At 71.2% G+C, this 55,532-nt stretch carries 59 protein-coding genes (1 of these 59 running past the window's edge); 28 read left to right on the top strand and 31 right to left on the bottom strand.

The window, feature by feature from the left end:
* Together VET29_RS11845 and VET29_RS11840 are read left to right on the top strand one after the other, a co-directional pair.
* A protein-coding gene (locus VET29_RS11845) for a glycosyl hydrolase family 95 catalytic domain-containing protein (RefSeq protein ID WP_324919117.1) crosses the window boundary here: on the top strand, window positions 1–1,467 show its 3' portion. The gene continues 903 nt to the left of window position 1, outside the view; 1,467 of the gene's 2,370 nt are visible here — the last part of the coding sequence; its start codon lies off the left edge, out of view; the stop codon is at window positions 1,465–1,467.
* An 81-nt stretch (window positions 1,468–1,548) separates the two neighbouring features.
* On the top strand, window positions 1,549–2,292 hold the full coding sequence (locus VET29_RS11840; protein ID WP_324919115.1) for a hypothetical protein: 744 nt from the start codon (window positions 1,549–1,551) through the stop codon (window positions 2,290–2,292).
* 77 nt (window positions 2,293–2,369) lie between these two features.
* Here VET29_RS11840 and VET29_RS11835 read toward each other — a convergent pair whose 3' ends face one another.
* Window positions 2,370–3,749 carry a gluconolaconase gene (locus VET29_RS11835; protein ID WP_324919113.1) on the bottom strand — a complete coding sequence of 460 codons (1,380 nt, stop codon included), beginning with the start codon at window positions 3,747–3,749 and terminating at the stop codon, window positions 2,370–2,372.
* 178 nt (window positions 3,750–3,927) lie between these two features.
* On the opposite strand from VET29_RS11835, the gene VET29_RS11830 reads away from it, so the two are divergent.
* Window positions 3,928–4,725: a class I SAM-dependent methyltransferase gene (locus VET29_RS11830; RefSeq protein WP_324919111.1), complete on the top strand. Its 798-nt coding sequence runs from the start codon at window positions 3,928–3,930 to the stop codon at window positions 4,723–4,725.
* A gap of 6 nt (window positions 4,726–4,731) precedes the next feature.
* On the opposite strand, the gene VET29_RS11825 is transcribed toward VET29_RS11830, so the two are convergent.
* Window positions 4,732–5,835 carry an FAD-dependent monooxygenase gene (locus tag VET29_RS11825; protein WP_324919109.1) on the bottom strand — a complete coding sequence of 368 codons (1,104 nt, stop codon included), beginning with the start codon at window positions 5,833–5,835 and terminating at the stop codon, window positions 4,732–4,734.
* A 44-nt stretch (window positions 5,836–5,879) separates the two neighbouring features.
* On the opposite strand from VET29_RS11825, the gene VET29_RS11820 reads away from it, so the two are divergent.
* Window positions 5,880–6,452: a TetR/AcrR family transcriptional regulator gene (locus VET29_RS11820; RefSeq protein WP_324919107.1), complete on the top strand. Its 573-nt coding sequence runs from the start codon at window positions 5,880–5,882 to the stop codon at window positions 6,450–6,452.
* Between the two features lie 17 nt (window positions 6,453–6,469).
* Here VET29_RS11820 and VET29_RS11815 read toward each other — a convergent pair whose 3' ends face one another.
* From VET29_RS11815 to VET29_RS11805, 3 genes are all read right to left on the bottom strand, one after another.
* Window positions 6,470–6,877: a hypothetical protein gene (locus VET29_RS11815; protein ID WP_324919105.1), complete on the bottom strand. Its 408-nt coding sequence runs from the start codon at window positions 6,875–6,877 to the stop codon at window positions 6,470–6,472.
* Window positions 6,874–7,677: an alpha/beta hydrolase gene (locus tag VET29_RS11810; protein WP_324919103.1), complete on the bottom strand. Its 804-nt coding sequence runs from the start codon at window positions 7,675–7,677 to the stop codon at window positions 6,874–6,876. Before VET29_RS11810 ends, VET29_RS11815 begins: the two co-directional genes overlap by 4 nt.
* Window positions 7,678–7,750: 73 nt before the next feature.
* Complete coding sequence (locus tag VET29_RS11805) at window positions 7,751–8,857, bottom strand: ricin-type beta-trefoil lectin domain protein (protein WP_324919101.1); 1,107 nt, start codon at window positions 8,855–8,857, stop codon at window positions 7,751–7,753.
* A gap of 305 nt (window positions 8,858–9,162) precedes the next feature.
* On the opposite strand from VET29_RS11805, the gene VET29_RS11800 reads away from it, so the two are divergent.
* The 3 genes from VET29_RS11800 to VET29_RS11790 all read left to right on the top strand — a co-directional run bounded on the left by VET29_RS11800 (window position 9,163) and on the right by VET29_RS11790 (window position 12,384).
* The gene (locus VET29_RS11800) at window positions 9,163–10,356 is read left to right on the top strand and encodes an SPFH domain-containing protein (protein ID WP_324919099.1); all 1,194 of its coding nucleotides are present in this window, start codon (window positions 9,163–9,165) and stop codon (window positions 10,354–10,356) included.
* Between the two features lie 473 nt (window positions 10,357–10,829).
* The gene (locus VET29_RS11795; RefSeq protein ID WP_324919096.1) at window positions 10,830–11,930 is read left to right on the top strand and encodes a hypothetical protein; all 1,101 of its coding nucleotides are present in this window, start codon (window positions 10,830–10,832) and stop codon (window positions 11,928–11,930) included.
* 1 nt (window position 11,931) lies between these two features.
* The gene (locus tag VET29_RS11790) at window positions 11,932–12,384 is read left to right on the top strand and encodes a hypothetical protein (RefSeq protein WP_324919094.1); all 453 of its coding nucleotides are present in this window, start codon (window positions 11,932–11,934) and stop codon (window positions 12,382–12,384) included.
* Window positions 12,385–12,458: 74 nt separating this feature from the next.
* Here VET29_RS11790 and VET29_RS11785 read toward each other — a convergent pair whose 3' ends face one another.
* The 18 genes from VET29_RS11785 to VET29_RS11700 form a co-directional block, all read right to left on the bottom strand.
* Window positions 12,459–13,673: an ACP S-malonyltransferase gene (locus VET29_RS11785; protein WP_324919092.1), complete on the bottom strand. Its 1,215-nt coding sequence runs from the start codon at window positions 13,671–13,673 to the stop codon at window positions 12,459–12,461.
* On the bottom strand, window positions 13,673–14,575 hold the full coding sequence (locus VET29_RS11780; protein ID WP_324919090.1) for a DNA-3-methyladenine glycosylase 2 family protein: 903 nt from the start codon (window positions 14,573–14,575) through the stop codon (window positions 13,673–13,675). The genes VET29_RS11785 and VET29_RS11780 overlap by 1 nt, the downstream gene beginning before the upstream one ends.
* On the bottom strand, window positions 14,572–15,690 hold the full coding sequence (locus VET29_RS11775) for a beta-ketoacyl synthase N-terminal-like domain-containing protein (protein WP_324919088.1): 1,119 nt from the start codon (window positions 15,688–15,690) through the stop codon (window positions 14,572–14,574). The genes VET29_RS11780 and VET29_RS11775 overlap by 4 nt, the downstream gene beginning before the upstream one ends.
* Window positions 15,687–16,979 (bottom strand): beta-ketoacyl-[acyl-carrier-protein] synthase family protein, encoded by a 1,293-nt coding sequence (locus VET29_RS11770; RefSeq protein WP_324919085.1) that lies wholly within the window; start codon window positions 16,977–16,979, stop codon window positions 15,687–15,689. Before VET29_RS11770 ends, VET29_RS11775 begins: the two co-directional genes overlap by 4 nt.
* Window positions 16,976–17,380, bottom strand: coding sequence for a hypothetical protein (locus VET29_RS11765; RefSeq protein ID WP_324919082.1), 405 nt, complete (start codon window positions 17,378–17,380; stop codon window positions 16,976–16,978). Before VET29_RS11765 ends, VET29_RS11770 begins: the two co-directional genes overlap by 4 nt.
* The gene (locus VET29_RS11760; RefSeq protein ID WP_324919080.1) at window positions 17,377–18,141 is read right to left on the bottom strand and encodes a cyclase family protein; all 765 of its coding nucleotides are present in this window, start codon (window positions 18,139–18,141) and stop codon (window positions 17,377–17,379) included. Before VET29_RS11760 ends, VET29_RS11765 begins: the two co-directional genes overlap by 4 nt.
* Window positions 18,142–18,153: 12 nt before the next feature.
* Complete coding sequence (locus VET29_RS11755) at window positions 18,154–19,359, bottom strand: NAD(P)/FAD-dependent oxidoreductase (RefSeq protein ID WP_324919078.1); 1,206 nt, start codon at window positions 19,357–19,359, stop codon at window positions 18,154–18,156.
* Window positions 19,356–19,829 carry an SRPBCC family protein gene (locus VET29_RS11750; RefSeq protein WP_324919076.1) on the bottom strand — a complete coding sequence of 158 codons (474 nt, stop codon included), beginning with the start codon at window positions 19,827–19,829 and terminating at the stop codon, window positions 19,356–19,358. Before VET29_RS11750 ends, VET29_RS11755 begins: the two co-directional genes overlap by 4 nt.
* Window positions 19,816–20,262: an SRPBCC family protein gene (locus VET29_RS11745; protein WP_324919074.1), complete on the bottom strand. Its 447-nt coding sequence runs from the start codon at window positions 20,260–20,262 to the stop codon at window positions 19,816–19,818. Before VET29_RS11745 ends, VET29_RS11750 begins: the two co-directional genes overlap by 14 nt.
* Window positions 20,259–20,768, bottom strand: a complete 510-nt coding sequence (locus tag VET29_RS11740; protein WP_324919072.1) for an SRPBCC family protein — start codon at window positions 20,766–20,768, stop codon at window positions 20,259–20,261. The genes VET29_RS11745 and VET29_RS11740 overlap by 4 nt, the downstream gene beginning before the upstream one ends.
* Entirely contained in the window at window positions 20,765–21,013 is a 249-nt protein-coding gene (locus VET29_RS11735; protein WP_324919070.1) for a phosphopantetheine-binding protein, read from the bottom strand. Before VET29_RS11735 ends, VET29_RS11740 begins: the two co-directional genes overlap by 4 nt.
* Before the next feature lie 24 nt (window positions 21,014–21,037).
* Window positions 21,038–22,450: a coproporphyrinogen-III oxidase family protein gene (locus VET29_RS11730; RefSeq protein WP_324919068.1), complete on the bottom strand. Its 1,413-nt coding sequence runs from the start codon at window positions 22,448–22,450 to the stop codon at window positions 21,038–21,040.
* A 27-nt stretch (window positions 22,451–22,477) separates the two neighbouring features.
* Entirely contained in the window at window positions 22,478–23,848 is a 1,371-nt protein-coding gene (locus VET29_RS11725; protein ID WP_324919066.1) for a cytochrome P450, read from the bottom strand.
* On the bottom strand, window positions 23,845–24,660 hold the full coding sequence (locus tag VET29_RS11720; RefSeq protein WP_324919064.1) for a hypothetical protein: 816 nt from the start codon (window positions 24,658–24,660) through the stop codon (window positions 23,845–23,847). Before VET29_RS11720 ends, VET29_RS11725 begins: the two co-directional genes overlap by 4 nt.
* Window positions 24,661–24,872: 212 nt before the next feature.
* On the bottom strand, window positions 24,873–26,261 hold the full coding sequence (locus VET29_RS11715; RefSeq protein ID WP_324919062.1) for an MFS transporter: 1,389 nt from the start codon (window positions 26,259–26,261) through the stop codon (window positions 24,873–24,875).
* Between the two features lie 41 nt (window positions 26,262–26,302).
* Window positions 26,303–27,352, bottom strand: a complete 1,050-nt coding sequence (locus VET29_RS11710; protein WP_324919060.1) for an alpha/beta fold hydrolase — start codon at window positions 27,350–27,352, stop codon at window positions 26,303–26,305.
* Window positions 27,353–27,547: 195 nt separating this feature from the next.
* Window positions 27,548–28,012 carry a MarR family winged helix-turn-helix transcriptional regulator gene (locus tag VET29_RS11705; protein WP_324919058.1) on the bottom strand — a complete coding sequence of 155 codons (465 nt, stop codon included), beginning with the start codon at window positions 28,010–28,012 and terminating at the stop codon, window positions 27,548–27,550.
* Window positions 28,009–28,422 (bottom strand): SRPBCC family protein, encoded by a 414-nt coding sequence (locus VET29_RS11700; protein ID WP_324919056.1) that lies wholly within the window; start codon window positions 28,420–28,422, stop codon window positions 28,009–28,011. The genes VET29_RS11705 and VET29_RS11700 overlap by 4 nt, the downstream gene beginning before the upstream one ends.
* Before the next feature lie 602 nt (window positions 28,423–29,024).
* Here VET29_RS11700 and VET29_RS11695 point away from each other — a divergent pair.
* Window positions 29,025–29,180 carry a DUF6307 family protein gene (locus tag VET29_RS11695; RefSeq protein WP_324919054.1) on the top strand — a complete coding sequence of 52 codons (156 nt, stop codon included), beginning with the start codon at window positions 29,025–29,027 and terminating at the stop codon, window positions 29,178–29,180.
* A 134-nt stretch (window positions 29,181–29,314) separates the two neighbouring features.
* Here VET29_RS11695 and VET29_RS11690 read toward each other — a convergent pair whose 3' ends face one another.
* Window positions 29,315–29,935 carry a hypothetical protein gene (locus tag VET29_RS11690; RefSeq protein ID WP_324919052.1) on the bottom strand — a complete coding sequence of 207 codons (621 nt, stop codon included), beginning with the start codon at window positions 29,933–29,935 and terminating at the stop codon, window positions 29,315–29,317.
* A 153-nt stretch (window positions 29,936–30,088) separates the two neighbouring features.
* On the opposite strand from VET29_RS11690, the gene VET29_RS11685 reads away from it, so the two are divergent.
* Window positions 30,089–30,874, top strand: a complete 786-nt coding sequence (locus VET29_RS11685) for a LuxR C-terminal-related transcriptional regulator (RefSeq protein WP_324919051.1) — start codon at window positions 30,089–30,091, stop codon at window positions 30,872–30,874.
* A gap of 81 nt (window positions 30,875–30,955) precedes the next feature.
* Window positions 30,956–33,094 (top strand): DUF6351 family protein, encoded by a 2,139-nt coding sequence (locus VET29_RS11680; protein WP_324919049.1) that lies wholly within the window; start codon window positions 30,956–30,958, stop codon window positions 33,092–33,094.
* Between the two features lie 61 nt (window positions 33,095–33,155).
* Here VET29_RS11680 and VET29_RS11675 read toward each other — a convergent pair whose 3' ends face one another.
* Window positions 33,156–34,082, bottom strand: coding sequence for a hypothetical protein (locus VET29_RS11675; protein WP_324919047.1), 927 nt, complete (start codon window positions 34,080–34,082; stop codon window positions 33,156–33,158).
* 163 nt (window positions 34,083–34,245) lie between these two features.
* Here VET29_RS11675 and VET29_RS11670 point away from each other — a divergent pair, with 163 nt between their 5' ends.
* The 9 genes from VET29_RS11670 (at window position 34,246) to VET29_RS11630 (ending at window position 41,132) form a co-directional block, all read left to right on the top strand.
* The gene (locus VET29_RS11670; RefSeq protein ID WP_324919045.1) at window positions 34,246–34,797 is read left to right on the top strand and encodes a carboxymuconolactone decarboxylase family protein; all 552 of its coding nucleotides are present in this window, start codon (window positions 34,246–34,248) and stop codon (window positions 34,795–34,797) included.
* 4 nt (window positions 34,798–34,801) lie between these two features.
* Complete coding sequence (locus VET29_RS11665) at window positions 34,802–35,599, top strand: helix-turn-helix transcriptional regulator (protein WP_324919043.1); 798 nt, start codon at window positions 34,802–34,804, stop codon at window positions 35,597–35,599.
* A gap of 222 nt (window positions 35,600–35,821) precedes the next feature.
* Window positions 35,822–36,739 carry an ABC transporter ATP-binding protein gene (locus VET29_RS11660; protein ID WP_324919041.1) on the top strand — a complete coding sequence of 306 codons (918 nt, stop codon included), beginning with the start codon at window positions 35,822–35,824 and terminating at the stop codon, window positions 36,737–36,739.
* Entirely contained in the window at window positions 36,739–37,557 is an 819-nt protein-coding gene (locus VET29_RS11655; RefSeq protein ID WP_324919039.1) for an ABC transporter permease subunit, read from the top strand. The genes VET29_RS11660 and VET29_RS11655 overlap by 1 nt, the downstream gene beginning before the upstream one ends.
* A 37-nt stretch (window positions 37,558–37,594) precedes the next feature.
* A complete protein-coding gene (locus tag VET29_RS11650; RefSeq protein ID WP_324919037.1) occupies window positions 37,595–38,743 on the top strand; it encodes a sensor histidine kinase in 1,149 nt (382 codons plus the stop codon).
* The gene (locus VET29_RS11645; protein ID WP_324919035.1) at window positions 38,740–39,399 is read left to right on the top strand and encodes a response regulator transcription factor; all 660 of its coding nucleotides are present in this window, start codon (window positions 38,740–38,742) and stop codon (window positions 39,397–39,399) included. Before VET29_RS11650 ends, VET29_RS11645 begins: the two co-directional genes overlap by 4 nt.
* Window positions 39,400–39,451: 52 nt before the next feature.
* Window positions 39,452–39,832 carry a VOC family protein gene (locus VET29_RS11640; RefSeq protein ID WP_324919033.1) on the top strand — a complete coding sequence of 127 codons (381 nt, stop codon included), beginning with the start codon at window positions 39,452–39,454 and terminating at the stop codon, window positions 39,830–39,832.
* Window positions 39,833–40,100: 268 nt separating this feature from the next.
* Window positions 40,101–40,394, top strand: coding sequence for a hypothetical protein (locus VET29_RS11635; protein WP_324919031.1), 294 nt, complete (start codon window positions 40,101–40,103; stop codon window positions 40,392–40,394).
* Window positions 40,395–40,460: 66 nt separating this feature from the next.
* Window positions 40,461–41,132: an HAD family hydrolase gene (locus VET29_RS11630; RefSeq protein ID WP_324919029.1), complete on the top strand. Its 672-nt coding sequence runs from the start codon at window positions 40,461–40,463 to the stop codon at window positions 41,130–41,132.
* Window positions 41,133–41,147: 15 nt separating this feature from the next.
* Here the strand turns inward: VET29_RS11630 and VET29_RS11625 are convergent, their stop codons facing one another.
* Window positions 41,148–42,080: a GNAT family N-acetyltransferase gene (locus VET29_RS11625; RefSeq protein WP_324919197.1), complete on the bottom strand. Its 933-nt coding sequence runs from the start codon at window positions 42,078–42,080 to the stop codon at window positions 41,148–41,150.
* Between the two features lie 324 nt (window positions 42,081–42,404).
* Between VET29_RS11625 and VET29_RS11620 the strand changes: the two genes are divergently transcribed.
* On the top strand, window positions 42,405–42,860 hold the full coding sequence (locus VET29_RS11620; RefSeq protein WP_324919027.1) for an ATP-binding protein: 456 nt from the start codon (window positions 42,405–42,407) through the stop codon (window positions 42,858–42,860).
* Between the two features lie 181 nt (window positions 42,861–43,041).
* Window positions 43,042–44,085 carry an acyl-CoA desaturase gene (locus VET29_RS11615; RefSeq protein WP_324919025.1) on the top strand — a complete coding sequence of 348 codons (1,044 nt, stop codon included), beginning with the start codon at window positions 43,042–43,044 and terminating at the stop codon, window positions 44,083–44,085.
* A gap of 16 nt (window positions 44,086–44,101) precedes the next feature.
* Here VET29_RS11615 and VET29_RS11610 read toward each other — a convergent pair whose 3' ends face one another.
* Entirely contained in the window at window positions 44,102–44,269 is a 168-nt protein-coding gene (locus VET29_RS11610) for a hypothetical protein (protein WP_324919023.1), read from the bottom strand.
* A 121-nt stretch (window positions 44,270–44,390) separates the two neighbouring features.
* Window positions 44,391–45,578, bottom strand: coding sequence for an NAD(P)/FAD-dependent oxidoreductase (locus VET29_RS11605; protein ID WP_324919021.1), 1,188 nt, complete (start codon window positions 45,576–45,578; stop codon window positions 44,391–44,393).
* A gap of 100 nt (window positions 45,579–45,678) precedes the next feature.
* Here VET29_RS11605 and VET29_RS11600 point away from each other — a divergent pair, with 100 nt between their 5' ends.
* On the top strand, window positions 45,679–46,362 hold the full coding sequence (locus tag VET29_RS11600) for a TetR/AcrR family transcriptional regulator (RefSeq protein ID WP_324919019.1): 684 nt from the start codon (window positions 45,679–45,681) through the stop codon (window positions 46,360–46,362).
* On the opposite strand, the gene VET29_RS11595 is transcribed toward VET29_RS11600, so the two are convergent.
* From VET29_RS11595 to VET29_RS11585, 3 genes are read right to left on the bottom strand one after another with little or no spacing between them, the layout of a single operon-like run.
* Window positions 46,345–47,841: a tripartite tricarboxylate transporter permease gene (locus VET29_RS11595; protein WP_324919017.1), complete on the bottom strand. Its 1,497-nt coding sequence runs from the start codon at window positions 47,839–47,841 to the stop codon at window positions 46,345–46,347. The two genes, VET29_RS11600 and VET29_RS11595, sit on opposite strands and share 18 nt — an antisense overlap.
* 14 nt (window positions 47,842–47,855) lie before the next feature.
* Window positions 47,856–48,335, bottom strand: coding sequence for a tripartite tricarboxylate transporter TctB family protein (locus VET29_RS11590; protein ID WP_324919014.1), 480 nt, complete (start codon window positions 48,333–48,335; stop codon window positions 47,856–47,858).
* Window positions 48,332–49,300, bottom strand: a complete 969-nt coding sequence (locus tag VET29_RS11585) for a tripartite tricarboxylate transporter substrate binding protein (RefSeq protein WP_324919012.1) — start codon at window positions 49,298–49,300, stop codon at window positions 48,332–48,334. Before VET29_RS11585 ends, VET29_RS11590 begins: the two co-directional genes overlap by 4 nt.
* A 255-nt stretch (window positions 49,301–49,555) precedes the next feature.
* Here VET29_RS11585 and VET29_RS11580 point away from each other — a divergent pair, with 255 nt between their 5' ends.
* The 6 genes from VET29_RS11580 to VET29_RS11555 all read left to right on the top strand — a co-directional run bounded on the left by VET29_RS11580 (window position 49,556) and on the right by VET29_RS11555 (window position 55,144).
* Window positions 49,556–50,374, top strand: coding sequence for an enoyl-CoA hydratase/isomerase family protein (locus VET29_RS11580; protein WP_324919010.1), 819 nt, complete (start codon window positions 49,556–49,558; stop codon window positions 50,372–50,374).
* A gap of 24 nt (window positions 50,375–50,398) precedes the next feature.
* Window positions 50,399–51,517 (top strand): CoA transferase, encoded by a 1,119-nt coding sequence (locus VET29_RS11575; protein WP_324919008.1) that lies wholly within the window; start codon window positions 50,399–50,401, stop codon window positions 51,515–51,517.
* Between the two features lie 26 nt (window positions 51,518–51,543).
* Window positions 51,544–52,554: a LysR family transcriptional regulator gene (locus tag VET29_RS11570; RefSeq protein WP_324919006.1), complete on the top strand. Its 1,011-nt coding sequence runs from the start codon at window positions 51,544–51,546 to the stop codon at window positions 52,552–52,554.
* A gap of 132 nt (window positions 52,555–52,686) precedes the next feature.
* Entirely contained in the window at window positions 52,687–53,493 is an 807-nt protein-coding gene (locus VET29_RS11565; RefSeq protein ID WP_324919004.1) for an alpha/beta hydrolase, read from the top strand.
* On the top strand, window positions 53,490–54,656 hold the full coding sequence (locus tag VET29_RS11560; protein ID WP_324919002.1) for a PP2C family protein-serine/threonine phosphatase: 1,167 nt from the start codon (window positions 53,490–53,492) through the stop codon (window positions 54,654–54,656). The genes VET29_RS11565 and VET29_RS11560 overlap by 4 nt, the downstream gene beginning before the upstream one ends.
* A 68-nt stretch (window positions 54,657–54,724) precedes the next feature.
* Complete coding sequence (locus VET29_RS11555; RefSeq protein ID WP_324918999.1) at window positions 54,725–55,144, top strand: ATP-binding protein; 420 nt, start codon at window positions 54,725–54,727, stop codon at window positions 55,142–55,144.
* The last annotated feature ends 388 nt before the right edge of the window (window positions 55,145–55,532 follow it).

The raw sequence follows: 55,532 nt of genomic DNA, 5'->3' as shown, positions 1-55,532 counted from the left end.
CTGTACGACCGGATGACCATCGACCTCGGCCCGTCCGCACCGGTGCAGCGCGCACTGGACACGTGGTCGCGGATCGCTGTCCGGTACACGGATCCGACCACGGCCGACCCCGAACTGGAGGCCACCTATGTGCGGTACGGCCGGTACCTGACCATCACCGGGTCACGGGACCGGCTGCCGATGAACCTGCAGGGGCTGTGGATCCACGACAACACCCCGGACTGGTTCGCGGACTACCACACGGACATCAACGTCCAGATGAACTACTGGCTGGCCGGCCCGGCGGGTCTCGGCGAGTGCGCCGTCGCGCTGGCGGACTACTGCGTGTCCCAGCTCCCGGTGTGGACGGACGTGACCCGCAGGCTGTTCAACGATCCGCGCAACCGCTTCCGCAACAGCAGCGGGAAGCTCGCGGGCTGGGCGATCGCGTTCTCCACCAACATCCACGGCGGCAGCGGCTGGGTCTGGCACCCGTCCGGCAACGCCTGGCTGTGCGCCACCCTGTGGCGGCACTACGAGTACAGCCAGGACCGCGCGTACCTGGCGAAGATCTACCCCGTGGTCAAGGGCGCGGCCGAGTTCTGGCGGTCCCGGCTGGTCACCACGACCGTCACCGACCCGGGCGGCGGTTCCCGCGAGGTGCTCGTCGACGACACGGCGTGGTCTCCGGAGCACGGACCGGACGCCAGGGGCAACACCTACGCCCAGGAGCTCGCGTGGGACCTGTTCGCCCAGTTCCGGATCGCCAGCGAGCGGCTCGGGCGGGACGCCGGCCTCGCGGCGGAGCTCCAGCGGATGCAGGCGAAGCTGTACCTGCCCCGCGTCAGTCCGAAGACCGGCTGGCTCGAGGAATGGATGACCCCGGACAACCTGGGCGAGACCACGCACCGGCACCTGTCCCCGCTGGTCGGGTTCTTCCCCGGCGACCGGATCGCCGCCGACACCAGCCCGGCGGAGCTGCTCGACGGCGTGCGCGAGCTGCTGGTCGCCCGCGGCATGGACAGCTTCGGCTGGGCATGCGCGTGGCGCTCGCTGTGCTGGTCGCGGCTCAAGGACGCCGACCGCGCCTACCAGCTGTTCCTGACCGTGCTGCGGCCCTCGATGAACAACGGCAACGGCACGTCGGCGAACCTCTTCGACATGTACAGCCAGGGCAGCTACACGATCTTCCAGATCGACGCGAACCTGGGCGGCGCGGCCGCGGCCCTGGAGATGCTGCTCTACTCCCGTCCCGGCGTGATCGAACTGCTGCCTGCGCTCCCCCACGCCTGGGCTGCGAAGGGGTCGGTCACCGGAGTCGGCGCGCGCGGCGGTTTCGAGGTCGACCTCACGTGGCGGGACGGCAGGGCGACCCGGGCGACGGTACGCAGTGTCGGCGGCACCGCCACCGAAGTGCGTTCGAGCAGCTGGCGGCGGACCATCACACTGCGTCCGGGGCAGTCGGTCACCCTGACCCCCGGCCGATGACCACTGCCGGGCAGCTCACACTTGGGCATCGGCACGCGCGAAATCCCGCGTGTCGCGCGGCCCTGATCGCACACTTGCCGCATGGCATACGTGATCGCGGTCCTGCTGTTGGTGGGAGCGGTGGCCGTACTGACGTCGCCGTGGTCGCGGCGTGATCCGGCGGACTTCACCACCATCGAGCTGGCCTACGCGTGGCGGGGGCCGCGGGGCGCGCTCGGCGGGGCCATGCGCGTGCTCCTGGACGAAGGCCTCGCGCGCCGCGTGCGTGGCCGCGGCCTCAAGCTGACCGACAAGCCGCCGCCCGCGGACCTCGACCCGATCGTGCGGGCCGTGTACGGCGGGCTCGGCCTGCCCCGCGCGGCAGCCGCGCTGCTGGATCTCGAAGAGCTGGGCGACACGTTGCCACCCGTCGCGGCCCGGGTGATCGGCGCGCGGTTGCGGGTCGGCGCGACACGCCGCGTCGTCGGGTCGGCCGCCGCGCTGGCCGCACCCGTCGTCGCGATCATGGCGCTCGCCAGCGGCGCGGGCTACGCGCTGGTCGGGATCGCCGTCAGCTTCGTCACCCTCCTGGGCGCCTGGTGGGTGATGACGTTGCGGGGCACCACCATCCGGGGCGGCCGGACCCTCGCCGCCGCCTCCCGGCCACGGCGGAACCGGCCACGGCGAGGCGCGCTGTCGGGCCTCGTCGGCACCCTCCCGACCGGCTGGATCACGGCCGACTTCGGGGAGACGGCCAGCGGCCTCGCCGTGGACACCGCTGACGTGGACACCGCTGGCATGGACACCGCGGACGTGGGCGGCGGGGGCGACGACGCCGGCCCGTGACACGGCCGCCGATCAGTGCCCGTCGGGCACGAACCTGGTTCCCACGAACGATTGTGCGGGAAGGTCGCGCGCCCGGCTCACCGTCCGGGTGGGACCAGCCGGTAGACCGCGCCGGCCTGGTCGTCGGTGACGTAGACGGCCCCGTCCGGTCCGGCGACCGCGGCCACCGGGCGGCCCCACCGGGAGCCGTCGGCGGCCTGGAAACCGCCGACCAGGGTCTGCTGGTCGCCCAGCGAGCCGTCCTGCCACGGGAAGAACGACACCTCCGGCGCGCGGGGCGGGGACGCGTTCCACGAGCCGTGCACACCCAGTAGCGCGCCGCGGGCGTACTCGCCGGGAAGCCCACCGTCCACGAACGACAGGCCCAGCGGCGCGGAGTGCCCGCCGAGCGACTGTTCGATCCGGGGCAGCGCCGCGCAGTCGAGCTTGCCGCCGTCCGGGTTGGTCTGCACGTCCGCGGTGAACGGCACGTCCGAGAAGTCCTTGCCACTACCGGCAGTGCCGGGATCGGTGTCGGCGTCGGGGTTGCAGTACGGCCAGCCAAGGTCGCGCCCCGGCGTGAGCCTGGCGAGGGGCTCGACGGGGTGGTCACGCACGTACTCCTCGATCACCTTTCCCTTCGACGAGCCCGAGTCGTCGCCGTACGGGCGGTCGAACGGGTACTGGACGTTGTCCCGGTTGTTCACCGCCGTCCACACCGCCCCGTCCGGGGCGACCGCCAGCCCGGTCCCGTTGCGCACCCCCACCGCGAACCGCTCGGGCCTCCCGCCCCCTGGTGGCACCCGCAGGATCGACGCCCGGGGCGGCGTCGCGGCGCGGTCCTCGGCGGAGATGTTGCCGGTGGACCCGACGGAGACGTAGACCGATCCGTCCCGGCCGACGGCGACACTCTTCAACGCGTGGGCGTACCGCCCGCCCAGCTCCGGGCTCCTGGCGTCGGGCAGGCCCGTGACGACCGGGCGCGGATCCCGCGCCGCACCCGCCGCGTACGCGTAGGCGTCCACGCGGTCGCTCTGCGCCACGTACAGCGTCGAACCCGAGAAGGCCAGCCCGTGCGGCTGGTTCAGCCCGTCCAGCAACACCGACTGACGCCCGTCCCGGGTCACCCGGACCACCCTGCCGTCCCGCGGCACCGAGACCAGCAGCGCGTCGTCCGGCGTCCACACCTCGAGCCGTGCCGCCGGGATCCTGGCGAACACCGACATCGTCCATCCCCGCGGCACGAGCGCCTGCCGCGCCACGTCCAGTGGCGCCGCGGCCATCCCGGCCGGGACGGTGACGGTCACCGCGGTCAGGGGCACAGGCGCGGTGGTCTCGGGCGCGGTTGTCTCGGGTGCGCCGGTCTCGGGCGCGCCGGTCTCGGGCGCGGCGGCCGAGCCGGTCGCGCGGCCGGCCTCGCAGGCGGACACGAGCAGGGCCACGGCCGTCACCAGCACGCCGACACGTCGGACAGGCATGAAGCTCCTCGATCGGGAGGGGACACGGGCCACCGACGGTAATACGTCCCGAAGCACGACCGTGTTCACAACGGACCGAGATGCGTCCTGCGCTCAACCACGGACAGCTGATCCGTGGCTGTCGCCGTCACACGGCGGTTCGATGGGTCTGGCCGGCACGCTATCGGAGGAGACGCGCTTGACACCGCCTGAGCGATATGGCGAGCGACTGCTCTCGCCCGGTTCGTCCGACGAGCGACGGCGTCTCGTCGCACTGGAGCGGATCTCGGACGACGACACCATCCGGTGCCTGGAGAAGATCCCGCTCGGCCCTAGCGCGCGGTGCCTGGAGGTCGGGGCCGGCGCCGGTTCGGTGGCGTCGTGGCTGGCCGGCGTGGTCGGCCCCGCCAACGTCACGGCGACCGACGTGGACACCCGGTTCCTGGCACCGCTCGCGCAGGCAGGTGTCGAGGTGGTGCGGCACGACGTCGTCACCGACCCGCCGCCGGACGGCGAGTTCGATCTGATCCACATTCGTCATGTGCTGGAACACCTGCCCGGCCGGGACGGACTGATCCGGAAACTGGCTTCCTGGCTGGGCGACGGCGGATGGCTGGTGGTCGAGGCGGGCTTCCACGTTCCCGGGATCGGTGGTCACCCCGCGCACGCCCGGCAGAAGGCCGCCCGCTCGCGGTTGCTCGCGGAGAAGATCGGGACGGACCTGACGTGGGCGACCACTCTGCCCGCCCCGCTGGTCGCCGCCGGGCTGGCCGACATCCGGCTGCAGGGATCGCTGCGGCCGTGCCGCGGTGCCACCGAGTCGGCGGAATTCGACCGGCTGACCCTCCTGAGCATGGGCGAGGACCTCGTCGGGTCGGGCCTGCTCTCCCGGCAGGAGGTCGACGAAGCGCTGGCGCTCTACGAGGACCCGGCGTTCGTGGACTACTCCGCCGGCGCGGTGGCCGCATGGGGAAGGCGTCCGCCCCGGCACGGGTGAGCCGGCTCAGCCCGCGGCGGCCCGGATTCGCTCGTTGCGTGCCTCGATCGCCGCCCAGGTCGCCGGGAGGACCAGGTCGGCGCCGGAGCCGACGGTCGCCTGGCCCTTCCGCACGTACGGCCGCAACCGGGCCTCGTAGCGTTCGAAACCGGCCGTGAGGTCGCCCTCGTCGAGCTCCTCGGCGAGGAAGTACGTGCCGAGCAGTGCGAGCGAGGTGCCGCGGCCGGAGAGGCCCGAGGCGGCATGGGCGGCGTCGCCGACGAGTACCACGCGACCGCGGTGCCATGCCGGCATGTGGATCTGGCTCGCGGAGTCGAAGTACAGCTCCGGGTCGGCGGTCGCGGCCGCGACCAGCTCGGGGATCCGCCATTCGTCGTGTCCGGCGAACGCGTCGGCGAGGATCTTCTTCTGCGCGTCCAGATCGTGGTGGTCGTAGTCGATCGGGTCCGAGCGGAACAGGAAGACGGCGAGTGCCCGGTCGCGGTAGCGCATGATGCTCGCCAGGTGGCCGGGGAAGTTGTAGGCGGGGTTGGGCTGGCCGTCGTCCCCGGCCGCGCCCGGCAGGTCGGCGATCGCCGCGTAGCAGCCCAGGTGCCGGGTGAACCGCGCCTCGGGGCCGAAGACCAGGCGCCGGACCGCCGAGTGCAGGCCGTCGGCGCCGACGACCAGGTCGAACCGCTCGGCCCCGCCCGAGAGGAACCGCACGTCGACACCCTCGCCGTCGTCGGTGAGCTCCACCACGGAGTCACGGAAGCGGACGGTCGCCGTCGCCGGCAGCGCCTCGACGAGCAGGTTCGCGAGGTCCTCGCGGGCGATCTCGATGTCCTCGTCGGAGTCGCTGGTCTCCCGCAGCGGCAGCGGTGCCAGCACCGATCCGTCGGCGTCGACGAAGACCCCCAGCTCGCTCATCCGGAGCCGCTGGTCGCGGATCCCGCCGAGCAGGCCCATCTTGTCCGCGATGCCGATGGCGTCACCACGCACGTCGATGGGAGAACCGTTGACACGGAAGTGTGATGATCGCTCGATGACGGTCACGTCGTGCCCGCGGACACCGAGGTTGACCGCGGCCGAGAGGCCCGCGACACCCGCACCCGAGACGAGAACCTTCATGTCTTCTCCTCAAAGCTACTATTCGACGCGAGGGAGGGAAACCGATGAGTGGCAGCCGGCCGGGTGGACGCACGGCCCGCGTGCGTGCGCAGATCCTGGCGGCGACGCTCGAGCTGCTGGCGCGCGACGGGCTCGCCGGCTTCCGGTACGAGGAGGTCGCGGAGCGGGCCGGCGTGCACAAGACGAGCGTCTACCGCAACTGGCCGGACCGGGACGAGCTGATCGTCGACGCGCTGGCCGAACACGCCGAGCTCGAGGTGCCGCTGCACGACAGCGGTGACCTCCGGGAGGATCTGGTCACCTTCCTCCTCACGCTCGTGGCAAGGCTGGACTCCCCGGACGGCCGCGCACTGGTGAGCGCGATGCACGAGCGGGACCGCCAACAGGTCGGGCGGGCCGTGCGTGGCGTCCTCGACCGGCGTGTCGCACTCGTGCGGAAGCGGCTCGAAACGGCGGCGGAGCGCGGCGAGCTGAAACCGGTGGATCCGGTGTTCTTCGCGCAGCTGGTGTCCGGGCCGGTGCACATGCACCTGATGGGCGCCGGCCAGGAGTTCGGCCGGGCCGAAGCCGAACGTGTCGTCGACGTCGTGCTCGCCGGGCTCCGGGCCACCGACTGACGACCGGGACTCCCCGGTCAGGAGGTCCGCCGCAGGGCGCCGTGTCCGTTGTGGACCCACGGCTCCTCTTCTCGGCTCGGGGACGGTTCGAGCAGCTCGACGATCACGTGCCCGGTCGCCCGGTCGCCGTCGTTGCGAATCCGATGTGGACGCATGGGGGCAGCCGTGCCGACCGTCTTGTACAGCACGAAACCCGGCCCGGCATCCTGGACGAGCCCCCAGTCCTGGTCGCCGAGCTCCTGTCCCTGGGACACGCCACCGTCGAGCCAGATCACGACATGGTCGTGGCGGTGCTGGTGGAAGTCGAACATCCCGCCGGGTTCGAGGGTCATCCGCCACACCCGCACCCGCTCGTTCTCGAACAGCAGCGTGTCTCCCGGCGCCGACGGCCATTCGTGGCCGTCCGCATCGCCCGACGTGGTCATGCCGACTCCCTTCCTGGTTCGTCTGGTGCGTGTGCGAGCACGAACCGGCGCACCAGCCCGGCGGTCGTCTCGCGCTGTTCGAGGGTGAGCCCGTGACGACCGCCGTCGATGAGCTCGAGGGTCGCCCCGGGGATCTGCCCGGCGACGAACTCCGCCGTCGTGGCCGGCACCAGCGGGTCGTCCGTCCCGTTGATCACCAGGGTCGGGGCGGTGATCTCGGGCAACCGGTCCGCGCAGTCAAGCGTCCGGATCGCGTCCTGCCGCCGCTCGCTCAGCATCGCCGAGCCCCGCAGCAGGGACTGCACCTGGTGCACCAGAGCCGGCTCACGGCGTTGTCCCTCGGGTGAGATCACCGCGTCGAGCATGAACTTCGCCCGCTCGTCGGGGCTCATCGCGATGATCTTCTCGGCGACGTCGCCCGGCGCGCTCGGCGGCGCGGAGACCAGCGTCAGGCTGGCGACCCTTTCCGGATGCTCGATCGCGACGTACATCGCGATGGCGCCACCCAGTGAGGCACCCATCAGGTGCGCGCGTTCGTAGCCGAGCGCCTCGATCAGGCCGGCGCAGTCCCGCGCCAGGGTCGAGATGGTGTACGGCTCCGGATCGGCCACGGTGTCGCCGACATCGCGCTGGTCGTAGGCGATGGCCCGGATGCCGGGACCCAGCAGTGGCCGGAACGGGTCGTACTGGCGCCGGCTGCTCTCGCCACCATGGACAAGCACCACAGGTTGGCCGGCACCCGACGCCACGTAGGCGACGGAGAGCCGGCCGACCTCGATCTGGCCTTCGGTCTCGCTCATGCCAGCACCGTAGCACGTATTGCAACTATCCGTTGCTTTAAGGGGTGCCGGTGACGTCGTGCCGAGGAGTCGCCTACCGCGCCGACCAGCGCTGCGCGCCGGTGCTGTTGCACTCGTAGAGCTGGACGAGCGTGCCGTTCACCGTGCCGCTGGAGGTCACGTCCACGCACTTGCCGGAGCCCGCCCCGACGACGGAACCGTTGGCGTTGAACGTGAAACGCTGGGCCGCGGTGCCGTTGCACGTCCAGATCTGGATCTTCGTCCCGTTGGCCGTCCCGTTGCCGTCGACGTCGAGGCAGCGGTCGCCGTAGACGCGGAGCTCACCGGCGGCGGTGCGGGTCCACTGCTGGTTCACCCCGCCGTGGCAGTCCCAGATGTGGACCTGCGCGCCGGGGGTGGTGCTGACGCCGGAGACGTCCAGGCACCGGTTCGACTGGGGGTTCACCAGCGACACGGCGGTGCCGACCGGTGGCAGCGACGGGGCGAGGCTGCCGGGCACGGACTGCAGCGCGGAGTACCAGCGTGCGCCCATCTTGTCGTAGCCGCCCGCGGTGGGGTGCACGCCGTCGGCCAGGTCGGCGGTGGTGATCGCCGAGTGCATGTCGACCAGGTGGGTCATCGAACCCTTCTGCGCGACGATGCCGGGGATCGCGGCGTTGTAGGAGTTCACGCGTGCTTCCAGCGTCGGGTCGCTCTCCGGGGTGATCTGCGCGACGAACAGCTCCACGGTGGGCGCGTTGGCGCGGATCTTGTCGATCAGCGCGGACAGTCGCGCCGGGGCGTTCGCGACGTCGTAGTTCTGGTTCATGTCGTTGGTGCCGATGTGCAGCAGGATCGTGCGCGGCGTGCTGGAGCCCAGCCAGGCGACGATGTTCGCGTCGAGCTGGTCGATGCGCCAGCCCGAGTGGCCCTCGTGGTCGTGGTCGCCGAGGTTGTTCGGCCCGTTGAAGCCCGAGCCGACGAAGTCGACCGTGTAGCCGCCGGACGCCATGCGCTGCCACAGGTTGATCCGGTAGCCGCCGGGCACGTTGTAGCCGTCGGTGATGGAGTCGCCGAGCGGCATGACACGCACGCCGCCGTTGGACTCGGCCTGCGCGGGCGCGGACACGCCGACGCTCACCCCGACCGCGAGAACTACACCGAGCGCGGCGGTACCCAGCCGCCGAAGGGTCCACCGCATGCCTGATCTCCTCGCCATCGAGTGCCCAGGATTCGCCTGATATCAGAGAAGTGACGGGGCGACGCCGGTGTCAAGACATCCGAGGAATCATGTCTCGGGTTTCGTCCACTCGTCCTCGCACCCGGGGCCGGCGCGCCAGGCCGTGGGCGGTGTGGGGGCGGCGACCCGTCACCGGGCGTGCCGGTGTGCGGACCGTGGGGAGACGCGGTGCCCGATCGGGCGGTAAAACAGCCGATCTCCCGGCTCTGCCGTGGTGTTTCGACCTAGACTTCGGCGCGTTGCAGGTGTTCGTGGGAAGGACAGGGATGGGGATCATCGCCAAGCTCAAGGGTGAGCTCGTCGACATCATCGAATGGTTCGACGACAGCCGGTCGACGCTCGCCTGGCGCTTCCCGCGCTACGAGAACGAGATCAAGAACGGCGCGGAGCTGATCGTCCGCGAGGGACAGCGGGCGGTGTTCGTCTACCGCGGCCAGCTCGCCGACCAGTTCGGCCCCGGTCACTACGAGCTGGTCACCGAGAACCTGCCCATCCTGTCGACCCTGCAGGGGTGGTCGCACGGGTTCCGCAGCCCATTCCGCAGCGAGGTCTACTTCATCAACACCCGTCCGGTCACCGACCTGCGCTGGGGCACCCCATCCCCGGTGACGGTACGTGACCCCGACTTCACGATGGTGCAGGTCCGTGCGAACGGGCTCTGTGTGTTGCGCATCGCCGACCCGGAGATCTTCCTGCGGGAGGTCATCGGCACCGACTCCTCGGTGTCCACCGAGGAGATCGCCGAGCTGCTACGCCGGGTGATCAGCCAGGCGTTCGCCGACATGGTCCTCGAGACCAGGCTCGGCGTGATCGACCTGCAGGGCCGCCAGACCGAGCTGGCCGGCAAGCTCAAGGAGTACGTCCAGGAGCGGGTCGACGACGAGTTCGGACTCCGGATCGACGACATCGTCATGACGATCACCCTGCCCGAGGAGGTCACCCAGGCGATGACCCGCGGCGTGGCCCGCGGCGTCGAGCAGGCCCGCTACCTCGACAACGTCGGCCCGATGGACCGCCTCCAGCAGGGCGCCGCCGCCGAGGCGATGGTCGCCGCCGCACACAACGAGGGCGGCGGGGCTGGCAGCATGATGGGCGCCGGCCTCGGCATGGCCCTCGGCCAGCAGATGGGCAACATGATGGCCGCCGGCACGCAGCAGTACCAGCAGGCCCCGCACCAGCAGGCTCAGTACCAGCAGGCCGCGCCGCCCGCCGGGCCGCCGCCGCTGCCCGGCGCCCAGCAGTTCCATGTCGAGATCAACGGGGCCGCGGCTGGGCCGTACACGCCCGACCAGCTGCGTCCTTTCGTTGCGGGCGGGCAGCTCACACCCGCCACGCTCGTGTGGGCGAACGGCATGGCGGGCTGGGCCGCGGCACAGGCCGTACCCGCCCTCGCCGCCCTGTTCGCGCCGGCCGGGCCGCCGCCGCTGCCCGGCGCGTCGGAGCGGGGTGGCACCGCGTGAGCGGCCCTCCCCCGCTGCCTCCTGGCCCGCCGCCGTTACCCGGCCCGGACCACTCCCGGCAGTGGCAACCGGGTGGGCCGCAGCAGGGCCCGCCACCGCTGCCCGGCCCTCCGAACCAGGGCCCGCCGCAACAGCCTGGCAGCCCACACCAAGGCCCACCACCGCTGCCCGGAACGCAGCAGCAAGGGCCGCCGAACCAGCCATGGCCCCGGCAACCGGATGGCCCGTGGCAGGGCTCGCCGCAACAGCCCGGCGGCCCGAACCAGGGCCCGCCGCCACTGCCCGGCACCCAACACCAAGGTCCGCCACCACTGCCCGGCCCTCCGCAACAGCCTGGCGTTCCGTACCAGGGCCCCCCGCCGCTGCCCGGCACCCCGCACCAAGGCCCACCGCCGCTGCCCGGCGGTCCCCAACCGGGCTACTTCCCGAGCCAGCCGCGGCCCGCGAGCCCGCCGCCGGCCAGGCAGGAGCAGGTGCTGCGGGCGACGCTGCACACCACGGAGCAGACCCGCACCTACCCGTGCCACCAGTGCGGCGCGCAGCTGGTGTTCGACATCGCCGCCCAGTTGCTCAAGTGCCCCAGCTGCGGCAACGAGCAGCCGATCATCGAGGACGCCGGGCGCGCGGTGGTCGAACACGACATCAGCAGGATGCACACCCAGCAGGCACGGATGATGGTCCAGGCCGGCGCGGAGAAGGAGATCGTCTGCCAGAACTGCGGCGGGCACACCACCTTCGGCGGCACCCTGACCGCCACCCGCTGCCCGTACTGCGCCACCCCCATCCAGCGCGACGACATCCACGACGCGCCGGACCGGCTGCCCGTGGACGCGGTGCTGCCGTTCGAGGTCGCCGAGCCGGTCGCCCGCGAGGTGGTGGAGAAGTGGATCAAGAGCCGCTGGTTCGCGCCGGGCGAGTTCAAGAAGTACAGCGAGGTCGGCTCGTTCACCAGCGTCTACGCCTCGTACTTCACCTTCGACGCGTCCGCGGACACCGACTACGCCGGTGAGCGCGGCACGACCTACACCGTCACCGTCGGGTCGGGGGACAACCAGCGCACCGAGACCCGCATCCGCTGGACCCACGTGCGGGGCCGGGTGCACAACATGTTCGACGACCTGCCCGTCCTCGGCAACACCGGGCTGGACGAGGCCAAGGTCGCCAAGCTGGAGCCGTGGCCGACCGAGCGGGCGCGGCCCTACTCGGCCGAGTACGTCGCCGGACACCTGAGCCGGACCTACGACCGCACGGCGGAGCAGTGCTTCGAGCCCGCGCGCCAGCAGATGGAGGAGGAGATCGACCGCACGGTCCGCCGTGACATCGGCGGCAACCAGCAGCGGGTGCACCAGAAGGACATCCACTGGTACGACATGCGGTTCAAGTACCTGCTGATGCCCATCTGGCTGCTGACGGTGATCTACGAGGGCCGCCCGTTCCAGGTGTGCATCAACGGTGTGACCGGCGAGGTGCAGGGCCGCAGGCCGATCAGCAAGATCAAGGTCGCGATCGCCGTGCTGGTCGCCGTCGTCGTGATCATCGGCGTCGTGGTGCTGTACCAGTCACGCGGAGGCTGATGTGGGAACTGTGCTCCTGGTGATCATCCTGGTGGTCGTCGTCGCGGTGGCGGGGTTCGCCATCGCGTTGGCACGCAAGGGAAAGCGTCAGTTCGAGGCGCGGACCGGCGGTCCGGGCCTCGCGCCGGACGCGCCGCGGGAGTGGGCGGGCGCGCACTCCCCCGAGGCGAAGCTGCACAGAAGGCTGGCCGCGGCGGCTCGATCGCTGGACGCGCAACCGATGGGCGACGCGGCGTCGATCGAGCAGCGGGTCACCATCGAGCAGCAGATCCAGCAGCTCGACCAGCAGCTGGTCGCGTTGTCGGCCGCGCCCGGCGCCACCGGCGGGGCCGACCTGGAGCCACTGGTGAGCGCCGTCGAACGCGCTGTGGCACAGCTGGCCACCACCGGCGTGGACATGGACCTGCTCATGCGCAACCAGGCCGAGCTCGACGCGGGCGAGTCCGAGCGGTAGCCGCACGAAGCGACCGCCGGGCACGCCCGCTGTCTCGAATGCCTTGCGCCATCACGAAACCGGCGCCCGGTGGGTCACAGGCCACCGTCGTGCCGCCCGGGCTCCGTGGACGGCATCTTCCAGTCGACACCCACGCAGAACGCGGCGGCCAGGGTGGCCAGCAGGCCGCGCGTGGTCGGGGCGCCGGCGTCGAGTGCGACCGCGCGGGACGCGCCGCGGGTGACCAGGCCGGTCAGGACCCGGCCAGGACCGACCTCGATCCACAGGTCCGCCTCGGCCGCCGACAGTGCCTCGGCGAACCGGACCGGAGCGGTCATCTGCTCGGTCAGCAGGGCTCGCAGGTCGGTGTCCGGTTCGACGACGCGCGCGGTCACGGTGGAGATCACCCTGCCGTGCGGTGACCCGAGGCGGCGCAGTCCCAGGTAGGCGCCGAACGGGTCGGCCACCCACGACATCAACGGGGTGTGGAACGCCTGTGCCACCGGCAGGGTGGTCGCGGTGAGCCCGGCTCGTCCCGCCGCGGCCACGGCCGACGCGACGCCGGCGGCCGTGCCGCCGACCACGGTCTGGCCCGGGCCGTTGTGGCAGGACACCCACACCCCGGCGCACGCGGCGAGCAGGGTGTCGACCCGCGCGGGACCGGCGGCCAGGCTCGCCATGGCGCCGCGGGGCCCGAGGTCGCGCATCAGCCGGCCGCGGACCCTTGCCACGTCGAGTGCCGTCCGCGCGTCCCACACGCCGGCCCAGTACAGCGCGGCCAGCTCGCCGACGCTGTGGCCGATCGCGACCTCGGCCTCGATCCCGTGCGCCGCAAGGGTTCTCAGACCGGCGACGGCCGCGGTGACGATCGCGGGCTGGGCCACGCTCGTGTCCGGTGTGGACGGTTGTGCCGCCGGCAGCCGCGCCTCGGCGTAGAGCTCCGCCACGTCGGGCATGGTGCGCGCCCACGCCCCGCCGTCGACGTGCGGTGGCGAACCCTGTCCGGGGAACAGGAACCCGACCCGGGGTTGCGCCAGCGCCCTGCCCAGGAAGGTGCCCGACCGCGGGTGGTGCCGCCAGTCGACGCCGTCGCGCAGCCATTCGCCGGCCATCCGCAGCTGTCGTGATCCGGGGTCACCGTGGGGGACCACGCAGGCGGCGCGCCACGGCCCCGCGGCCGACCCCGTCTCCCGGCGGTGCGCACCCTCGGCGAGCGCGTCGACGGCGGACGACAGCGCGTCCCGGGAGCCGGCCGCGACGATGAGCAGATCCTCATCCCGGCAGGGAAACCGGCTCGTCCACGCCGTCATCACGACACCACCCGCAAGTAGTGTCCCCAGTACGCCTTCCAGTCGCCGTAGCGGTCGGCGAGCGCGGCGAACGCGCTGTCCGAAAGCGACCGTCCGTACACGCGCGAGGCCGCCCGCACGATGGCGGGATCGGCCGGCAGGTCCGACATCCGGCCGAGGCCGCGGATCAGCACGAAGGAGGCCGACCACGGGCCGATGCCGGGAATGGCCAGCAGCCAGTCCCGGACCTCGCCGATCGGGCCGGTGCGGAGGAACTCCTCGTCGGCGTCCTGGTACGCGGCGGCCGCTCCCAGGAGGTACTTGGCCTTCCGCTCGTTGCCCACCAGCTCGTTGATCCCCGCGGGGCCCCTCGACAGGAGCTGGCTCGGCTCCGGAAACGGCCACAACCGGGTGCCGTCGACGTTGATCGCGCTGTCGAACGCATGGACCAGGGCGAACTTCATCCTCTGCGCGATCGGCATGGGGCACCGCTGGGCCAGGATCGCCCAGCACACGTTCTCCCACGGTGACGGGAACTTGACGTGGTGATAGCCGTGCAGCCGGTCCACGACCGGTGCGAACGCGGGATCGGCCCGGCCGACGCGATAGAACTCACCCAGGTCGTCGTGGATGCCGAGGAACATGCCGACGCGGTCGGCGACCGCGTCGCACGCGGCCTGGCCGAGCCGCGCGGACGCGTACATCGCGCAGTCCAGCACGGGCGCGCCCGCGTCGTCCCGCCCGGTGACCCGGACGCCCACGGTACGACCGGCGAGGCGGAACGCCTTGGCCAGCAACTGATCGCCCAGCACCTGCTCGCCGCGGGTGGCCGGGAACTGGCTCAGGAACCGGAGGGAGGCGGCGAAGTCGAACGGCGGCGTCGGCCGCAGGACCGTCGTCGTCCGTTCGGTCGAGGCGGTCATCTGTTCTCCCATGCCTTGATCAGCAGGCTCATCGCCTGCCCGTGGTCGTCGGTCGCGTTGACGAGCACGTGCCGGAGCCCGGGCAGCGGCAGCGGACCCGCCGCGGTGGCCGGCACGGTGCGGTGGCGAAGGGCGAGGCAGGCGGTCACGATGTCGACGGCGAGCGTGGCGCCCAGCAGGTTCCCGTAGACCACGCCGGGAACGCCGGCCGGCAGGTCCGGCCGGTCGGCGAAGACCAGTGCCAGCGCACGACGTTCGGCCCGGTCGGCGCCCGGTGTCGCGCGACCGTCGAGCAGGACGCAGTCGACCGGTCCCCGGGCGCGGCAGGCCGCCATGGTCGTGGCGAGGTCGGGGCCGAGCGCGCTGGCGGCGACCTCGGCCACGGCCCGTCCGGTCCGGCGCCGGACCCGGTCGGCGGACTCCACGACGAGGGCGGCCGCGCCCTCCGCGAGCACCGAGCCGTCGGCGTCGGGATGGAACGGCCGGTGTGTGCCGCTCGCCGACGCGGTTCCGTGCCGCAGCAGGGCCGAGTGCACCAGTGGGGTGAGCGGGGCCTCGGCGCCGCAGACCACGACCACGTCCAGCCGGCCGTCCGCGATGGCGTGCCTGGCCTGGCGCAGCGCGAACCCGCTGCTGAGGTTCTCCCCCGCGATGGTCTTGCTGAACCCCCGGATGCCGAGGTCGATGGAGATCTCCCCCTGCGCGGCGGTGGGGAACCACGCGGTCGCCACGTAGGAGTCGACGGCGTCGAGGTCCCGCTCGCGGTAGAGGGGGTAGAGCTGGGGCTCCACGAAGGACCAGCCGCCGGTCGCGTTGCCGACGATGATCCCGACCCGGGCGCCGTTCTCCTCGGTCACCTCGAACCGCGCCGACCGCAGCGCCTGCCGGACGGCCGCCATGGCCAGCAGCGTGAAGCGGTCGACCCGCCTGGCCTGCCTGCGCGGCCAGCCGTGCCCGATCTCCCCCGCCACGCGGCCGGCCGGGTGGCGGGTGTCGTCGCCGTACAGGTCGACCTCCTCGAAGACGGGCGTGCCCCGCAGCATCGCCCGCCAGAACGACTCGTCGTCGCATCCCGCCGGCGTGGCGAGACCGAGCCCCGTGATCGCGAGCCTCACGCGGGCACCTCCAGGTAGCGGCCCAGCACCAGGCTGGAGTGGATGCCGCTGAACCCGCTGCTGGTCTTGAGCACGCAGGACACCGGTGTGCGGCGCGCGGTCCCCGCCACGACGTCGAGCCCGCACTCCTCGTCCTGCCGGTCGAGGTTGATGGTGGGCGGGATGATCCCGTCCCGGATCGACAGGACCGAGCTGACGAGCTCGATGGCGTTGGCGGCGGCGAGGCTGTGTCCGGTCTGGGACTTGATCGACGTGACGGGCACCTCGGTCGCGCGCCCGCCGAGCAGCAGCCGGAACGCGCCGGTCTCCGCGCGGTCGTTCTGCGGTGTGGACGAACCGTGCGCGTTGACGAAGTCGATGTCCATCGTGGACACACCGGCGTCCGTCACGGCGAGGGAGCACGCCTGCGCGATCGGGATGCCCGAGTCCGGCATGCTCGTCATGTGGAAGCAGCTGTTGACGCTGCCGTAGCCCAGCACCTCGGCGTACACCCGCGCGCCTCTGGCCAGCGCGGCGTCCAGCGACTCGAGCACGAGGACACCCGCGCCCTCGGCCAGCACGAAACCGTCCCGGTCCACGTCGAACGGCCGGCTGGCACGGGTGGGCTCCGCGTTGCGCATCGAGGTGGCCCCGATCTTGCTGAACGCCGCGACCACCAGCGGGGTGATCGGCGCCTCGGTGGCGCCCGCGATGACCAGGTCGACGTTCTCGTGCCGGATCAGCTGCATCGCGTAGCCGATCGAGTCCACCCCGCCGGTGCAGCCGGTGGTCACGGTGGCGTAGTCGGCGCGGATGCCGAGCGTGGCCGCGAGCCGCGCGTTGGTGGTGTTGAACAGGAAGCTGTTGTCGTCGGCGACGCGTGCGCCGTCCACGGCGAGCGCCTGCTTGCCTTCCTTGGAGCCGCGCCGGAACTCGGCCTCCATCCGTGTGATGTGTGAGATCGCCGTGGACACGGCGACCGCGGCACGTCCCGGCGGCAGCGCGGCGATGCCGGCCGCGTGCAGCCCCGCGTCGGCGATCGCCTCCTCCGTGGCACTGAGCGCGAACCGCAGGCTGCGGTCGACCGTGCCGGGGTCCGCGTCGAGCGAGACGGACAGCGGCTCGCCGCCCGCCCAGTCGTCGGCGACCACGCCGGCGATCTGGCTCATGTCGTCGGGGATGGCGAACTCGGTCACCCTGCGCACCCCGGAGTGCCCGGCCACGCTCCGCCGCCAGAACTCCGGGACCGACGTGCCGACCGAGTTGACGGTGCCCAGACCCGTGACGACGACGCGGCGGCGCGCGCTCATGCCCGCACCGCCGTCTCGCAGATCCCACGCAGCCGCACCAGCTCGTCCGCCAGCGTCGCGTCGGCCCGCGCGCGCAGCCCGGGGGACGCGTCGTCCGGCAGGGCGATGGTGAACTCGACGCGGACCGCGTCCCCCGCCGGCAGCAGGTGGACGGTCGCGGTCTCCCGCACGCCGGCGATGATCGACTCGATGGTGCACAGCAGCCCGCCGCCGTCCGGGGACTCCAGGATCCGGGTGGCGATCGGCCCCACCACCGACTCGACCGCGTGGTACCCGCCGGTCCGCGCGCCGACCGACCGGAAGAAGTCCGTCCAGCGCGGCAGGTTCGTCACCTCGCGGACGAACGCGGCGACGGCGCCGAGGTCGGCGTGGATGTCGATGTGCCGGCTGGCGCTGATCACGCCGCCTCCTCGTCGACGAAGGCCACGACACGGCTCCACCCCGCGCCGGCGGCCCTGATCTTGATCGGGAAACACGCGAGCCGGAACCCGACGGGCCGACCGATGGCGGCCAGGTTGGTCAGCCGCTCGATCTGGCAGTACTCCCGCTCCCTGCCGTACAGGTGGGCGGGCCAGAGCACGGCCGGGTCACCGGTTGTCCGGTACTCGGCGAGCATGCGGCCGAAGGGCGGGTCGAACCCGAAGCTGTCCACACCGATGACCCGCACCCCCGCCTCGACGAGGAACTCGGTCGCTTCCCTCGTGACGCCGCGGAAGTCGGTGAAGTACTCCGGTCTCCCCCACGACGCGGCCGCGCCGGTGTCGAGCAGCACGATGTCGCCCGGCGCCAGCGCGTGGCCGACCAGCGCCAGCTGGGCCTCGACCTCCTCGCGGGTCACCGCCTTGTCGCGGTCACCGGTGCAGTCGAGCAGCACCCCGGGGCCGTGGAACCAGTCGAGCGGCAGCTCGTCGATGGTCCTGGCCCGCCGGCCCGCGCTCCGCGGTCCGTAGTGGGCGGGCGCGTCGATGTGGGTGCCGGAGTGGCTGGTCAGCCGGACGTGCTCGAGGCTGATGCCGAGTCCGTCGGGGAACTCGGCCCGGCCGATGCCGATGGGCGCGCCAAGGATGTCGGCGCCCTCGGCATGGGACACGAAGTCGATCTCGACCGCGACCGGCTCACTCGGCGTGGCCTCCAGGGTCAGGCTCAGGTCGACAAGACGCACGGATGTTCCTTTCTACGCTGGGATGTCGGCGAAGGCGGACCGGCCCGCCGCCACGAGGCCGGCCGCACGCGGCTCGGTGACCGCCCCGCCGCCGGCGTGGGTGAGCAGCGCGGCCAGCGGCAGCACGGACGGCAGATGAGGGTCGACGACGGCGGCCAGCAGCGCGGCGGACGCACCGGAGGTGAGCCGGGGCAACGCACCGGCGGTGAGGTCGGTCAGCGCGGCGTCGACCGCCGCGCCGTAGCGGTCCGCCACCGCGACGGGGTCCTGGCCGGCCAGTGTGTGCGCCGCCGCCCGGCCCGCCTCGATCCCCGTCCGCACGGCGAAGTCGATCCCGGTGCAGAAGAACGGGTCGGCGAACGCCGCGGCGTCACCCGCGATCGCGAAGTTCTCCCCGGCGAAGCGCGTGCAGCGGTAGGTGTGGTTGCGCCCCACGATCGGCGGCAGCAGGCGGGTCGCGGCGCCGACCAGCGCGGCCACCTCGGGCACCTCCGCGATCGCCTCGGCGAGGACGGCGGCCGGGTCCGCGCCGCCGGCACGGCGTGCCGCGACGACCGCGCCGACGCTGACCCGGTCGGCCGCGACGGGGATGACGAACAGGTAGCCGCCCCTGACCCGCAGCACCGTCATCGAGCCCTGCTCGGTCAGCGGGTCGGCACCCGCCGGGCGGTGGTGCGAGAACACGATGACCCTGGGATCCAGTGCCACGGGTGACTCCGTGACCAGGCCGGCGGCCGTGCCGACCAGTGCCGACTTGCCGCCGGCATCCACCAGGTAGTCGGCGGTGACCGTGATCTCGCCGTCGGCGCCGTGGACGACCAAGCTCGGCCGGCCCGCGAGATCGACCGACCGCACCCCGTGCCCCGGCAGGTGCCGGGCACCCTGGGCGAGCGCGTTCGCGAGCAGCATCTCGTCGAAGCTCACCCGGTCGAGCCGGACGCCCGTGCCGCCGCGGCGGGCACGCAGCTCGATCTCGAGCAGCACCCCGGTGCGGTCCCCCAGCCGCACCCGCGTGCGGTCGCGGCAGGCGGCGAACGGGTCGGCGACGCCGATAGCCGCGAGCAGCTTCGCGCACCCGCCGTGCCAGGACTCCGGCAGGTGGGTGCCCGGCCGCGTGCCGCGATCCACGAGCAGCACGTCCCGGCCCGCGCGCGCGGCGACGGCCGCGGCACACGCGCCGGCCGGACCGGCCCCGATCACGACGAGCTCACTTCTCATTCGCCCGCTCCTTGCGTACTGGGAGTTCCCGGCACACCGAGGTGGTCGGCGCACCGGTCGAGGATGCGGCCCAGCCGCGCCAGGAACGCCGCGCGGAACACGGCGGGCTCCCCGGCGACCGGATGGTCCGCGCGCAGCTCGTACTCGCGGACGGCGGTGACCACGGACAGATCGGTATCGGTGTCGGCGCCGACGACCCAGGCGCCGCGGTGCCAGGCCATCATCGGCGGTGCCAGCGGGGTGAAGAACGTGATGGTCCGGCCGCGCCGGAACCGGATGGTGCGCACCGACTCGATCCGCCCGTCACGGCGGACCCGCATGGTGAACTCCTGGTTCCGGCCGTCGTGGTAGGACACCGCGACCTCGCTGATGGGGTCCCACGCACGTTGCAGCTCGACGGGATCCCAGAGCAGGCCGACGACGCGCGCGGCCGGTGCCGGGATGCGGCGCACGACCTCAATGCGTTCCATCTGTCTCCAACGCCTTCCTGAACAACGCCAGGTTCGTGCGCAGCGCCGTACGCAGCACCGCCGCGAACCCCTCCTCGCCGAGCGCGGCGTGCCGGTCGCCGGCGAGGATGAACTCACGCGTCGCGGTCACGACGGTGCTGCCGCCGTCGTCGCTGAACCGCCATGTCCCGCACATGCGGGACAGCCCCGGCGGCGGCGTGGTCTGCACCAGCTCCAGCTCGCGGAACGGGCGGTGGTAGCGAACGCCGCGGACGGTCTCCGGCCCGCCCGGCCGCTCGACGGTCATGCTGAACTCCTGGTTGTAGCCGTCGAAGTAGAAGACCTCGACGTCGAGCACGTCGGGCAGGATCCGCACCCAGCGGTCGAGGTCGGCGAACGCGCCGTAGACCACGGGCGGCTCGGCGGCGACGCGGACGGTCTCGGAGATGATCATCGCGCCGCACTCGCCTCCAGCACCCGCCGCCACGTCGTGAGCGCGAGCCGGGAGTGTTCCGCCAGCAGGGCACGGACCCGTTGCGCCGTGGTCGCCGCGGGGGTGTCCGGGAAGGACGCCGCCGCCTCCGCAGGCGCCAGCGTCCACGCGTGCGTCGCGACGACCTCGCACGCGCCGTCGGGAAGCGCCCGGAATCGCCAGCTTCCCGCGTGGTGGCGCAGGAAGACCGGTGGTTCGGGCTGGAAGAACTCGATCAGGTCGGCACGGCAGCCGCGGACCGACCTGACCCGCAGCCGCGAGTCGGCCGAGTCGACCGTCATGAAGAACTCCTGGTACCGGCCGTCGTCGTAGCGCACGTCGATCTCAAGCACGTGCGGCAGGTGCCGAGGCCACTCCCGAACGTCGTGCAGCGCCCGGTACACGTCGTCCTTGTGCCGGTTGATCACGACCACCTCGGTGCAGGAGTGCTCGAGGCCCGGGCCGGCGGCGGTGACGGTGCTCGTCATGAGGCCACCGGCCGGGCGCGCAGGACGGCGTCGAACAGCGCGACGACCGCGCCGGCCGTGCGGGCCCGGCCGACCGCGTCCGAACGCTGCGTCAGCGCCACCCCGTGCCGCTTCTCCAGCAGGGCCAACAGGTGCACGATCTCCTGGGAGTCCATCCCAAGTTCGGCACGCAGCTCGGTCGTCTCGTCGACCGCGTCGTCGATGTCCAGTGCGGCCAGTGCGTCACGCACGTCGTCGATTCTCATGTGGACTCTCCCTCTCCGGTGCTCTCAGCCGAGCCAGTCCGCGCGGTCGCCGGCGAACAGGTCGACCATCGGCGTGTTCATCGCCCAGTGGGGGTGGTCGAGCGCGGTGGTGTCCTGCCAGAAGCGCTCGTTGGTGAACTCGAGCATCACGTTCATGTGCCATTCCTTGCCGAGGTCGGTCAGGACCAGCCGGTCCCCCTCGATGGTGGCCAGGCCGCGGTCGACCACGCGCCGCGCAGGCTCGCCGAAGTCGTCGAGGAACCGGGCGGCGAAGTTCCGCTCGTACTCGGCGAAGTCCACGGCCAGGTACTGCAGGAGGTTGATGACGTACCGCTCCTTGCGGATCCGCGGGGTCAGCTGGTCGGACACCGCGCTGACCATGTGCTCGCCCCTGCCGACGGTCGCGATGTACTGCTCCACGTCCTTCTTCGCGCCGATCCGGTAGTTGTTGACGAACCCGTACGCCCCCGGCCCGACGCCGAGGATCTCCACGTTGCTCTGCCGGAAGGTCCAGTCGTTGTAGACGTTCTCCCAGCCCTCGCGGGCGAAGTGGTCGAACATGTACATCCGGAAACCCATGTCCTCGGCGATGTCGATGACGTCGAGGTACATGTTCTTGACGTAGTTGGACTCCTTGTCCAGCAGCGGCGGGATCCTGCCGATCTGCATCAGCTTGTGCTGCGGTGTGCCCTCGTGGATCCGGTAGAGGTAGATGGTGAAGTGCTTGATGTCGAGGTCGCGCAGGTGCCCGAGGTCCTCCTGCCAGGTCTCCCTGCGGTGGCCGGGCAGGTTGTACATCATGTCGAGCTGGATGTTCTCGAACCCGCGTGCGGTCAACGCCCTGATCACCCGGGCGCTCTCCTGTGCGGCGTGCGGCGAGCCGATCACCTTGAGGATGTCGGGGTTGAACGACTGGACCCCGAGGCTCACCCGGCTGATCGGCGAGGACACGACGTAGTCGAGCTTCTCGTCGTCGTAGTCACGGGCGTTGCCCTCCAACGTGATCTCGATGCCGGGATCGTGCGGGAAGCTCGTGTCGATCGCCTCGACGATCCGCCGGAGGTTCGCGGTGGACAGCACCGAACCGGTGCCGCCGCCCAGGTAGACCGCACGCAGGCGGCCGGTCTGGAACCGCCGGTAGGACGCCCACCGCCGGATGTCGGCGACCACCGCGTCGACGTAGCGCCGCTCCTTGTGGTGCGTGTCGCGCGGGGACAGCAGGTCGATGAAGTACGGGCAGGACAGGCACCGGACCCGGCAGAAGGGCACGGACAGGTACAGCACGAAGTCCTGGCCGGTCTCGTCGAGCGCGAGGTACTGCCGGGTGAACTCGTGACCGATCCGGTTCTCCCACAACGCGGGCGGGTACAGGATGAACGGCGTGGTGTACTTCTTCGGGTATGGCGTGGTCGTGGGCAAGGTTTCGGTCACCGACATCGCGGCCTCCTCGAACGTCCTGTGTGGTCAGTTGATTCGGGCGTGGGCATGCATGGGCAGACCGCCGCGTGGTCGCAGGGTCATGGCCGGTCCCGGCACGACCGTCCTGCCGGGGGCCAGCGTGAGCCGGCAGTGCTGGACGATGGTGGCGAGCAGCAACTGTGCCTCCATCATCGCGAAGTGCACCCCGACGCACTGTCGTGGACCGCCGCTGAACGGAATCCACGCGTAGTGCTCCCTGGCCGCGACTCGCTCCGGTGTGAAGCGCTCGGGGTCGAACCTGTCCGGGTGGGGCCAGAACTCGGGGTGGCGGTGCACCACGTACGGGCAGACGGTGATCGTCGCGTCGGCCGGCAGCCCGTAGCGGCCGACCTGGTCGGGACTGTTGCCCCACCTGGCGTAGAGGAAAATCGGCGGATAGAGGCGCAGCGCCTCCCGCACGACCATCTCCGTGTAGGCGAGCCGTGGCAGGTCGTCGACGGTCGCCACCCGGCCGCCGAGCACGGAGTCCACTTCGGACTCCAGGTTCGCGCGGGCCTCCGGGTGCCGGTCGATGAGGTGTAGCGCCCAGGTCAACGCGTCGGCCGTGGTCTCGTGGCCCGACAGCAGGAGCGTCATCACCTCGTCGCGCAGCTGCCGGTCGTCCATGCCGACGCCGTCGGAGTCCCGGGCGGCGAGCAGGAGCGACAGCAGGTCGCCGGTGTCCCCGCCGTCACGCCGGCGCTCGGCGATGATCCCGTTGACCACGACGTCCAGCGCGGCGACGCTGCCCCGGAACCGGCGCGTCCCCGGCAGGAACGGCAACCTGATCGCGAGCGGCCCGAGCGGGCTGCCCAGCAGTCGGGCGAACTGCGCGCTGACGTCGGTGAACGCGGTGCCGACGTGGCTTGCCGACGCGGTGAGGTCCTGCCCGAACAACGTCTGCCCCACGATGTCCAGCGTCAGGCGCATCATCTCGGAGTCGACGTTGAGGAGCGCGTCGCCACGGGCGTGCCAGCGGTCGAGCATGGCCAGCGTCGCCGTGGTCATCAGCTCCCCGTACTGCGCGACGCGCTGGCGCGTGAAGGCGGGTTGGATCAGCCGGCGTTGCCGTCCCCAGAGGTCACCGTCGCTCGTGACCAGCCCCTGCCCCATCACGTGGCTGAGCAACGTGAAGGCCGGATGCGGGGACTTCGTGTAGTTCCGCGCGTTCGTCGCGAACACGTGGCGGATGTCGTCCGGATGGGACAGCAGATAGAAGTACTGGTTGCCGAAGAACCGCACGCGCACGAAGTCGCCGTGCTCGTCGAAGACCTGTCGCAGCGTCTCCAGCGGGCGCGTCTGGAACCCCCGGGACACGCCGAGGACGCCCTTGCCGGTGGCGACGGGAATGGTGCGGTCGAGCGTAGATGCCGTCACGACGGCGCTCCTGTCGGTTCGGGACGGTCGCCGCGGGAGAACCCGAGCAGGTACACCACCGGAGCGGCGGCCCTGCCGGTGCCGGGCACCCGGCCGACCTCCCACGAGTAGTCGGGTGCGGACAGGTCGGCGACCATGCCGCGGAGGTCCGCCGGCTCGTAGGTCCGCATGTTCGACACGATCCCGTCCCAGGTCGCCGCGAACGGGATGACCGGAACCACATAGGTGAACAGCAACCTGCGCCACGTGACCGGTGGCAGCCGGAACATCCAGGCGAGCACCAGCACCGGCGCGAGCACCACCGTGGCCAGCACGGGTGCCCACCGCCGTTCGGTGAACTCGAAGACGCCGATGGCCGCCCGGCGCTCGAACGCGTCGCGCAGCACCTGCCGCGCCTGGTCCGGCCGGAAGTGGTGGAACCCGGTGAACAGCGTGCGCACCCCGGTCAGCTCCGCGGGCACCCGCGTGGCGTCGACGGAGTCCGCGCGAAAGCTCACCCCGGCACCGAGCCGGTCCGCCACGGCGGCGAACGCCGGGACGTTGGGGTACTTGTCGGTCAACGTCAGCGCGAACGGCGCCTCGGCCGCCACCGCGGGCTGGAGCGCACGCCACGGCCCGGACGCCCCCGAACACAGGTCCACGACCCGGTTCTCCCCCTGTTCGCGCAACAACCGGGCGATCAGCGGGACCGCCGGCCGGTACACACTCCGGCCGATCACGAGAGCCCGGCACAGCCAGTCCGTCACCGCATCCCGCAGCACGGCGGGAAACCAGCTCTGGTCCTCGAACTCGAACAGGTGCCGACGGCGCATGTCGCGATCCTTCTGAGCTAGCCGTTTGGGTCGTGTTCGATTCTGCAATGGACCGCAAAGCCAGAAAATAGCAAGAACTGTGTAGTATCGCGGACCTGTCACTCGAACTGAGCGTACATAGTGGACAGTCAGTGTGGAATTCGTTCCTGACCGTAGCCGGAGCTGGCACGGCGGCCGGGACCCCCGCCCGGGCCGCCGTCATCTCCTCGTGGTCAGGTGAACTCGGGGACCCGGGCGACCACTCTCGGCCGGATCCACCCGGCGACGGCGCCGAGCAGACAGAGTCCCGCGGCCGCCGCCATTCCCCAACGCAGGGCGTCCGTCGCGTCCGCGACGGCGTTGCCGGCGAGCGTGACGGCCGCGGTCACCACCGCGAGTCCCAACGCGCCGCCGATCTGCTGCGTGGTGTTCAACAGACCGCCCGCCAGGCCCTGGTCGGCGGGCGGCACGTCCGCCGCGGCCATGACACTGATCATGACGATCGCGACGACACCGGAGAAGTTGGTGACGATCGTCGCCGCCACCACGATCAGCACGGTGCCGTGCTCGGGCAGCAGGACCAGCACGGCCGTCGCCACGAACTGCACGAACGCGCTCACGGGCAGCAGACGGCCGGGTGCGGTCCGCTTGGCCAGCAGGCCACCCACCACCCCGCCGGCGAGACCGGCCACTCCGGACGGTGCGAAGACCAGCCCGGTGGCGGTCGGGCTGAGATGGTGGCGTTGCTGGAGGAACAGGGTCAGCAGGAAGACCATGCCGGAGAACGCGGCCATGAGCAACAGGTTCGCGCTGTTGGCCCGGATGGTGCCGGGAGTCCGCCAGAACCGCGGCGGCACCAACGGGACCACCGACCGCCTCTGCACGAGGGCGAAGAGGGTGAGCAGCGCCAGACCCGCCAGCAGCGCCACCACGACCAGGATAGCCGGCACGCCGGTCGAACCGACCTGGCTGCACCCGTAGATCAGCACGACCAGGCCGGTGGTGACGAGCACCGCGCCGCCGAGGTCCAGCCGCCGGCCGCCCGGCCGCCTGCCGTCGACCGGCACCAGCACGACCGCGGCGGCCACCACCGCGACGGCGATCGGCACGTTGATGAAGAAGACCCAGCGCCAGCCGACCAACCCGGTGATGAGACCGCCGCCGAGCACGCCCAGCACGAAGCCGGCGCCCAGCACGGCACTCCACGCGCCCAGGGCACGCTCCCGTTCGCTCGGCGCGACGAAGGTGGTGGTCAGCAACGAGAACGCGGCGGGCGCCGTCGCGGCGGCGCCGACACCCTGCACGCCCCGCCACGACACGAGCTGCTCCGGCGAGTCCGCGAGACCACAGGCCAGCGACGCGACGGCGAACAACCCGACGCCCACGACGAGGACACGCCTGCGGCCGAACAGGTCCGCCACCCGGCCGCCCAGGATCAGCAGGCCGCCGAAGGCGAGGGCGTACGCGCTGATCACCCACGGCAGCCCGGTGCGGGAGAACCCCAGGTGCTCCTGCACCGTCGGCAGCGCCACGTTGAGGATCGAGAAGTCGAGCGCGATGATGAACTGGCTCACGCACAGCAGGACCAGAATCCCGGCTTTCGGCACGCGTTGGTCGGCCATGGCGAATTCCCCCTGGTTGTTTCTTTCTTGCCGTGACCCGGTCAGACCGCGAGGCCGAGCATGTGTGCCCTGCCGACCGCGGCGGCCCGGTTGTTGACGTGCAGCTTGCGGAAGAGGTTGGCGATGTGCCGCGCGGCGGTGCTCTCCGTGATGCCCAGCGTGCGGGCGATGGTCCGGTTGGAGAGCCCCTCGGTCAGTTTGACCAGCACCTGCCGTTCGCGGACGGTGAGAATGGAGCCCAGCGGGTCCAGGAACGAGTTGATCTCGGCGACCGTGGTGTCGACGTCGTCGAACGGAAGCAGGTTCGCCGTGCCGTGCCGGATGACCAGCCGGGCGTCCGGGAGCAGGTTCGCGAACCTCGTCGCCGTGTCGTAGACCTCGCGGCCGCTTCCCCTGTTGTAGAGGACCATCGTCGGCGCGTGCACCGCGGGCAGGGGCGGCACCGGAGCATGCATCTGCCCACGGAGGAACCCGGCGGCAATGTCCTCTTCCGCCGCCGCGCGCTGGTAGTCGGTGAACCAGGCGGTCGTCGTGGCGGCCGAGTCCGGCAGCAGGACGTCCGCCATCACCCGGGCTCCCAGCCGCCAGTCCAGTTCCGTGAGAGTGCCGATCACCTCGACGAGCGACGGTTGGGCGGTCGCGTCGCTGTTGGCCACGTGGAAGTGCGCGGCGGACGCCAGCAGGACGATCCTGCTGACGCGCTGCGGGTACCTGGCCGCGAAGCCGAGCCCCGATGGCAGCCCGAGGCCACAGACGACCAGCGACACCCGGTCCTCGCCGGCCGCGTCGACCACCGAGCGGATCCACTCGATCTGGCGGCCGACGCCGAAGTCCTGCGCCTCCGCCCGGTCCGAGAGCCCGACCCCCGGCAGGTCGAAGCGAATCACCCGCCGGCGCGCCGCGAGAGCGCGGTAGAACGACGCGATCTGCGGCGACTCCAGGTCCATCACGAGATGGCTGAGCCAGCCGGTCACGACGACGACCGGATCCGTGCCGAAGGAGTTCGCGGTGGCCGACCAGCTCAGCCGGCCACCGCCGTCCCCGACCAGCGACCTGACGGGCGTGAACTCCTGGCCGTGGGTTCCCCCCAACGTCGACCTCCGTGTCCAACCACCGCGGGAGCTAGAGTCCCGCGCCGGAAATGCGGTGATTAAGTCGGTGGATCCGGGTTTCTGCTGGCAAGGCGCCGGTTCGTCCTCGTACTGGGTCGTACTTGGGTGAACCGGCAACGCCGCCGGCGGGAAGCTGGGCCGCCGAATTAGTTGCCTGATTTCCGGCGCGGGACACTAGCCCGCTCCTGCCCGTCTTGTCCGGCTACCGCCGGCCCTGCCGCTTAACGCGGAGAGCATGACCATGAGGAGCTCCTGGTCCTCGACGGCCGCGAAGTACGCCGCGTCGGCGTCCTCCACCGCGAAACGCGCCTTGTCGACCAACTCCACGCCGATCGGCGTGACGCGAAGGCGTTTCATGCGCGTGTCCACCCTGTCGGTGTTCCGCTCGATCAGCGAGCTGGACTCCAGCTTGCGCAGCACCTGCGACACCATCTTGACGTCCGCCCCCGTGTGCTGGGAAAGCTCGAGCTGGTTGGGCTCACGCTTCTCCCGTCCCAACCACCACACACTCGCGAGAAGAACGAACTGAACATGTGTCAGGTCATAGGGCCGCAGCGCGGCGGTGACGGCGCGCTGCCAGCGCAATGTCGCGTGCCACAGAAGGAAGCCCGGACTCTCCCAGGCTGTTTCAATGGTCATTTAGCCATCCCAACGAGGGTCGCCATCGTGGTGGGGATGCCGGCCGTCACGGCGGGCCCGAGTCCCGGGGCGACCTGCTCCGCCGCCGGGCCGGTGATCGAGACCCGATGGGTGAGCCGCGTGCGACCGTCGTCCAGGGCGTCGATCGAGTGCGTGAAACGCAGCACGACGCCGGCCACCTCGGTCTCGTCCGCGAACACGCGGTTCTCCTCCACCTGCACCAACCGGAACGGCAACGTCTCCTGGCCGGCGGGCTTCATCCGGCCCGTGCTGCCCACCTGGAAGGGCCCGTCGAGCTCCACCCGCTCGATGCCCTGATCCCACTTCGACCAGGTGCTGACATCGCTGTACAGCCGCCAGATCTCGGTCGGCCTGGCGTCGGTCTCGATCGTGTGCTCGTACTTCCACATATGAGGACTCCCTGTTGGTTCTGTCGGCCGTGCGGCGGCCCCATCGCAGATTACCTACGCGTAGACTATCTGCCAAGAGACCATCTTCGCGTAGAGTGTGCCAGATAAGTCCGGTTGGCAAGACAGCATGTTTTCAAAGACCGAAGCCGACCCGACCATCCACTACGGACAGTCATGCCCCTCAAACCCATAAGTGGCAGCCGTTCCACGCGACAACGCCCGACAGGCGACGCGCGCGACACCGTTATCTCATCCGATTGCGTAAAGAGACAACCTTCCACCATCGGCCATCGAAGACTTCACTCAATCGAGTGAGAATGTCGTCGGCGCCGGCTCGGGTCTTGCCGTCACGGGCGCGGCCGATGCCCCGGCATTTGCCTCGCGGGTTCCGCCGGCACCGCGGATCCGCCTGGCCACTCCAAGATCGTGACCCGGCCACCTGATCGATCCGGGTGGAAGCAGCGTATGCTCGAAACGTCCGGATGCGCGGACGTCATTTTCGGGGCGCCAATCTCTCCGGCGAACCTCGACCTCGATCTGCCACGTCCGTCGACCTCATCTGTTCGAGCCCCCACCCCGTGCTGTCCATGAAGGAGACCCCCATGACCAAAACCAAGTTCGTCTCGCGTTACGAGCGACGGGTCACGTTCGTCCAGGACGTTCTGCAGAAGAACGCGAAACTCGGCGACAAGGCCGCCCACGAGCTCGCGGTGCAGGTGGTCTACGCCATCGACCACATCCCGGAGCCCACCCGCTGAACCACCGCGGCACACCGACGTCGCGCTCGACCCGGCTCACCCGGGTCGAGCGCGACCGGAGATGAGAGCGCCGGATCTTCAGTAGGTCGAATATTCGCGGAATACCGACCGCGTTGGCAGTGCCGGACAAATCGTCAGCTCGACATGACGATGACGTTGAACGCCTTCCATTCATCGGGGCAGTACCGCTCTTCCGACAGCAGATAACAGGGAAAGATCAGCCAGGTCCCGGCGCTGTTCAGGAAGACCCTGCCACCCGACTCGATCGTCTCGCCGGGGCCGAGGACGCGGTTCTCGTTCTCGTCCTCCGAATCCCTGTTCTCGTCGGCGGGATCGCGCGCGCCGACGAAGGTGGAGTCCATCCGGATGGGCTGGCTCCCGACGTTCGTGAGCGAGTAGTCGACGGTCACGGTGTCACCGACCCGTGGCGGGTCGTTCCGCACCGTGACCGCGAGACCGGTGATCCTGATGCCGTCGGGGGTGGTGTCCGGCTCGGTGTCGATCTCGATCCCGCCGGTCCCCTGCTCTCGCGGTGGGGTGAGCCCGCTCGACGATCGCGCGCCCTTCTCCGTCTGTCCATTCACGACGGTCAGGACGAACGGCAGCAACAGCAGCAGTCCGAAGACGGCGGACGTCACCCGCGCCCAGTTCGGCACCCTGGGCATCATCAACTCCCGGATCGTGAAGCCACCGCCCACGATCGCCACCAGGACGAAGAGGATCCCGCCCCCCAGCGCCACGACCTCAGCCGACATCGCGAACCTCCCCCGGTTTCATCGCACCATCGTGGGAGGTCGGACCGCGCGGACGACAGTGGCTGTTCCGCCACCTTGACACCCGGCCAAATGGCTTTACTCGGCTCACCTCCCGCCCCATACTTGCCCGGGTACGCGATCGGGGGATTCGCCGTGGATGAGACCAGGCTGATGCGTTACGGGCTGAACGCCGCCCACGCCATCGTCAACAACGAGCCGTTCGTGGCCGAGCTGGCCGAGGGGCTGCGCCATGTCGTCGGTGTGGACTGTGTGTGCATCGACATCTGCCACGACTGGCGGACACAGCGGCCGTCGGTGACGGTGGTGGGGGAACCAGACACGCTGTCCACGGCCGAGATCGACCACTGGATGACCCTGTACGCCGACGATCCGTACATCGTGAACCTGCTCGCCACCGGTGACCCGCGGCCCTACCGCACGAGCGACTTCATGACCTTCAACCGTTTTCGGCAGACGCCCATCTACCGTGAGGTGTTCGCGCGGTACGGCATGCGCCACCTGCTCGTGATGACACCGCGCATGACCGACCAGGACATGGTGCTCATCGGCCTGACCCGCAGGCTCCACGACTTCTCCGACCGCGAGGCCCGCGCCCTCCACCCCATGCGCGACGTCATCGGCGCGGCGCTGGACTACCACGCCCGGATCTCCGCGATTCGCGCCAGGATCTACACCGCCGGGCCCGCGGTCCCGCCCAGCCGGTGCACCCTGACGGAACGCGAGAACCAGGTGCTCGCGCTGATAGCCACCGGCCACACCAACGACCAGGCCGCCCGCAAGCTCGGCATCAGCCCGCGAACGATTCGCAAACACCTGGAAGGCGTCTTCACCAAGGCCGACGTCCCCAGCCGCGCGGCCGCCGTCGCCTGGTGGCTCCGCCAGCCTGCCCGAGACCAGAACGTGGCGCGGCTGAGTTGATCAGCGAGCGCTTGACCTCCGTCGAAACAGGTTTGTACGTTGGCTGACAAGTCGTCCTCCGGCAGTCGTGAGGGAGGCCCCATGGGGAAGACCGTTCGTCGCGGGTTCGGCGCCACGATCGTCGCGGTGTCGCTGCTGGTGGCGCCGCAGACGGCGTTCGCGCGGCCGGACGGCCCGGGTCGGCTCACCGTCACCGTTCTGTCCAGCCGTCCCGACACCGTGACCGGCGGCGACGCGCTGGTCCGGGTCGCGGCGCCGGCACGCGTGCCACTGGAACGGATCCAGGTGCGGGTCGACGGGCGGGACGTCACGCGCGACTTCCGGCCGAGCCCGGACGGCCGCGGGCTCACCGCGCTCCTCGACGGCCTGCGGCACAGCACGATCAGGGCCACCGCGCCAGGCGCCGGGGCGGCCGCACTCACCGTCGTCGACCATCCCGCCGCGGGGCCGGTGTTCTCGGGTCCGCACGAGCAGCCGTTCGTGTGCGAGACCGAACAGTTCACGCTGCCCGTCCTCGGCGGCAACCTCGGCCCCGCGCTGGACCGCGACTGCACGGTCGCGACCCGCGTCGACCACTTCTACCGCTCCACCGCGGGTGCCTACGCCCCATGGCCGTCAGGCGCCACCACCTACCCGGCCGACCTGGCGACCACGACGACCTCCCTCGGTGTCCGGGCACCGTTCATCGTGCGGCTGGAGACCGGCACGGCCAACCGGGGCATCTACCAGACCGCCGTGCTGCACGACCCGGTCGCGGAGCAGGAGCCGTCCCCGTTCACCCACCCGGCGGGCTGGAACGGGCGGCTGATCTACACGCTCGGCGGCGGTTGCACCGACGGCTGGTACCGGCAGGGCAACACCACCGGCGGCGTGACCGACGCGTTCATGCTGGGCCAGGGCTTCGCGGTCGCGTCGTCCACGCTCAACGTGTTCGGCAACAACTGCAACGACCTGACCGCGGCCGAGACGGCGATGATGGTCAAGGAGCGCTTCGTGGAGCGCTACGGCCCGGTCGGGCACACGATCGGCGTCGGCTGCTCCGGCGGCTCGTACCAGGCGCACCAGATCGTCGACAACTACCCGGGCATCCTCGACGGCATCGTCCCCGGTTGCTCGTTCCCCGAGGTGGGCTTCGCGACCATCACCATGATCACCGACGCGTGGCTGCTCGACACCTACCTCACCGGCGCCACCGGCTGGACCCCCGAGCAGAAGCGCGCGGTGACCGGGTTCGCCAACTACACCACCGCGCCGAACGTGGCGTTGGGCGCACGCCGCATCGACCCGCGCGTGTTCTGCGGCGTGCTGCCGGCGGCGCTGCGCTACGACCCGGTGACCAACCCGCACGGCACCCGCTGCGACGTGTACGACCACGGTGTCAACGTCTACGGCACGGACCCGGCGACGGGCTTCGCGCGCCGGCCGCTGGACAACGTCGGCGTGCAGTACGGGCTGGCGGCACTGCGCGCCGGCACCATCTCGGTCACGCAGTTCCTCGACCTCAACGCGCGGGTCGGCGGCTTCGACGCGGACGCGAACATCGTGCCGCGCCGGACCGAGGCGGACCTGTCCGCGGTGCGCACGGCGTACCGGACCGGGCGGTTTACCAACGGCGGCGGCGGGCTCGCGGACGCGCCGATCATCGACTACCGGGCCTACAACGACGACGCCCCGAACGGCGACATCCATGTGCGCTACCACAGCCTGTCCATGCAGGCGCGCCTGCTGAAGGCGAACGGCACCGCCGCCAACCGGGTCAGCCTGCTGGAGGACTCGCGGTACGGCCTCTACAACACGGAAAGCCCGCTCCTGCGGCACGCGATCACCCAGATGGACCGGTGGCTCACCGCACTCGATCGGGACACCTCGGCCAGGCCACGCATCGCCAAGATCGTCGCCGCGAAGCCGGCCGAGCTGCGGGAAGGCTGCATGACCCGGTCGGCGAACCCGACGTTCGTCGCCGAACCGCTCGACCGCGACCCGGCGAGCACGTGCGAGCGGCTGTACCCGTCGGCGTCGTTCCCCCGCGAGGTCGCGGGGCAGGGCATCGCGGCGGACGTGATCAAGTGCCGGCTGCGCGGCCCCGACCGGGCCGACTACCCGCCCCTCACCGACGCCGAATGGGCCCGGCTGCGGACAACCTTCCCGACCGGCGTCTGCGACTACCGCGAACCCGGCGTGGGACAGCAGGACCTCGTGGGCACCTGGCTGCGGTTCTGACCCCTCGTCAGCGCAGCCGGGCGGTTGGTCTTGGTCGCGCCGGGTTCGCGGTCGTCTCCGGTCAGTCCTGGCCGGGGTCCGTGGCGTACACGGCCGCGGTCAGGTCGGTGATCCGGCCGGCCGAGTCCTGCCAGGACAGCGTGGTCGGTTCCAGCGTCAGCACGACCACGATCTTCTCGTCGTACGCGCCGACGGTGCCGGTGGTGTGCATGGCCCGGCTGGTGAGGTCGATGTCCGGATCGGCCATGGTGGCCGAGCGGGCGTTCTCGCGGTCGATCGCGGCGTTGGCCGCGCGCACCTCCCGAGTGTCGGGCACGGCCTGGACCTCGCCCTCCACGCATTCCTCACCGGGAGCGGGCGCGGCGCCGAACCCGGACCATCCCTGCTTGTACGCCCACGGGGCCGGCAGCGCGCCGCGGATCCCGAACGACTGGTCGAACCCGTCCGAGCCGCACTTGGTGGCCTGGTGCAGGTTCCCCATGATGAAGTCCCGGTACTTCGGGTCGGCCTGGGTCAGGATGTACTGGTAGGTCGTCACGACGTCGGCCGCGCTGATCGCGGTGTAACCCCACTTGCCGCGGGCGGCCGGCGGCGCGGTGTCGACCAGGCCGAGCTGGGCGGCCATCCGGACGACGATCTGCTCCCAGCCGTCCCGCACCCACAGCACGCTGGCCGCGTCGTCGTCGCTGGAGCGCAGCATCGGCTCCAGCAGCGCCAGGTCCTCCGGCGGGATCACGTAGTCCGGGCCGTGGGACTCCAGGTAGTCCAACGCGATGAACAGCTTCACCACCGACGCCGACCGGTACTGCTTGTGCTCGTCCCGGGCCGTCGTCGCCCCGGTCGCCCGGTCGAACACCACGTAGCTCGCCGTCATCCCGTCCGGGAGGTCGACCGCGGCGGACGCCGGCGAGGCGGCCGCCGCACCGGACATCATGACGACCGCGGCCGATCCCGACAGCAGCGCGCCCAAACGCCGAACAATCTTCATGTCATTGCCCCCAGGCAAGTTCGAGGAACAGAAGATCCACACCGTACCGGAAACCGATCTTGACGAGACAACCGACCCCGGTCTGTCACACGTTCGAGAAAGGTGCCGATCTTTACCTCCGAGGGAATTGGTTCGGCGTGGCGTCGGGCGAAGACTCCCTCCCATGACCGACTACGTGATCCACACCGAAGACACGGCGCCCGGCGACACCAGGCAGCCGCTCACGGTCCTGCGGGAGGCGTTCGGGTTCGTGCCGAACGGGGCCGGTGTCATGGCGAACTCCCCGGCCCTGCTGCACTCCTTCTTCTCCGCGTTCGGCCACTTCCGGGGCGGCGGCACCTTCACGCCCGCCGAGCGGCAGGTACTGCTGCTGTCCAACGCCGTCGCCAACGACTGCGCCTGGGCGGTCGCGTTCCACTCCGTGGAGGCGCTGGCGGACGGCGTCACACCGGCGGCGGTCGACGCGATCCGCCGGCGCGGACTGCCCACCGAACCGCGGTTCGCGGCACTGTCCACTCTCACCCGTTCGCTCATCGAGAAACGCGGCCACCTCGACGAGACCGACGCGACGGCGTTCACCGCAGCCGGGTTCGACGACGGCCAACTGCTGGAGGTGATCACCGGCGTGGCGATCTCGACGATGACCAACTACGCCGCCAACGTCGCCCGCCCGCCGCTCGAACCGCCACTGCGGCCGCACGCGTGGGCATACTGACCCGGTGTCGGATGTGGGTCCACTCCTGAAGCACTGGCGGAACGCCCGGCGGCTGAGCCAACTGTCCCTGGCCGCCGAGGCGGCCGTGTCGGTGCGGCATCTGTGCTTCATCGAGACCGGCCGCACGAACCCGAGCCGGCGGATGGTGCTCAGGCTCGCCGAGGTCCTCGACGTGCCGCTCCGCGAACGCAACACCATGCTGCTCAGCGCCGGGTTCTCGCCGGAGTACGCGGAGTCCACACTGGACGCGCCGGCACTCGCCGCGGTGCGTGGCGCGCTCGAGACCATCCTCGCGCAGCAGGAGCCCTATCCGGCCCTGGTGATGGACCGCGGCTGGGACATCCGGCACACCAACGCCGCGGCCGTGCGGTTCTTCGCCTTTCTGCGGGAGGGACACGCGGCCTCGCCGCCGGGGCCGGCGAACGTCCTGCGCCGGATGTTCCATCCGGACGGTGTGCGGCGGCAGGTGACCAACTGGCCGGAGGTCGCCGAGGCGCTGGTCCGGCGTGTCCGCAGGGAGGCGATCGGTGGCGTCGCCGACGAGCGGGCCCAGCGGATCCTCGACGAGGTGCTGGCCTACCCCGAGGTGCCCGCCTCGCTCAGGTCGCTCGACGCGAGCGCCCCGCAGCTGCCGATCGTGCCGATCCGCTACGCACGCGGCGACCGGCGGTTCGACTACTTCTCCACCGTGACGACACTGGGCACGCCCCAGGACGTGACGCTGCAGGAGCTACGCATCGAGTGCTTCTTCCCCATGAACGACGAGACCCGGTCGCGGGCACGCCAACTCGCCGGGGACTGAGGCACCGCGGTGCGCGCTCGACGGCCACCGCGGCGGTCGAATGCGTTCTCGTCATTCATCGACTTACCGGGGCGCATTTGCCGTGCACGGCGTTCGTGGCTTGACTGGCGGCCGTCCGTACCGCGGCCGCGGTACGCCGGAATGTCTGCGCCAGTACGACGATCTTGGGGTGGGTCCAGGCGATTCTCTCGAGGAACCACAACGACTCCCCAAGGAGAGAAGATGATCGAGGTGGAGAACCTCACCAAGCGGTACGGACCCAGGACCGCGGTCGACGGGCTCAGCTTCACGGTCCGGCCCGGGACGGTGACCGGGTTCCTCGGCCCCAACGGCGCGGGCAAGTCGACCACCATGCGGGTGCTCGTCGGCCTGGACGCGCCGACCTCGGGTGCCACGAAGGTCAACGGCAGGCGTTACCGCGAGCACCGGGCGCCGTTGCGGGAGATCGGGGTCCTGCTGGAGGCCCGCGCCGTGCATCCCGGTCGCTCCGCCCGCGACCACCTGCGGGCCGTCGGCGCCACGCACGGCATCGGCGCCAGACGGGTCGACGAGGTGGCGGAGATGGTCGGGCTCACCGACGTCACCCGCCGCCGGGCCGGCAACTTCTCGCTCGGCATGGGACAGCGGCTCGGCATCGCCGTGGCGCTGCTCGGCGACCCGCACACGGTGATGCTGGACGAGCCGGTCAACGGGCTCGACCCGGACGGCATCCGGTGGATCCGCCACCTGCTCAAGGACCTGGCCGCGCAGGGCCGCACCGTCTTCGTCTCCTCGCACCTGATGAGCGAGATGGCACTGACCGCCGAGCACCTCGTCGTGGTCGGCCGGGGCAGGCTCATCGCCGACATCTCGGTCGCCGAGCTGATCGAGTCCGCCGGGCGCGGGGTGCACGTCCGGACCCCGAGGGCCGACGACCTGGTCCGCCTGCTGACCGGCGACGGCGTGCGGATCACCACGGCCAGGACCGGCACGCTCGACGTCGACGGACTGTCCACCGAGGACATCGCGGAACGTGCTCTCGCGGCCGGGATCCCGCTCTACGAGCTCACTCCCCAGCGCGCGTCGCTGGAGGAGGCCTACACGGAACTGACCAGGGACGCCGTCGAGTACCGCGGCACGGCGTCGCGAGAGGCGGCCTGATGAGCACCGTCACGGTCGACGCGCCGGCGCGGAGCGAGGTCCGGTCGGGCCTCACCTTCGGCGGGGTGCTGCACAGCGAGTGGATCAAGCTGCGCTCGGTCCGGTCCAGCGGGCTGACGCTGCTGGCCGCGGCGCTCATGATGATCGTCACCGGCCTGATCTTCGCCGCGACCTTCGGTTCCGACAGCGACGGCGCCAACGGGGTGACCGACCCGACCGGCGTCACGTTGACCGGGGCCATGTTCGCGCAGCTCGTCGTCGGCGTACTGGGGGTGCTGACGGTGTCGAGCGAGTACTCGACCGGGATGATCAGGTCCACGCTGACCGGTGTCCCGTCCCGGTTGCCGGTGCTCGCCGGGAAGGTCGCCGTCGTCGTCGGCGCGGTGTTCCCGGTGATGCTGGCCACCGCGTTCGCCGTCTTCCTCGGCGGCCAGGCACTGATGAGCGGCAACGGCCACCCGAGCGCCGCGGTCGGCGACCCCGGGGTGCTGGCCGCGCTGGTCGGGTCCGCGGCCACGATGTCGGGCGTCGCGGTCATCGGGGTCGCGCTGGGGTCGGTCCTGCGCAACACCGCGGGCGCGATCTCCACGCTGGTGGCGGTCATGTTCCTGGTGCCCGGCCTCGGCAGCCTGGTGCTGCCGGCGTCCTGGCGCGACGACGTGCTGCGGTTCCTGCCATCCAACGCGAGCGACGCGTTCGTCAGCGTCGCACCGGGCCCGAACCTGCTCGGCGCCCCGGCCGGCGCCGCCGTGTTCGCCGTCTGGGTGGTGGTACCGCTGGTCGTCGCCGCGGTCCTGCTGCGCCGCCGCGACGCGTGACATGCCCAGGGTGACGGAAGTGACGGGAGTGTCCACGATGAACGGAGTCCGTGCACTGGCCCGGCGGCATCCGGTCGTCGTGGACGCCCTCGGCGCCGCGGCCCTCTACACGCTGAGCGTGGCCGACCTGCCCGACTCGGCGCTGGACGTCCGGACCCCGCGGGTGCTCGTCGTGCTGGCGGTGGTCGTCGCGGCGCTGGCGGTGCGCCGCCGGTGGCCACTGTGGACGCTGGGCGTCACCACGCTCGGTGTCGTCCTGGCGGCGGCGTTCGGCAGTGACCTCGAACCGTTCCTGGTGGCGGTGGCGATCGCGACGTACACGGTCGCGGTCCGCACCGGCCGGTGGACGGTGCCGCGGGCCGCGGTGCCCGTGGCCCTGTTCCTCGTCCTCGCGGTGGTCCTGCTGCCCGGTCTCAGCTGGGACGGCCTCGGCAGGTTCGCGTTCGTCGGGATGGCGGCCGCGGCCGGCGAGGCGGTGCGCAACCGCCGGGCGTACGTCGCGGCCGTCGAGGAACGCGCCGTGCGGGCCGAGCGGACCCGCGCGGAGGAGGCCCGGCGCCAGGTCGCCGAGGAGCGGCTGCACATCGCCCGCGAGCTGCACGACGTGGTCGCACACCACATCGCGGTGATCAACGTGCAGGCCGGCGCGGCCGGCCACCTCCTCACCGCCCGACCCGGCGCGGCGGCCGACGCCCTCGCGCACGTCCGCCGGTCCAGCCGGGCCGTGCTCGACGAGCTCGGTGGCCTGCTCAGCGTGCTGCGCAGGCCGGAGGACCTGGACTCCCCCACCGAGCCCGCCCCCGGCATGGCCCGGCTGGAGTCGCTGATGGCGACGTTCCGGGCGTCCGGTCTGGACCTGCGGTGGACGTCGACCGGCGAGGTGCGGGAGCTGCCCGCGACCGTCGACCTGGTCGCGTACCGGGTCGTGCAGGAGGCGCTGACCAACGCGCACCGGTACGGCACCGACACGGCACGCCTCGCGGTGGCCTACACGCCGGCCGAACTCGTGCTGGACATCGTGAACCCGCTCGGTCCGCGGCCGCGTGCCATCGGCAGCGGCCTCGGGCTGCTCGGCATGCGGGAACGGGCCGGCGCGGTCGGCGGCACCATCCGCGCCGGAGTCGAGCCGGACGGGCGGTTCCACGTCCACGTCACCCTGCCACTGCGACTCGGGAGGAACCCGTGACCATCCGCGTCCTGCTCGCCGACGACCAGGCGCTCATCCGCGCCGGGTTCCGCGTCCTCATCGACTCCGCACCGGACCTGGAGGTGGTCGGGGAGGCCGGGAACGGCCACGAGGCGCTGGCACTGCTCCGCACGACCCGCGCCGACGTGGTCCTGATGGACGTCCGGATGCCCGAGCTCGACGGTCTGGAGACCACCAGCCGCATCAGCGCCGACGAGGACCTCGCCGGCGTGCGGGTCCTCGTCCTGACCACCTTCGAGATCGACGACCACGTCGCGAAGGCCATCCGGGCCGGTGCCAGCGGCTTCCTTGGCAAGGGCGTCGAACCACCCGACCTGCTGGCCGCGATCCGCACCGTCGCCGCGGGCGACGCCCTGCTGTCCCCGAAGGCGACCAAGGCACTCATCAGCCGGTTCCTGTCCCAGTCCACGACGAACGAGACCACCCCGGCACAGCTGGCGGTACTGACCCAGCGCGAACGTGAGGTCGTCGCCCTGGTCGCCCACGGCCTGTCCAACGACGACATCGCCGCCCGCCTGGTCGTCTCCCCCCTCACCGCCAAGACCCACGTCAACCGGGCGATGATGAAACTCCACGCCCGCGACCGCGCCCAGCTGGTCGTGATCGCCTACCAGACCGGCCTCGTCCGGCGGTAGGCCCGGAAACCGGCCGGCTCGGCGGTTCCCGGGCCGGGAGTACGTTTCACCAATGGCATGTCGTGTCAGTAACCTCGTGCTCGGTTGCCGCGATCCCGAGACGCTGGCGCGGTTCTGGTGCGCCGTCCTGGACCTGGTCGTGCTCTCCCGCACGGCGGACGGCTCGGTGGGGATCGGTCCGCGCGAAGGGTTCGGCGGCCCGCGGCCGACACTGTTCCTCAGCCGCGCGGACGAGCCGGCGAAGGGGAGATCCCGGCTGCACCTCGACGTCAACGCCACCGACCGCGACCAGGACGCCGAGCTCGAACGCCTGCTCGAGCTCGGTGCGCGCCCGGCCGCCATCGGTCAGACGGGGCAGGAGCCGTGGCATGTCCTGGTCGACCCGGAAGGCAACGAGTTCTGCCTGCTCGCGGGCCGCCTCGACCCGCTGTGACGCCACCCGCGACCTACTGTTAACAATCCACTACGAGTGCGGGCAATACGTACTTTCTTCATCGGACACCGGCATTTGACGGCAGGTCAAACGCAAACGGTTGACAATTCAAGAAATGTTGTCGAGAAGTGTCAAATGACGTGAATTGTGGACCAACGGGAATTTAACATGCGACTGTCGCGAAGGTGGTAACGGCCGCGTAGAGTGGCCGATGGCGCCGAGTTGTGACCATGCGAAGGGCGGGAAACATCCGCGACAGGGAGCTGTCATGTCCGTGTCTGTCAACACCACATTTCTGCGCAAGCTGGGCAATGCTCTTCAGGAATGGGCCGAGGAAGTCGCGATCAGCACCGATCCCGAACTGGTCAACATGCCACTGTTGTGGATGATCGACCGAAACGAGATCCGGGGGTGTCCACCCAGCATGTGCCCGCCCGCGGAGGTGTCCGTCCGCCTCGCGCGGTGGGCACACGCCCTGGGCCTGAGGTCGCGGGAGAGAGCCGGCACGAACACCGTCACCTACGTCGGCCGGGTCGACCTCTGGCCGGTACGCCTGGGTTGAGCGGGCCGGCCGCCGCGCGTCGGGGCCGAGGGGTTGCGGGCCGCGAGAACGGGTAAACGCGCACACATGAACAAACTGGCCGTCGTCGACATCGACGGGACACTGGTCGACACCAACTACCACCACGCGATCGCATGGGTACGCGCGTTCCGCGACGTGAAGGTGGTCGTGCCGGCGGTCAAGGCACACCGCGCCATCGGCATGGGCGGCGACCGGCTTGTCACCGCGGTCGCCGGCGAGGATGTCGAGGCCGAGCACGGCGACACGGTCCGCGAGGCGTGGGCGGCCCACTTCGACGAGATGCTCGACGAGATCGAGCCGCTCGCGGGCGCCCACGAGTTCCTGGCCGCGCTGCGGGCGGCCGGCTACACGGTGGTGCTGGCCAGCTCTGGCAAACCGGACCACATCGAACGCTACGTCGACCTGGTCGGCGCACGCGACCTCGTGCACGGGTGGACGACCGCGGAGGACGTGTCGGACACCAAACCCGCGCCGGACCTGCTGACCACCGCCATGGACAAGGCCCCGGACCCCGGCGCCGAGGCCGTCACCATCGGCGACTCGGTGTGGGACTGCCAGGCCGCCAAGAAGATCCACGTGCCGAGCGTGGGCGTGCTGACCGGCGGCTTCGGCGCGGGGGAGCTCACCGACGCGGGCGCGGCGGTGGTCTACGAGGACCTGCCGCGGCTGTGCGCCCACCTCGACGAGCTACCCACCGCCACGCCCGTACGGGACTGACCCGGCCGCCCTGGGTCAGGGCCAGTACATGGTGATCGCGCGTTCGAAGTTGACGTACCCGGCGCGCTGGAAGGCGTTCGCCATGGGCGTGTTACCGAGATCCGTGGCCGCCCGGATGCGTGGCACGTCCTGCGCGGCGAGTACCCGGGTGCCCTCGGCGAGGATCTCGTCGATGTAGCCGTTGCCCCGGTGCGCCGGCAGTACCGCGAGGTAACCCATGACGGGGTTGTAGTCGTTGCGGCCCGGGGTCACGAACCCGACCGGCTCGCCGTCCGGCAGCGTCGCGACCCGCCACCACTCCCGCGGGCTCCGGTATCGGGCGAGGTCGTCCTCGTAGTGCCTGACCGCCGCCTCGCGGGGGGACATCCGGATCAGGTCGTCCCTGCTGTGCACGTCCAGCGTCCCCTCCAGGACGAGGGTCATCAGGGTGAGGATCTCCTCGGTGTCGCGGACCGGCCGGAACACCAGCCGGCCGCTCGGCTCGGGCACCGGCGTCCCGGGATGCCACTGGAAACGCAGCCGTTCGACGAACAGGCGGGCGCCGGTGCGTGCCAGGACGCCCATCCGGTCCTCGACCACGCGCCTGGACACCTGGCGCCAGTCGGGTGGGACGTCCCGGTTGTACCTGGGCCGGCGGGCGCCCGCGGGGACCACCTCGGTCATGGCGGTCCGCAGCAGCCGCACGCCGGCGTCCACCCGGTCCGGCGCGTCGTCGTCGAGGTCGAGAACGTCCAGCAGGTACGGAGTGTCGTCGCCGGCCCGGCCCCACCAGGCGACCCTGGCCAGCAGGTGGTCGCCGCGCAGGGCGACCCACAGCCATCCCGGGCGCCGCCGGCCGGCGGCGAGGTCGTCGGCCAGCTCCTCGTCGAGGACGTAGGGCAGCCGGTTGAAGAGGTCGAGTTCTTCTGGCCCGGTGATCGGGTGCATGGTCAGGTCGGACTGTTCCACGGTCAAGGCACGCTCCAGGGAAGGCGCCCGCTCGCTCCGGGGGTCAGACGCGGTCCGCGCCCCGGGAGGACACAAGCGCGGTGATCTTGGGAATCATCGGTTCGTCCCTCCTCTCCGGTGTCGTGGCCATCGGTCCGGTCGACGGCCTCCGGCCGCAACAACTATCCGACCGCCGTTCCTCGACGCAAACGCTTTTCGCGCCTCGTGGTGACGGTGACCTGCCGGACTGTGACGCGCGTTGAGCGGGTGTGTGGCCAGGGGCGCGTCCGGGTACCACCACCTCGCACGAACGGTAATCCTTCGACCGGACCCAGAGGACTCGTGATGCAAGACGGCACGCCGGAGAGCGCTTCCGACCGGCCGACGGCCAGCCTCGACCTGCGTGGCACGAGTACGCGTGCGCTCGGCGAGGTACGGCGGTGGATCGGCGCGCAGCTCGCGAGACTGAGCCGGGACCGCATCACGGACGTGATCCAGGTCGCGGACGAGCTGACGGCCAACGCGTACGAGCACGCCGGCGGTCCGTGCATGATCCGGGTCACCCATCGTGCGGCGTCGTGCTCGGTCCTCGTCGAGGTGGACGACGACGATCCCGCCAGCCCGACCCTCGGGCGCTCCCGGCACGGCCCCGACGCCTACCGCGGCCGCGGCACGATGCTGGTCGACCAGCTCTCGTGCTCGTGGGGAGTCCGCCGGCCCGCGTTCGGACACGGCAGGAAGACCGTCTGGGCGGAGATCTCCTACGCCGGAGAGCAAGGGTCGTCCACCGGCCGGCGGTGACGCCCGCGCCCGAGATCCGAAGTTTGGCGACCCGCCCGCCGGGCACTCCGGGACCAAGCGCCCGAGACCTAGGCGACGACGTCATGTCGGGTCGGGCAGAGGAAACTCCAGGCAGCACGCTGTCATCGCCCTCGATGTCCGGCCCGTTCTCGAAGCGGAGCTCACCGGGCGGTTCATGATCATGACTTCGACCAGTTCAGCACCCGCGGTCGCTCAGCGGGACCGAGGGAGCGACTTCGCGGCACTGTCCCACGAGGTTCGCCGCGCCGGCCTGCTCGATCGGCGGCGCGGCTACTACGTGACCAGGATCGTGCTCAACCTCGCCGTGCTCGTGGCCGGGTGCGCGGCGTTCGTGGCGATCGGCGACTCGTGGTGGCAGCTGTTCATGGCGGTGTTCTTCGCCGTGTTGTTCACCCAGCTGTCGTTCATCGGGCACGACGCCGGGCACAAGCAGATCTTCCGCACACGCCGGGCCAACGACGTCGTCGGCCGGCTGCACGGCGGGCTGGTCGGCCTGAGCTACGACTGGTGGGTCGGCAAGCACACCCGGCACCACGCCAACCCCAACCACGAGGACGACGACCCCGACCTCGACATCGCGGCACTCGCGTTCACCCGTGGGCAGGGCGGGGCCAAACGCGGGTTCCTGCGCTGGATGGCCAAGCACCAGGCCTACCTGTTCTTCCCACTGCTGCTGGCCGAGGGCCTGAACCTGCACCTGTGCGGCATCCGGCACGTGTGGCGCGGCGGCGGTGAGCCGCGCCGGCTCGAGGCCGGCCTGCTCGCCGCCCACTTCGCCGGCTACCTGACCGCGGTGTTCGTCGTGCTCTCACCGCTGACCGGGATCGTGTTCATCCTCGTGCACCAGGGTTTGTGGGGTGTCTACATGGGATGTTCCTTCGCGCCCAACCACAAGGGCATGCCAACCCTGGCGAAGGGCCACCAGCTGGACTTCCTCCGCAGGCAGGTGTTGACCTCCCGCGACGTACGCGGCGGACGCTGGGTCGACTTCGTCCTCGGTGGACTGAACTACCAGATCGAACACCACCTGTTCCCCAGCATGCCCCGCCCCAACCTGCGCCATGCCCAGGCACTCGTGGAGAGCTTCTGCGGCCGCCGCGGCATCGACTACGCGCAGTGCGGACTCCTGCGCTCCTACGGGTACGTCCTCAAGCACCTGCACGAGGTCGGCGCCCCACTCCGGCAGCGGGCCGCGCGGGACTGAGCGGGCCGGCGGCAAGTCACTTGTCGGGCGCCGGAGACAGGAACACGATCAGGAACGTCGCGACGGGGCCGAGCAGCAGCGAGATCAGGAACCAGTTCAGGCCGCTGCGGTTCTTACCCTGGGCGAGTCCCGCATTGATCAGACTCAGTGTTCCCCAGCCGGCATAGTAGCCAGTGTTGATCATGTCTGCCTTCCTGGTCGGTGCGTGCATGGACCGGGTGTAGACAGATAGCAGACCGGCGAGGGTCACGCACCGCCGACCCGTCCGCCGACCGCTCGTGCGGCCAGGCCGCCGCGGTGCGTGGTCAGCGGTTCTCCTTCGTGGACTGGAAGATCCGTGCGAACGGTCTGGTGATGGTCGCGGCGATGCCCATGGCCTTGAAGAACACGGCCATCCGTCGCGGCGGGCCGTCGACGAACATCATGCCGAGGCCCTTCTGGGACATCGCGGCCGATTTGGCGCCACGCGGGAACATCTTCTTCTCGTAGTGGGCGAGCGCGGTTTCCAGGTCGGGTTCGGCCAGGATCGCCCGCGCGAGGTCGGCGCCGTCGATCAGCGCGATGTTGGCGCCCTCACCCGCGAACGGCGACATGAGGTGCGCCGCGTCGCCGGCCAGGGTCACCCCGGGACGCCGCGGCCAGGTGAGGCCGGTCGGCAGCGCGTAGATGGGCCGCGGCCAGATGGTGTCGTCGGACGCGCGGATCAGGTCGGTCAGGGCCGGGGCCCAGTCGGGATACTCGCGCAGCAGCCCCGCGCGGGCGGATTCCGGGTCGTCCCAGTCGATTCCGCTCTCGTCGACCCAGTTCTCCGGCACGCGCAGGCCGCACCCGAGCGCGATGGTGTCACCGCCGTGGCCGCCGAGGTACTTGTTGTCCGACAACGAGAAGAAGCTCCCCCGCCCGGTGAGCGCGAGCGCCTCCGGGTGTCTGGTCGCCGCGTCGGTCAGCCGGATCTCGACGACGGTGATACCGGTGTAGGCGGGCTTGGCGGACGTCAGCAGCGACCGGATCCGCGACCACGCGCCGTCCGCGCCGACGACGAGATCGGCCCGGACCACGGAGCCGTCCGCGAACTCCAGCTCGTGTCCCCCCGGGACGGGCCGCGCGGCGACGACCTTGCTCCCCCAGACGATCGTGCCCGGCGCCAGCGACTCGACGAGCAGCCGCCGCAGCTCGGCCCGGTCGATCTCCGGCCGGCCGTTGCCACCCGCGGGTTCCCGCTTGTCGATGTACACCCGCCCGCTCTTGTCGAGCAGGCGCATGTCCTCGCCGCCGACGTGCGTACGAGCGAGGAACTGCTCGTAGAGACCGGCCTCCCGCAGCGCGAGCTGACCGGTGTCGTCGTGAATGTCGAGCGAGCCGCCCTGCTGGCGGGCGTCCGGTGTCGCGTCCGCCTCGTAGACCGTGACGGACGTTCCGTTCCGCTGGAGAATCCGCGCGCAGACGAGACCGCTCAGACCCGCGCCCACGATGGCGATGTCACGTGCAGCCATGGTCACCCCTTATCGTCAACCTCTCCACGAACACTATTCGTCGCGAACACTGTTCGTCAAGGAGTTGCCGAACATAGTTCGTCACGAATACTGTCTGCCGGTGCCCCAGCGTGATCCCTTCCGTGCCTCCGAGGTCGAGAGCCGTCGCACCAGACCGGCGAAACCACCGCTGAGCAGGGACGCGATCGTCGAGGAGGCGCTGCACCAGCTCACCGCCGAGGACGGCGGCGCCATGAGCCTTCGGAAGATCGCGAAGGCACTCGACACGGGCCCCGCCTCGCTCTACGCCTACGTGGACGACATGAGCGAGCTGCGGGCGCTGGTCCTCGACCACGCGCTGGCGGCGGTCAGGGTCGACGACGCCGAGGGGCCGTGGCGCGACCGTCTCGAAGCGCTCCTCCGCTCCTACGGCAAGGTCCTGGCGAGCAGCCCGTCCCTCGCCCAGATGGCCTTCCAGACCACCGCGGTGGGGCCCAACGCGTTGCGCATCGCCGAGACCCTCCTGGAGATCCTCGCCGAGGCCGGTGTCGACCGGCCGACCGCGGCATGGGCAATCGACATGCTGACGATGTTCGTCACCGCGGTCGCGGCCGAACACGCGCACGGTGCGGACCCGGGAGCACCGGACGGCGCGGTGGCTCAGGCGATCAACCGCGCCCCGGCGAGCGAGTACCCACGCGTGCACGCCGCGCGGGAGGAGATCATGTCCGGCACCGGCGAGGAGCGGTTCGCCTGGTCGCTCGACGTCCTCGTCCGCGGCATCCTGTCACGCGCGCAGTCCTAGCGGACGCCGGCTCCGCCACCGCCGCCAGGCCGACAGGGCCACGGTCGCGACGACGAGGCCGAGGATCACCATCGTGACCGGCCTGCCGACCACGTACCCCGGGTCGCCGTCGGAGTAGGCCAGGGTCTGGCGCAGCGAGGTCTCGAGGGTGGGCTGGAGGACGACCGCGAGCACGAACGGCGCCAGGTTGAACCCCACTCGCCGCAGCACGAACCCGAGCAGGCCCGCGACCAGCATCACCACGACGTCGAACATCGAGTTGCCCTCGGCGTAGACGCCCACGACGCACAGGCCGATCACGAGCGGCATCAACGCCTGGGGCGGGATCGAGAGCAGGCGGGTGAACAGCCCGACGAGCGGCAGGTTCAGCACCAGCAGCATCAGGTTGGCGATGTACATCGCGGCGATCACGGTCCAGAACAGCGCGGGCTGGTCGTGGATGAACGTCGGCCCTGGCACGATTCCGTTGAGCAGCAACGCGGCCAGCACGAGTGCCATCGTCGGCGCGAACGGGATGCCCAGCGCCAGCAACGGGATGAACGCCGCCCCGGCGGCCGCGTTGTTGGCCGCCTCCGGACCGGCCACCCCCTCGACCGCTCCCCTGCCGAACTTCTCCGGGTGTTTCGAGATCTTCCGCTCGGCGACGTAGGACGCGAACGTGGACAGCACCGCGGCCGGGCCGGGCACGAGGCCGAGCAGGAAGCCGATCACCGAGCCGCGGACCGCCGCGGGCGCGGCCTCCCGCGTCTCCTGCCTGCTGGGCAGCAGCTCCCGCAGCCTCGGCGCCCGGACGGGTTCCGGACGCCACCGCCGGCCGGCCATCGTCAGCACCTCCGCGATGCCGAAGACCCCCATCACCAGTGCCGTGAAGCTGAAGCCCTCGGCCAGGGTGCTCGAGCCCATGGTGAACCGCAGGTCGCCGCCGGATGGGTCGATGCCGACCGTGCCGACCGCCAGCCCGGCACAGATCATCACGATGGCCTTCGCGGTGGAGCCGGTCGACAGGGCCGCCAGCAGCAGCAGGCCCGCGACGCACAGGGCCAGGTACTCGGGTGGACCGAGCTCGACGGCCACCCCCGACAGCCACGGGGCGAACATCATGAGACCGAAGATCGCGATGGTGCCCGCCAGGAACGACGAGACGGCCGCGACGGTCAGCGCGGGCCCCGCCCGGCCCCGCCTCGTCATCTCGTACCCGTCGAGCGCGGTGACCACCGACGACGCCTCACCCGGCACGTTGAGCAGGATCGAGGTCGTCGACCCGCCGTAGGTGGAGCCGAAGTAGATGCCGGCGAACAGGATCAGCGAACCCGTCGGGCCCAGCTGCGTGGTCATGCCGAGCAGGACGGACATCGCGCCGATCGGCCCGATGCCGGGCAGCACCCCGACCACCGTGCCGAGCACCACGCCGGCCAGTGCGAGGGTGATGTAGGTCGGGTCGGCGAACGCGGCGAAGCCGGCCCCGAGGTCGTCGAACACGTCCCTGCCTCCGATCAGACCAGGCCGAGCGTGCCGGCCGGCAGGGGGACGTACAGCCAGTACACGAAGATCAACCAGGTGGCCGCGCCGAAGGCGACGCCGAGCAGGACGGCGCTCCACCACCGCGAGACACCCATGGTCCTGGCGATCAGGACCAGTGCGACCGACAGCGTCACGACCATGCCCACCGTCTCGCCGACCGCCGGCACCAGCAGCGCCGCCCCCAGCACCCCCGCGATGCGCCACCAGTGCACGTCGCCGTCGTCGTCTTCCTCGGCGGCGGGCACGGTGTCGCGCCGGCTCCGCACGAGGACGGTGCCGCTGGCGGCGACCAGCACGAGCGCGACGACGAACGGGAAGAACCCGGCCCCGGTGTCCCCCACCGAGCCGAGGCCCTCCCCGACCGCCAGCGCGCCGTACAGCAGGCCCAGCACGAGCAGCGAACCCGCCGCGACGACGTCCGGCCGGACCCGCGGGGAGCGCGTGGTGCTCACTTCGGTGGCGCGAGGAGCTTGGCGGCTTCCTCGGACTTCAGGCTCAGGCGGTTGCTGGCGGACTCACCGTCGAGCCCGCTGACGACGAGTCCCAGCTCGTGCGCGGCGTCGGCGAACTCGACGCTGTTGACGGCGGCGTCCACCACGTCGGCCAGCTTCTTCCGCGCGTCGTCGGGCAGTCCCTTCGGGGCAACCACCACGTTGTAGGCCTCCCACTCCAGGTCGACGTCCTGCTTGCGGAAGGTCGGGATGTCGCGAGCGAGGTCGACCGGCGCGACGGACGCGACCCCCAGCACCCGGAGCTTCCCGGCCTTCAGCTGCGCGGTCACGCCGGCCAGCTGCATGACACCCACGTCGAGGTTGCCGCCCAGCAGCGCCGTCGTGGTCGCCTGGTCGCCGTCGAACTTGATGTGCTTGAACCGCGTGCCCGTCAGCTGCTCGAACTTCTGGGCCGGGACGGTGTAGTTGAGCGGCCCGTCGCCCATCGTGATGGTCTCCGGCTTCGCCTTGGCCGCCGCGACCAGGTCCCCGACGTTGCGGTACGGCGAGCCGGCGGGCACCGCGAACAGCACGGGCGACGTCGTGACCTCGCTGAGCACGGTGGCCGACTTCGGGTCGTAGGAGACGTCCTCGGTGAGCGGGACCAACGTCAGCGGGCCGTCGGGCAGGATGCCGACCGTGTAGCCGTCCGGCTTCGCGTTGAGGACCGTCGTGGTGCCGACCGACCCCGCGCCGCCCTCCTTGTTCACCACCTGCATCCGCCTGCCGAGCTTGCCCTGCTTGTTGATCACGTCGACGAGGGCGCGGGCCGTGGCGTCGATGGCGCTCCCGGCCGGGTACGGCACGACGACCTGGACGTCCCGTGCCGGATACGCGCCCCCCGCCGGCCTGCCGCACGCGGCCAGCAGGCCGACCGCGACCAGCGCGACCAGCGCGACGCGCCTCCGGACCGAGCGAACACTCATCGAGGACCTCCTGTATGTCACGTGGCCGTGGGTGGCACAGTTGACCGCGCGTGACGATGTACGTCAAAGACGTGATCGCAACAGAACCCATTGCGAACGACAATGAGTCATTCATTGCGTCCGGCAATGTGTCGTGCTTCGTTTTGCTCTTTGACGCATCAGTCGGGCGGTGCCCACGATGTGCCGCATGGATCTTCGGTACCCGGCGGCGGCGGTGGACTCACGGCAGGAGATCCGTCGGGGGCCGGCGAAGCGATGAGCGGTGGCTCCGGGACCGTGCTGTTCTCACTCGACGGCGGCGTCGGCACGGTGACCCTCAACCGCCCGGAACGCCGCAACGCGATCTCCTGGCAGCTCGTCGAGGACCTGCTCGCGGCACTCGACCTCGCCGGCAGGGCACGCGAGCTGCGGGTCCTGGTCGTCACCGGCGCCGGGAAGGACTTCTGCGTCGGCGCCGACCTGGCCCGCGTCGGTTCGGACCGCGCACTCGACCAGGAGACCCGCACGTTGCGCGGCCGTTCGGTGGCCGACGACCGCGCGCGGCTGACCCAGGCGTCGGCCATCACGGAGACGCTCGTGTCGTTCCCGATGCCGACGATCGCCGCCGTCAACGGGGCCTGCGCGGGTGCCGGGCTGTCCATCGCGCTGGCCGCCGACTTCCGCCTCGCGGCCGAGGACGCGGTGTTCAACACGGCGTTCGTCAGTGCCGCGGTGTCCGGCGACCTCGGCAGCGCCTGGCTGCTGACCCGTGCCGTGGGCGGCGCCCGCGCGCGGGCGCTGCTCCTCGACCCGGCGCGGATCACGGCCGGGGAGGCGGCCAGGCTCGGGCTCGTCACCGAGACCGCGGCCGACCTGCCGGCCCGGGTCGGCGAGCTGGCCGGCAGGCTCGCCGCGCGGGCACCCATGGCGATGGCGCACGCGAAGCAGAACCTGGCCGACGCCGGGTGGACCACGCTGCCCGACTACCTCCGGCGCGAGGTGCCCCGCATGGTCGACTGTGCCCGCAGCGGGGACGCCCGCCGGGCGGCGCGGGCGTTCCTGGAGAAGCGCCGACCGGAGTTCACCGGAGAGTAGGAGTGGCATGAAAGGCAGGGCGGCATGACCCTCCCGCTCGCGGGGATCCGCGTCGTCGAGTTCGGGCACTACATCGCCGCGCCGGCGGCGACCCAGCTGCTGTCCGACCTCGGCGCCGACGTGGTCAAGGTCGAACCACCGGCCGGCGACCAGGCCCGCGGCATCGGCGCGTACGGCGAGGGCATCGTCCTCGCGTACAACCGCGGCAAGCGCTCGGTGGTACTCGACCTCAAGCGCGAGGACGACCGGAACACCGCGCTGGAGCTGGTGGCGGCGGCGGACGTCGTCGTGCAGAACCTGCGGGCCGGCACCCTCGCCCGCCTCGGCCTCGGCCCGGCCGACCTGCGGGCGGACCACCCCGGACTGATCTACGTCTCGGTCAGCGGCTTTCCCGCCCGGGGGCCCTCGGCGCACCGGGCCGGCCTCGACATCGCCGGGCAGGCCGAGAGCGGCCTGATGTCGGTCAACGGGGAGCAGGACGGCGACCCGCTCCGCGTCGGGTTCCCGATCGCCGACGTCACGGCCAGCTACGCGGTCGTCCAGGCCGTACTCGCCGCGCTCGTGCGCCGGGGACGCACCGGCGAGGGTGGGGTCGCCGAGGTCTCCCTGCTGGCGGCCGCGATCCACCTGCAGTCGGCGATGTGGGGCGAGTGGCAGGTCACCGGCCGGGAACCGCGGCGCAAGGGCAACGGCCAGGCGACGGTGGCACCGGCGGCCGACCTCGTGCACACCGCCGACGGCACCATCGTCCTGTCCGCCTACACCCCAGAGCACTTCGCGCGCCTGTGCCGGCTCATCGACAGGCCGTGGATGCTCGACGACCCGCGGTTCGCCGACAACCCCTCCAGGGTCGCGAACCGCACCGCGCTCCTGGCGGAGATCACGGGGGCGCTGGGCATGCTGGACACCGAGAAGTGCCTGGGGTTGCTGGCCGACCACGGCATCGTCGCGGCGGAGGTGCGCGGCTACCGCGACGTGGCCGAGGCGGCGGACGTGCGGGCCGGCGGGGTAATGACCACGGGCATCGGGCCGGACGGCGACCGGTACGTCATCCCGTCCCTGCCGTTCACGCTCGACGGCGTCGCGCCCCCGGCGGACCGGACCGTGCCCCGCCCCGGGGCCGACACACCCGGCTGGTCATGACCCGCACCGGGCGCTTGGATCGCACCATGAACGTCCGCGAGCTCGAGTGCTTCCTCGCCGTCGTCGACCAGGGCAGCATCACCCGTGCAGCGTCCGCACTCTACCTGGCGCAGCCGTCCCTGTCCCAGATCATCCGCCGCCTGGAGACCGAGCTCGGCGTGGAACTGTTCCGCCGGGTCGGCCGCGGGCTGGTGCTGGCCCCCGCCGGCGAGGCGCTCGTCGGCCCCGCCAGGCAGGTCCTGCGCGACCTGCAACACGCCCGCCAGGTGGCCGAGGGCTACCGCGGGCTCGAACGCGGCCGGGTCGACGTGGCCATCTCCCCCACCCTCACGTCGAACTTCCTGGCCGCGTGGGTCGGTCACTTCCGCCGCAAGCACCCTGGGCTCACGGTCCGCCTCACCCAGCACAGCGGCGACTCCGACGAGATCGCCGCCCTGATCCGGTCGGGCGAGGCCGAGCTCGCCTACACCGTCACCTCCATGTCGCGCCAGGGCATCGACTGCGTCCACATCGGCGACGGCGAGGTCGTCCTCGCACTGCCACCGGGCTGGCGCACCGAGTTCCCCGACCCGGTACCCGTCAAGCTGCTGGACGGCCTGCCCATGATCGTCGACCGCGGCTTCGGCCGCACCTACCTCGACTCCCTCCGCGAGACCAGCGCGATCGAACCCGTCGTGGTCGTCGACACCAGCGAGCCGGCCGGCCTCGTGCCGCTGATCATCGCCGGCGCGGGGGCGGCGCTCCTGCCGATGCGCCAGGCACTCGACGCCCGCCGGCGCGGCGCGAGCCTGCGCCTGATCGAACCGTTGACCCTGCGGCCGATCTACGCCATCACGCCCACGACCCCGCTGTCCATGCCGGCCAACAGGTTCCTGGAGCTCAGCAGGGAGAACCTGGACCGCTGGCACCAGGCCGTCACCAGACGCACCGGACAGGGCATGACACTGCTGGAGGCGGCCGTCGACGCCGACGGCGCGATCGAGGCCGCGTACCGGCGCCTGCGGGAAGCGCCGTACCAGCCCACGGTCTCGCCGTAGCTGCGCCGCGCGCCCTGGGTCCGAACCGGCCGCCACGCCGGCCGCGCACGGTCGCGCACGGTCGCCGTCCGCGGCGTTGTCCGCGGCCGGTGAGCCGCGTCCGGTTATCGGACCAGGCGAAACAGTGACAGGATGGCCCGTGTGGACGTCGTCGCGCGGAACAACGTGGCCGTCACCGGGCCGGTCGGTGCCCCGGTCGTGGTGCTCGCGCACGGCTTCGGGTGCGACCAGAACCTGTGGCGGCTCGTCGCCCCCCGGCTCGCGCGGGACTACCGGGTCGTGCTGTTCGACCATGTCGGGGCCGGCGGGTCGGACCTGGCGGCGTGGTCGGCCCAGCGGTACTCCTCGCTGGACGCCTACGCGGAGGACGTGCTGACCCTCGTCCATGAGCTCGACCTCCGGGACGTGACGCTGGTCGGGCACTCCGTCAGCGCCTCCATCGCCGTGCTGGCGGCCGTCGCGGAGCCCTCCCGGTTCGCGAAGCTGGTGCTGTTGACCCCGTCACCGTGCTTCCTGGACGACGGCGACTACCACGGCGGATTCTCGGCGGCGGACATCGACGAGCTGCTGGAGTCACTGGACAGCAACTATCTCGGCTGGTCGGCAGCGATGGCCCCGGTGATCGCGGGCAACCCGGACCGGCCGGAGCTCGGCGCGGAGCTGACCAACAGCTTCTGCCGCACCGACCCGGGCATCGCACGGGTGTTCGCGCGCGCCACGTTCCTGTCGGACAACCGGGCCGACCTGGCCCGCGTGACGGTGCCGACGCTGGTCGTCCAGACCGCCGAGGACGCGATCGCGCCGCGGGAGGTCGGCGAGTTCGTCCGCGACCAGATCGCCGGCAGCAGGCTCGTGACCCTGGACGCGGTGGGGCACTGCCCGCAGCTGTCCGATCCCGAACCGACCGCGGCCGCCATCGCGGCCTTCGCCGGGCCGTGACCGACGACCGCGAGCTCGACGCACTCCTGCACGACAGTGCGGAGGACCTGTACGAGCACGCGCCGTGCGGGTACCTGTCGACGACGCCGGACGGCCGGATCGTCAAGATCAACCAGACGCTGCTCGGCTGGCTGGGCCGCACCCGCGCGGAGGTGGTCGACCGGACGCGGTTCCCCGACCTCCTGACGGTCGGCGGCCGTCTCTACCACGAGACGCACTTCGCACCGCTGCTGCGGATGCAGGGCTCGCTCAGCGGCATCGCCCTGGACCTGCGGACGGCGTCCGGCGAGCGGCTGCCGGTGCTGGTGACGTCGGTCGTCAGGACGAACTCGGCGGGCGAGCCGAGCCTGATCCGGACCACGGTGTTCGACGCGCGGGACCGGCGGGCCTACGAGCAGGAACTGCTGCGGGCGCGGCGCGTGGCGGAGCAGGAGCAGGCGCGGGCCACGGAGTTGGCGCGTACCCTGCAGCGCACGCTGCTGCCCCCCGTGTTGCCCACGGTGCCGGGGTTCTCGGTCGCCGCGCTCTACCACCCGGCGTCGGTGGACCAGGTGGGTGGCGACTTCTACGACCTGTTCCCCCTTCCGGGTGACCGGTGGGGCGTGTTCGTCGGTGACGTGTGCGGCAAGGGCGCCGCGGCCGCGGCATTCACGTCCCTGACGCGGTACACCCTGCGCTCGGCGGCCGTGTACGACGACGATCCCGTGATGGTGCTGCGCAACCTCAACTCGGTGCTGCACCAGGAATGGTGCGACACCCGGTTCTGCACGGTCGTGTTCGGCATCGTGACGCCGGCATCGAGGGGAAGCTGCACGGTTACGCTGGCGAGTGGGGGTCACCCTCCCGCGCTGCTGCTGGGTGCCGACGGGTCCGCCGCCTACCAGCACACACCGGGTGGCCAGCTGCTCGGGATGTTCGCCAGCGTGCACATCGCGACGACCGTGGTGCGCATGGCCAAGGGTGACACGCTGCTCCTGTACACGGACGGCCTGACCGAGGCCCGCGTGGACGCCGCCCGCAACCGCCTCGGCGATGACGCGCTGCTCGACTTCGCGCGGGCACACGCCCCGACGACGGCCGGCAAGCTCGTCACGGACCTGACGACCATGCTGTCCACGCTGATGGTCGACGACGACGTCGCCGTGCTCTGCCTTTCGGCATAACGGTTCCGCGTTCACGTGTGTGCGACCCCGCGGCGGGTACTCACCTCCTGCGGGGGTGAGGAGTCGATGTGAGCCGCGGCGGCAAGGCTGAGGCAGTCAAGGGAGAGCTACTTTTCGACAGAGCTCTCTCGCCAGGAGAACTGGGTCCGCTGCGCACACTGCTCACCGACTGGACGAACGCGGAAAGCCTCGACGCGGACATGGTCAACGCGATCGTGCTGAGCGGCTACGAGGTGCTGGCCAACAGCGTCGAGCACGGCTATCCGGGGCACGGCGGCGGCCCAGTCGAGCTGTACGCGGACCACACGGGCGACCTGGTCACGGTCACCGTGGTGGACCACGGTGGCTGGTGCACACCGCCGACGGACCCAGGGGTCCGCGGCCGGGGTCTCAGTCTCGTCCGCGGTCTCACCACCACCGCCGACGTCGCCGGATCCGACCACGGCACGACGGTGACGATGACGTGGCGAGTCGCCGCGAACGCCTAACACACGAAAAAATTCGCCAAAACGGCCGGCAGGACAACACTTTCGATTTCGAGCGGCTCTTTTGTGAATTCGACGCAGTAGGGTGGCCGCGGACACGAACGACTGGCGAGGAGGCAATGCGGTGGACGCAGACCGCCGCGCCCGGTTGCACGAAATGCTCGACGGTCGCGCCGGTGTCGCCGAAAGGTTGCGCGGAGTCTGCGAGTTGTGTGTCTCGGAGTTGGCCGTGTCAGGAGCCCGCGTGCAGGTGCTGGGCGGTGTCACGGCGGACGGCGGTGGTGCGCTGGTGTACGCGACGGACGAGCTGGGTCTGCGGTTGGAGGACCTGGCCGTGACCTCCGGAGTCGGCCCGTGTTTCGACGCGTTCAACCACCGCCATCCACTCCTC

Source organism: Actinophytocola sp. (assembly GCF_035634895.1).
Lineage (GTDB): Bacteria > Actinomycetota > Actinomycetes > Mycobacteriales > Pseudonocardiaceae > Actinophytocola.
Note: the sequence above shows the minus strand (reverse complement) of the source record. Positions and strands in the feature narration are given on the sequence as shown.

Coding starts and splice junctions, on each gene's coding strand:
- VET29_RS11840 (WP_324919115.1), top strand. CDS start 1,549: ATGGCATACGTGATCGCGGTCCTGCTGTTGGTGGGAGCGGTGGCCGTA.
- VET29_RS11835 (WP_324919113.1), bottom strand. CDS start 3,749: ATGCCTGTCCGACGTGTCGGCGTGCTGGTGACGGCCGTGGCCCTGCTC.
- VET29_RS11825 (WP_324919109.1), bottom strand. CDS start 5,835: ATGAAGGTTCTCGTCTCGGGTGCGGGTGTCGCGGGCCTCTCGGCCGCG.
- VET29_RS11820 (WP_324919107.1), top strand. CDS start 5,880: ATGAGTGGCAGCCGGCCGGGTGGACGCACGGCCCGCGTGCGTGCGCAG.
- VET29_RS11815 (WP_324919105.1), bottom strand. CDS start 6,877: ATGACCACGTCGGGCGATGCGGACGGCCACGAATGGCCGTCGGCGCCG.
- VET29_RS11810 (WP_324919103.1), bottom strand. CDS start 7,677: ATGAGCGAGACCGAAGGCCAGATCGAGGTCGGCCGGCTCTCCGTCGCC.
- VET29_RS11805 (WP_324919101.1), bottom strand. CDS start 8,857: ATGCGGTGGACCCTTCGGCGGCTGGGTACCGCCGCGCTCGGTGTAGTT.
- VET29_RS11800 (WP_324919099.1), top strand. CDS start 9,163: ATGGGGATCATCGCCAAGCTCAAGGGTGAGCTCGTCGACATCATCGAA.
- VET29_RS11785 (WP_324919092.1), bottom strand. CDS start 13,673: ATGACGGCGTGGACGAGCCGGTTTCCCTGCCGGGATGAGGATCTGCTC.
- VET29_RS11780 (WP_324919090.1), bottom strand. CDS start 14,575: ATGACCGCCTCGACCGAACGGACGACGACGGTCCTGCGGCCGACGCCG.
- VET29_RS11770 (WP_324919085.1), bottom strand. CDS start 16,979: ATGAGCGCGCGCCGCCGCGTCGTCGTCACGGGTCTGGGCACCGTCAAC.
- VET29_RS11755 (WP_324919078.1), bottom strand. CDS start 19,359: ATGAGAAGTGAGCTCGTCGTGATCGGGGCCGGTCCGGCCGGCGCGTGT.
- VET29_RS11750 (WP_324919076.1), bottom strand. CDS start 19,829: ATGGAACGCATTGAGGTCGTGCGCCGCATCCCGGCACCGGCCGCGCGC.
- VET29_RS11745 (WP_324919074.1), bottom strand. CDS start 20,262: ATGATCATCTCCGAGACCGTCCGCGTCGCCGCCGAGCCGCCCGTGGTC.
- VET29_RS11740 (WP_324919072.1), bottom strand. CDS start 20,768: ATGACGAGCACCGTCACCGCCGCCGGCCCGGGCCTCGAGCACTCCTGC.
- VET29_RS11735 (WP_324919070.1), bottom strand. CDS start 21,013: ATGAGAATCGACGACGTGCGTGACGCACTGGCCGCACTGGACATCGAC.
- VET29_RS11730 (WP_324919068.1), bottom strand. CDS start 22,450: ATGTCGGTGACCGAAACCTTGCCCACGACCACGCCATACCCGAAGAAG.
- VET29_RS11720 (WP_324919064.1), bottom strand. CDS start 24,660: ATGCGCCGTCGGCACCTGTTCGAGTTCGAGGACCAGAGCTGGTTTCCC.
- VET29_RS11715 (WP_324919062.1), bottom strand. CDS start 26,261: ATGGCCGACCAACGCGTGCCGAAAGCCGGGATTCTGGTCCTGCTGTGC.
- VET29_RS11705 (WP_324919058.1), bottom strand. CDS start 28,012: ATGACCATTGAAACAGCCTGGGAGAGTCCGGGCTTCCTTCTGTGGCAC.
- VET29_RS11700 (WP_324919056.1), bottom strand. CDS start 28,422: ATGTGGAAGTACGAGCACACGATCGAGACCGACGCCAGGCCGACCGAG.
- VET29_RS11695 (WP_324919054.1), top strand. CDS start 29,025: ATGACCAAAACCAAGTTCGTCTCGCGTTACGAGCGACGGGTCACGTTC.
- VET29_RS11690 (WP_324919052.1), bottom strand. CDS start 29,935: ATGTCGGCTGAGGTCGTGGCGCTGGGGGGCGGGATCCTCTTCGTCCTG.
- VET29_RS11680 (WP_324919049.1), top strand. CDS start 30,956: ATGGGGAAGACCGTTCGTCGCGGGTTCGGCGCCACGATCGTCGCGGTG.
- VET29_RS11675 (WP_324919047.1), bottom strand. CDS start 34,082: ATGAAGATTGTTCGGCGTTTGGGCGCGCTGCTGTCGGGATCGGCCGCG.
- VET29_RS11670 (WP_324919045.1), top strand. CDS start 34,246: ATGACCGACTACGTGATCCACACCGAAGACACGGCGCCCGGCGACACC.
- VET29_RS11660 (WP_324919041.1), top strand. CDS start 35,822: ATGATCGAGGTGGAGAACCTCACCAAGCGGTACGGACCCAGGACCGCG.
- VET29_RS11655 (WP_324919039.1), top strand. CDS start 36,739: ATGAGCACCGTCACGGTCGACGCGCCGGCGCGGAGCGAGGTCCGGTCG.
- VET29_RS11650 (WP_324919037.1), top strand. CDS start 37,595: ATGAACGGAGTCCGTGCACTGGCCCGGCGGCATCCGGTCGTCGTGGAC.
- VET29_RS11640 (WP_324919033.1), top strand. CDS start 39,452: ATGGCATGTCGTGTCAGTAACCTCGTGCTCGGTTGCCGCGATCCCGAG.
- VET29_RS11635 (WP_324919031.1), top strand. CDS start 40,101: ATGTCCGTGTCTGTCAACACCACATTTCTGCGCAAGCTGGGCAATGCT.
- VET29_RS11630 (WP_324919029.1), top strand. CDS start 40,461: ATGAACAAACTGGCCGTCGTCGACATCGACGGGACACTGGTCGACACC.
- VET29_RS11620 (WP_324919027.1), top strand. CDS start 42,405: ATGCAAGACGGCACGCCGGAGAGCGCTTCCGACCGGCCGACGGCCAGC.
- VET29_RS11615 (WP_324919025.1), top strand. CDS start 43,042: ATGACTTCGACCAGTTCAGCACCCGCGGTCGCTCAGCGGGACCGAGGG.
- VET29_RS11610 (WP_324919023.1), bottom strand. CDS start 44,269: ATGATCAACACTGGCTACTATGCCGGCTGGGGAACACTGAGTCTGATC.
- VET29_RS11605 (WP_324919021.1), bottom strand. CDS start 45,578: ATGGCTGCACGTGACATCGCCATCGTGGGCGCGGGTCTGAGCGGTCTC.
- VET29_RS11585 (WP_324919012.1), bottom strand. CDS start 49,300: ATGAGTGTTCGCTCGGTCCGGAGGCGCGTCGCGCTGGTCGCGCTGGTC.
- VET29_RS11580 (WP_324919010.1), top strand. CDS start 49,556: ATGAGCGGTGGCTCCGGGACCGTGCTGTTCTCACTCGACGGCGGCGTC.
- VET29_RS11575 (WP_324919008.1), top strand. CDS start 50,399: ATGACCCTCCCGCTCGCGGGGATCCGCGTCGTCGAGTTCGGGCACTAC.
- VET29_RS11570 (WP_324919006.1), top strand. CDS start 51,544: ATGAACGTCCGCGAGCTCGAGTGCTTCCTCGCCGTCGTCGACCAGGGC.
- VET29_RS11565 (WP_324919004.1), top strand. CDS start 52,687: ATGGCCCGTGTGGACGTCGTCGCGCGGAACAACGTGGCCGTCACCGGG.